The sequence below is a fragment of the Chryseobacterium sp. MMO-72 genome (assembly GCF_037146035.1).
Lineage (GTDB): Bacteria > Bacteroidota > Bacteroidia > Flavobacteriales > Weeksellaceae > Chryseobacterium > Chryseobacterium indicum.
The window spans coordinates 230,687-288,357 of record NZ_JBBCWG010000002.1; the positions used below are offsets into that span (position 1 = coordinate 230,687).

Below are 57,671 nucleotides of genomic sequence, written 5' to 3' on the forward strand. Positions count from 1 at the left end.
GGCTGTTAAAGCAGGGGCGAAAATTCCTCCGGCACCGCCTGAAGTAAAGGAAAGGGCAGGACCCAACATTCTTAAAACAGGAACGTACCAGTCTTCATGTTTTTGAGAGGTAAAAAGAACACGCTCCATGATTTCTTTCCCGGAACCCAATATTTCCCGGTTGATAAAAAAAGCGATAGAAGCTATAATTAGAGCACATAAAATTAAAAAAGCTACGTTGGCGCGGTCTGTTTTAAGTTTTCTTTTTTTCCAGTCATTCATTTTAAGCATGATTACGGAGAGCTGACTGGCTAAAATTCCGGCAATCCCACCCACCAAAATGATCGGAAACATCACCATTAAAGAAACGTCATTTGTTTTCGGATATCCTAAATAAAGGTAAGAACCTGCCAAAGTCTGAGCCGTTAAACCCGCAATGATAACTGCGGTAAACAGAGCGGTTTTAAAATAATTGATGTGGGTTTTGGAAAGTTCTTCCACGGCGAATACAATTCCGCCTAAAGGTGTGTTAAAAGCCGCTGCAAGTCCCGCTGCCGCACCCGTCATGATCATATTTTTCTTTGAAATTTTCGGCCACCATTCGGGAAGATATTCGTTTATTTTTCTGAATACGGAACCCGCAATCTGAATTGTGGGACCTTCGCGACCGACTGCACCGCCTCCAATAACCAAAACCAAAGAGGAAAGAATTTTGAAAACAATAATTTTTAAGCTTAACAAACTTCTGATTTTTCTGTGTTCTTTGGGATTGGCGAGTTCTACAGCCGCCATCACCTGCGGAATTCCGCTTCCTTTTGCATTCGGGGCAAATTCTTTTACGAGCCACCACGAGACAACAAAACCAATCGGAGCAATTATGAAGATCATCCACGAATGCCAATCGAGAATAAAATGCAGGAGATTTTCGCCCCATGCAAAAATCTTTGCATACATCACCGCCACAAAACCCGTAATCACAGAACCGATCCAGAATGGAATTGCCTGAAGCAGATTGTACTTCAGTTGTTCGTTTCGGATGTTATCGAAAGATTTTTTAAGAGATCTCCGGATGATGACTATTATTTTCAGCATTTAATTGTTGGTAGCAAGATTGATGATAAAAATAAGGAATTTATATTTCTTCTAAAAATTTTGCCACCATTAAAGCATTTTGTACAGAAAGTTCTTTAGGCAAGGCGAAGCTTAATAAGTCGTTTTTAATTTCCAGCTTAAAATCTTCATCAGAAAACGCTTTGATTATTTCTTTTCGTTCTGAGTTTAAAAAGGATTGTGTTTTTAAAGTATCACTTCCCAAAACATAAAAATCTTTAAAATCACGGTCTTTGAAATTAACAGTAAAGCTGCTGAATATTCCTGCAATTTTATCTGTCCATTTTTTTCTGTTGACTGAAATGAACCCAAAATCACTGCTTAATTTTTTCATTCCCCAGATTTGCAGACTGTCGTATGAAGTTATTGTGTACGCTCCTTTTACAGTTGTTACTATTTTGCTGACGATAAAGAGATAAAAAGAATTCTGTTTGTTTTTATCCGTAATGAAATAGCCTATTTTGGGAGCAAAAAGCGGTATTCCTTCACCGGAGTTAAATTCATGAAAAGGGGAGTCTTTAATTTCAATAACGGCAATATCGTAAATTTCAAAAAGTTTGTCATAAACCTCAAAAATCAGATTTTCCTCTTCTTTTGAAAAATCGAAAAGTTTTTTAACATTGAGTTTTCTGAAATCCAGTTCCACGGTGAGAAGGTTTTTAAAATTGTTTTAAATTTAAATATTAATGAGTAGATTTACACAAAAACGGGAAAAAGTTTATAAAAACGTGATGAATATTTATAAAAATAGAGATCAGCTACTGAAAAAAACTTCTACAAATGTGATATTGGTTTTTATGTTTTTTCTCCTTTCGCATATTCTGTTTTTACAGCGTTATGATTTTTTATCAAATGAATTTTTAAATAATTATATTTATCTGATAATCATTAATATGCTAATTATTCTTATAAGTTCTGCAGTAACAACAGGTAAAGAAATCAGAACGGTGTACATTATAATTCTTATTTGTATGTTTATTTTTCTTATCATTTACAGCTTGTTTTTAGTATTGTTATCAGGATTGGCTAAAGCGCATATAAATGGCTATTAAAATTTGGAATATCATTTTATTAATTCTTATTGGAGGATTAATTATCGGGATTTTTTTGAATGAAACTGCTTACAAAAGATTTGACAGATCAGATTATTATATTTATGTTGAAAACGAAGAGGATATAAATACAGTACTTCTGGAAAATATGTTCATAAACAAAGATGATACTATTAATATTCCCAATGGGGAAAAGCATTTATCGGTAAATGAAAAACTTCTGCCTAAAAAACTTCATTTGCTTTGGTTCTGTTTTGAGGACAACAAATTTTATGAATTTAATGGAGAAATTGATGATGACCTTATCAGAAAAAATATTGAAAATAGCGAAAATTTAGGGCTTACCTTCGGAAAACATGGAGTGTTTACTGTAAAAGCGAATTATAAAGTAACACAAAAACTTAGGGGAACTGCAGTTTTTAAGCCTTGGTTTAATAAAGATGTAAATAGAGATGTCGCAGTATTTTTTGCTCAGAATAAAATAAAAATTACGCCATATCTTACGATAAAAAGTGGCTCCGAATTTTCAGGAATAGAGTTTAGTCCTGTGACTTATCATTATTTATCAAATTCATCTTATTCAGCAGATACACTTATAAACAGAACATTTTTCTATGAAAATCGACCTCTTATAATACGTCCCTTTGATGAAATTGATCTTAAAGTCACTAAAAATGCCGGAATGAAACCTAAATCGGAAGAATTTTTTTTTGCGCCTGTTTTAAGAATGAAAATAGATTTAGATCCTGATCAGCTCTATGAAATTTTAAAGAACAAATCTACAGATCAATTTGATCTATACATTGATCTTGATAAAAATGACAGTCTGAAAAGTATTTATCTGTCCAATAAAAAAGAAAATTTTAAGCTGGATACTGAAATAAAATACGAGTTAGAATCTAATCAATAAGAAATATTTGCTAACAAAAAAACCTCCGAAAAAAATTCGAAGGTTTTATATTGTAAAGATGTTTCGATAAGCTTAATATGACAATTGTCTCATTTATCACTTATCATTCATCATTTATAAATTATATTTCTGTATTCAGATCCCAGTTTTCAAGGTAATCATGAACATGTTTAAGCATCATTCCGCCTAGAGAACCATCTACAACTCTGTGGTCATATGAGTGAGACATGAACATTAGGTTTCTGATTGCAATTACATCTCCGTCCGGCGTTTCAAGAACGGCAGGCTTTTTAACGATAGCTCCGATTGCCAAGATTGCAACCTGAGGCTGAGGAATAATCGGAGTTCCCATTAAGTTTCCAAAACTTCCTACGTTAGAAATTGTATATGTCGCGCCCTGAGTATCTTCAGGTCTTAATTTTTTGTTTCTTGCTCTGTACGCCAAATCGTTGATCGCTTTTGCCAATCCTGAAAGTGATAACTGATCTGCATTTTTAATAACAGGAACAATAAGGTTTCCATCCGGTAAAGCTGTTGCCATACCGATGTTGATGTTTTTCTTTTTGATGATGTTTTCTCCGCTTATTGATACGTTGATCATAGGGAAATCCTGAATCGCTTTCACAACTGCTTTCACGAAAATCGGCATGAACGTCAGTTTTTCACCTTCACGTTTTTCAAAAAGAGATTTGTTTTTATTTCTCCATTTTACAACGTTGGTAACGTCTGTTTCGATGAAAGAAGTTACGTGTGGAGCAATCTGCTTCGCTTTTACCATGTTTTCAGCGATGATTTTTCTCATTCTGTCCATTGGAATGATCTCATCACCTGCAGCAGCCGTAATCGTAGCAGCCGGAGCCGAAGTTGCAACCGGTTGTGGAGCAGATGGAGTTTGTACAGGAGCTGCCTGCTGAACTGGCTGGTTTCCTCTGTTCTTAACGTATGCTAAAATATCTTCTTTGGTAATTCTTCCTTCCAGACCGCTTCCTTTGATGGTTTTCAGTTCAGTTTCAGAAATATTTTCCTGCTGAGCAATAGATTTTACAAGTGGCGAAAGATAAAGATCTCCCGAAAACTCTGTTGAAGCAGCTACTTTTAAAGGTTCCTCAATGGTTTTTAAGGTTTCCGCGTCCGGAGCCGCCGTCGGAGTTTCCGTTTTTACTTCTTCTGAAGCAGTGTTTCCGCCTTCTCCTTCAATTTCTAAAATAGCAATGGCTTCACCTACTTTTGCAACTTCGTCTTTCTGTTTCAAAATCTTTACGATTTTCCCCGAAACGGGTGTCGGAACGTCTGAATCTACTTTATCTGTTGCAATTTCTACTACGGAATCATCCTCTTTTACGCTATCACCTTCGTTGAACAACCAGGAGATAATTGTCGCTTCCATAACACCTTCTCCCATGGACGGAAGCAATAATTTGTATTCTGCCATTTTTAATTTTTAGATTTTGACAAATATATAAAAAAAATCGATTTTTTTATGAAATATTAAATTTTAGAAAAATTCAATGTAAATATTTTCGCCCACGTTAAGTCCAAACAGGGATTTTGCCCCGTTTTTTCGGCTTCCTTTGTAGATGGTAAGCTCCAAAAGCTGACTGTCATTGAAGATTGCAGCAGACTGCCCGTGAAATTCTGTTTCCCGATCCCAGTCCGAAACCACTTCCGTATGACTCGAAAAGACTCTTGAAAGTGCTAAGTTTCTGAATTTTATCGTGAAACTTTCGTATCCTTTTGCGATGGTTTCAAAAAAATCTTTATTAATATTTGAGATTATATTTCCGAAATTATCAATGTAGGTAACTTCTCCAATAATCATTTTTTCAGATTCATTATAAACAGGTTTCGGAAACAGAAGCTGTTTTGCAGAGTCTATTTTTCTTCCGATTACTTCGGGAAGTCCTCCGTTTGCCAGATGAACGGCTGCAGGAACAAAAACATCTGTGGAAGTGAAATTAACGATATCGTCGAAACGGTTGTTTAATGTAATTTCGTAAATAGCTTCAGGTTTAATATCAAAAAAAATTAAACTTAAAACGCCGTTATCCGCTGCCAAAAAGTAATGACCGTCGGATTTATATAAAATATTTTTCCTGTTTCTGTTATGAAAACTGTCTACGGAAACAATATGTATGGTGCCTTTCGGAAAGTGTTTATAAGCATTTCTTACGATGTAAGACGTCTGTATAAGGTTAAAAGCCTGTATTTCGTGACTAATATCAACAATATTAACCTTCTGATTCAGAGAAAGAATGCTCCCTTTTACAGCGGCAACTCTGTAATCCAAATTTCCGAAATCTGAAGTGAGGGTTATAATTGACATTGATGGTTGTATAGAATGATAGAAATGCAAATTTATCTAAAATAAAAGGAATGCCGGAAAAATTATGGAAAAGAATTTGATATAAATTTCAAAAAAAGCTTTAAATTTAAAATCTAAAATTAATAATAATACTGCATGTTTGAATTGACATATGATCTTGAGGATATCGATGCGAAAATCTTCTACGGAGTAAACAACCAATTTTTCAACCTTATAAAATCTACTTTTCCCACTCTTAAAATTACCGGAAGAGATCACTATATTTTTGCGATGGGCAATCAGGAAGCTTTGGATATTTTTAAGAAAAAGCTTGATGATATTGTCAATTTTATTTCAAAAAATAATTCTATAGACCTGAAAGATGTTGAAAATCTTCTGAATATTAAGGATGAAAACGAAAAACAGCTTGTTTTCGATCAGGACATCATTGTAAAAGGCGTTAATGGTAAAATCATCAAAGCGAAAACCACTAACCTTAAAAAATTAGTTAAGGAAACTGAGAAAAAAGATATGGTTTTTGCGATCGGACCTGCCGGAACGGGAAAGACGTATACGAGTGTGGCTTTGGCGGCAAAAGCTTTGAGGGATAAAACCGTTAAAAGAATTGTTTTAACAAGACCTGCCGTTGAAGCAGGGGAGAGCTTAGGATTTTTACCGGGTGATCTTAAAGAAAAGCTGGACCCATACTTACAGCCTTTGTATGATGCATTGCGTGATATGATTCCGCATGAAAAACTGGAAGGTTTTATTGAAAAGAAAGTGATTGAAGTGGCTCCGTTAGCGTTTATGAGAGGAAGAACTCTGGATGATGCCTTTGTAATTCTGGATGAAGCGCAAAATACAACCCATTCCCAAATGAAAATGTTTTTAACGAGAATGGGGATGAATGCTAAATTCATCATCACCGGAGATCCGAGTCAGGTGGATTTACCTCCGAAACAGCAATCCGGATTAAAGGAAGCCATGAGAATTCTGAAGGATGTAAAAGAAATCGGTTTTGTTCATCTAACGGAAGAAGATGTTGTAAGACATCCTGTTGTAAGAAAAATTATTCTTGCCTACAATGATGAGGAAAAAAGACAGCGAAACGATTAAACAATTTATCGTAATATAATTGAAAAGCAGATGAACAGAAGTTGATCTGCTTTTTAATTTTTAAACAATCAATAACAAAAATTTTGATATTAGAAAAAAAGTGTTATTTTTGCGGCTGATTAATAAAAAAACTATTAACTATGAAGAAATTATTTCTTTTGACAGCAGTCGCTGTTATGGGGTTGAGCGTAAAAGCTCAGGAATTCAGATTCGGACCTAAAGCAGGATATTCTTATTCAACTCTTAAGCTTAAAGACAACTCAGATTCTGAAACATCAGATCCGTTACATACTTTTTACATTGGAGGTATTGCCGAATATAAAGTAAGCGATAGATTTGGTTTACAGGGGGAACTTTTATATTCTCAACTTGGAGGAAAACTGAATATTGCAGAAGTTGACCCTAGTAATCCTACCAACTTTTTTAATGTTAAGGCAAAACAGACTTACCATACTTTATTGATTCCTGTTTCTGCTAAATATTTCATTACTGAAGGTCTTTCGGTTTCTGCAGGTGCAAGTTTTGGAGTTATCCTTTCTGCTAAGCAAAAGTATTCTGCAGATCTAGGATTAGGCGGAGTTATTCCGGGATTCGAAATTAACAGCAGCGATGAAGTAGATATCAAAAATCAGTTAAATACTTTGAATATTGCTCCTTTCTTAGGTGCTGAATATATGTTGGAGAACGGATTGTTTTTTGATGCAAGATACAACATGGGAGTATCTAATTTAGCAAAAGATACTTCGAACGGGGAAAAGTTAACTAACAGCTTTTTACAAGTGGGTGTAGGATTTAAATTCGGAGGAAACTAAGAATTATTCTCATAAAAAATTAAAGCGGTACAGAATTTGTACCGCTTTTTTTCTGTATAAATGTACCCATTTTTATTACCGGAAAATTCTCAATTCAAAATTTAAAATTATTAAAATGAAAAAACTATTATTGTTAAGTGCTTTTGCGTTTTTTGGAGGTCTTACGCAGGCTCAGGAAGGTTTCAGACTGGGAGCTCATGTTGGTGCACCGCTTGGAGATGCGGCAGATGCAGCGAGTGTAACTCTGGGATTAGACGCAGCGTATATGTGGAATATCACGAAAGGTCTTGATATTGGTGCTGCTACAGGATATTCTCATTTTTTCGGAAAAGATAATGTAGACGATTTTGGATTTATACCTGTTGCAGTTTCCGGAAAATACAGATTTAATAAGATTCCTTTGTTTGTAGGACTGGATCTTGGTGCCGGAATTTCTACGAGAAACTACATTAACAGCGGACTGTATGTTGCGCCGAGAGTAGGGTATCAGATGAAGAATACAGAACTGTATTTAGGATTCCAGAGTGTAAGCAGTAAATACAAAGGTCGTGGTCCTTATTGGTACGGTGACGACAGATTTAACTTCGGAGCGGTGAATTTCGGGGTAAATTTCTTCCTTAAGTAAATTTTTTAAAATCAACTATAATGAACTCCGATTGCAAAATTGGAGTTTTTTTATTCAAAAATTTGTGAAAACGCTAAAAGCCCTTATTTAATAAGATTTATTGTTGGAAATTGCTAAAAATTTCCGATGATATTAATCACATTAACAAATTTTAATATTCACAGCGGTCACTGTAAATTTGCCGTCAGAAAGTATTAAAATTATTAAAAAAATGAAAAAGGTATTATTAGCAGGTGCTATTGCACTTTTCGGTTTATCTAATGCGCAAATCGCTAAAGGAACTACATATGTATCAGGAACTTTAAATTTTGCGGCTAGAGAAGATAACAATACAAATATCAAAACTAGTGATTTAACATTAGTTCCTACAATCGGACATTTCGTTGGAACAAACGTAGCAGTTGGAGTTGGTGTAGGTTATGCTTCAAGCGTAGCAAAAAACGAAGGTGCTGTTACTACAACTAAAAACACTCTTTCTGCATTTGTAGTAGAGCCTTTTGCAAGAAAATACTGGACTTTAGGTGAGAAATTCTACATCTTCGGTCAGCTTTCAGTACCAATGGCTTTCGGAAACGATAAGCGTGAGACTACTTTTGCAAACGCAACAACTACTACAGAAGAGAAATTCAATTCTTTCGGTGTTGCTGTGAAGCCAGGTTTAGATTATTTCTTAAACAAAAACTGGACTATCGAGGCTACAATCGGAGAATTCGGATACAGCAACTTCAAATACAAGAATGCTAAAAGTGTAGATAGCTACAATTTTGGTCTTGATTTGGCTTCTGTTGGAATCGGAGTTAAGTATGTTTTCGCTAAATAGAAAATCTAAAAACTAAAATTATAAGTCCTAAAAAAATTAGGACTTTTTTTACAACCATAAAATATATCAAATTAATGTGATTTAATTATGAAAAAATTAAGATTATTATTAGCTTGCATTACATTAGCAAGCTGTACACAAAACAATGAGGAATTTCAGAATGAAATAAAAACTCAGAAATTAGAGTATAGGTTTCAGGATGGAACTACTGCAAAAATTGAAATCGATAAGTATAATAATGTGATCAACAAAGATTCTGAATCGTACAAAAAAATTATAGCTTTTGTAGAGAAGTATCCAAACTTTAATCTCTATGAAGATTCTAGCCATGTTGGATTGTTATCTCCCGATTATGAATCTATGATTGCATTTACTAATAAAAATGAAAACAACCAAAAAGGAGTAGTTAATCAGGTGTGTAATGGGTGGTTTAAACTGTATGATAATACTGATTATACGGGTCTTCTTTATGAGAATTCAACCAATCAAAATACAGATTACGCTTTTCCAGATTTAGCTTCTATGGGATTGGCAAATAACATTTCTTCAATGAGAGTTAATAACAGTGTTGTAACGCTTTATTTGTCGTCTAATTTTACTATGCTACCTACGTATGCTACACCAACATATTCATTAGGAGCAACAGGCGCAACAGTGGAATCTAATCTTTTACTTAAAACAGTACTTGTTAGAGTTAATACAACTATTTTTCCTGCGGGGAATTGGAGTGATAGGGCAAAATCCTTGAGAGCAACACATATTTGTTATGTTGAAGCATAAAAACAAAAAAATCCGACTCATTTTTGAGTCGGATTTTGTATTTGTAACATTCTAAAGTTTTAAAACCATTCTTTCTGGTTCTGAACATACGTTCTGTCAAATTCTTCATCAGATTTTGTAAGATAAATAATTCCTTCAATAAAAGCAATTAAACCTCCAAGGCATAATAAACTCAGTAAGATCTGAATAATTCCTGCTTTTGTATAGCCTAAATAAAATTTATGCACTCCGAATGCACCAAGTAAGAGTGCTAAAATTCCAGCAGTTACTTTTTTTTCTGATTTGTAAGGTTGGTTGTTCCCTTGTTGATTGATTTCCATAATAATTATTTTTTAATCGTTTTTTTGTGTTTATTTGCCGAACATTCCGCCCATTCCAGGCATATTTGGCATTTTGCTCATCATCTGCATCATCTGTTTTCCTTGTGGACCCTGCATCATTTTCATCATTTTGCCCATTTGGTCGAACTGCTTCATTAACTGATTTACATCTTCAATTTTTCTTCCTGCACCTTTTGCAATTCTGTTTTTTCTCTGGGTATTGATGATGGAAGGTTTTCTTCTTTCTTCAGGAGTCATAGAGTAGATGATTGCTTCGATATGCTTGAATGCGTCGTCGCTGATCTCAACATCTTTAATCGCTTTTCCTACGCCCGGAATCATCCCCATCAAATCCTTCATATTACCCATCTTTTTGATTTGGTTAATCTGCTTTAAAAAGTCATCAAAACCAAATTCGTTTTTAGCGATTTTCTTGTGAAGTTTTTTCGCTTCCTCTTCATCAAATTGTTCCTGAGCTCTTTCTACTAAGGAAACAACGTCTCCCATCCCAAGAATTCTGTCTGCCATTCTTTCCGGGTAGAAAAGATCCAAAGCCTCCATTTTCTCACCTGTAGAAATGAATTTAATTGGCTTTTCAACAACAGAACGGATCGTTAGAGCGGCTCCACCACGGGTATCACCGTCTAATTTCGTTAAAACAACCCCGTCAAAATTCAAAGTATCGTTGAATGCTTTAGCTGTATTCACTGCATCCTGTCCCGTCATAGAATCAACAACGAAAAGCGTTTCGTTTGGCGTAATAACAGAATGAACGGTTTTAATTTCCTTCATCATCTGCTCATCGATTGCTAAACGACCCGCTGTATCCACGATCACTACATCGTGGCCGTTAGCTTTTGCAAAATTAATCGCATTCTGAGAAATGCTTGAAGGATCCATAGAACCTTCTTCCGTGAAAACCGGAACCCCGATTTGTCCGCCTAAAACTTTAAGCTGATCAATCGCAGCAGGACGATATACGTCACACGCAACCAAAAGAGGTTTTTTATTTCTTTTTGTTTTTAAATAATTCGCCAGTTTTCCGGAGAAAGTAGTCTTACCAGACCCCTGAAGTCCTGCGATAAGAATTACAGACGGTTTTCCGGAAAGGTTGATTCCTTCCTGAGAACCTCCCATCAGATCTACTAACTCATCGTGAACGATTTTCGTCATCAGCTGTCCCGGAGTAAGCGAAGTAAGAACGTCCTGTCCTAAAGCTTTATCCTGAACTCTTTTTGTAAGATCTTTTGCAACTTTATAATTAACATCGGCATCCACCAATGCTCTACGAATTTCTTTTACGGTTTCCGCAACGTTGATTTCCGTGATTTTTCCACGTCCTGAAATATTATGAAGCGCTTTGTCTAATTTATCCTGTAAACTATTAAACATATGTATTGTAAATTATAGGTTTGCAAAAATAAGGAAATTTTTTAGTAAAATGAGAATTCTCATGGTGATAAGATTGTAAACATTCAATAAAGATAAAAAACCAGACAGAGAATTATATTTATTCAATTTAAAGATCATCTTCATATATTAATCGGATATTGATCTTTATACAGAAAAACAGACTTCTTTTGGAAGCCTGTTGGGGTTTAGAATTAGAATGACAATTACTCTAAGGTTTCCAAAATGTCCATTTCTGACCATTAAATAGAATAAGCCTGTGTTTAGAAGAATCAGTGGGATGTTTTATAAAAGCCAGCATTCCAGGAGATGGATTCTTGATCGCCGTAAAGTCTGTAACGATTGGCAATACCATTGCTTTGTCATTGGAATCTAAAACTAAAATACCATCAGTTGTCGTAGCGGAATTACCAATAACAGTTTTTGCATTCGGATGATCCGTTAAAGGTGAAGCTTGTGGTACTTTTACAGTGGCTTCAACTGTGGTGTTGTAACCGGATTGTACACTTAAATCGGTCCATCCGGTATTTTCATTTTTTACCTTTACTTTATATTCTGTATTGGAGGATGCGTCAAAAATAAATGTTCCGCCTTTCGAATTATTTGTTCCTGTGGGTACAGTTTCTACATAGGGGAGTATGATGCCTTTATCATAAGTATCTCCGAATTCCAATAATACGGATGTATTTGTAATATCCGGATTAGCTGTTATGGATTTTTCTCCGATTCTTACCTGAGCATTCATTATATTCAAAACTGAGGTAAGAGTTACCAATATAATTATTTTCATTTTATGTTTTAATTAATCGTTAAAATTTTTTTACATATTTCAATGATGATATTTTATGGACAGGTTTGTGTGGTGAAGCACTTCCAGCCTTCTCCTGTAGCAGATCCTGTATAGATTTTAAGACAGCCTTTTCCTGCGTTTTCGTCTGTATCAAAGACCATCATTCCTACTACGGGAATTGCAATTGTTCCTTCCGGATTGCTGTTTCGGGTAATCACAAAACCTTTTGTTTTACTTTCCAGTACAGTATAAGCAGAATTTCTAAGCATAGGCCAGTTTCCGTTATTAGCACCCGCTCTTCCAAGCGAAGTTATTCCATGTTTTACCGGATAAGTCTGGTTGGCTACTAAAGCGGGGTCTTCATAGCAAACAGAATCTTTTATTACAACAGTTATAGAGCATGATCCTGTAGCGCGCGGAGATGTTATTGAAATTGTAAGATTTCCCGCGCTGCTGCTTCCATCATAGGTGAAAGGAATATCAACATAGCTGGCTCCCTGTGAAATGAATGCTACATACGGAGAAGGGGATGTTGTAATTCCGTTACCGCTTAAAGTAAATTCTGCCAATCCGTTTACTGCTCCTGAAATAGGAATTCGTAATACAGAATTTTGAATATTTCCGTTTGCAAACAGTTGTGCTCCTACTATACCTCCGCCGGGAGCACTGCAGTCAAATGTAAAGTTTCCGGGTACGTTCGTAACTGTGGCACAGGATCCTAAATCGCCAAAATCTCTTCGGTTTGTACTGGTACCTGCAATATTTCCCACAAAAGAAGAAACACCTGTCATTGCGTCCAATTTCCAAAGATCGGTTCCGTTTCCGTTTATTCTGCTGTAGTAAAAATAATTTCCAAGGTACGCTAAACCATTACCGTTAGAAGTGGTGAGATCCGGTACAGTTCCGCTCATCTGCGTTACCGGAGTTGCTGTAAGCGTTGAAGGATTTATTCTGTACAGCCAGTTATTAGTGTCGGCTACGCTAATAATTAAATACAGGTTTCCTCCGTTATCTACGGCAATATCATTCAGGGATCTTCCGTTTGTCCAATTGGCATCACCTGTTACATTTCCTAATGTTGTGGCAGCTCCGCTTCCTGACCATCTTGTTAAAGCTTTGTTGTTAATTCCATACACTAAACCTGTAGAGGGATCGGTACCAATTCCTAAAGGTGAACCCCAGGTTGTTGAAGTACTTTGTTGTTGATAAGTAGTATTAGCTGATGTCGCTACTCCAACCCAGATTCTTCCTAAGGAACCATTAGGCGAGGAAACAAATTGATTTTGAGATAAATTTCCGGCAATAGGACCATAAGACATATTACCATGAGTGGCTGGCGTACCGTCTGCTACCGATGTTGTTCCTGTAATGTTACCGGCAGAATCAAAATTGATTTTATAAGTTATTCCCTGACTTGAATTGATACCGAATAATTCATTACAGGTTGGAGCGGCAGAGGGCGTAAATGACTGACAAGAAGCAAGATCTAAATCATCCGCATTGGAAAAAGGACCTAAAAGAGTATTTAGCGTATATGATGTTTTTACTGTGCTTACACCGGTATTAGGATTTATTTCATAAATTCTTGCTCCAAAAGAACTTACCAATAGTATTGTTGTGGAGAATCCTTCAACAGCATAAATATTACCGTTATAAAACGCCAATCCCTGAAAAGTCGACGGCAGATTACCACTCAACTGAACAACCTGTGCAGCCTGTAAAGTAGACAAATCTATTCTGTAAATATATCTTGCCGAACCTTGTGTAACTACAGTATACATTCTTCCGTTTGAATCGAAAAAAGAGTCGCTTGCAACAGTACCGCCAGACCAGATGGTGTCGCCGGTAATCGTTCCGAGATTGGCTGCAGGTGCAGGACTTGCTTTAATAAGACTTTTATTATCTGATATGCCATAAACATATCCTGCTGTAGAAGAACCTGATATAGGATTTGCAGTTAATCCTCCCACGCCTAACGGTAAATTTGTTCCTATAGAGGAATTGCTTACATACACCGGAGAGTTGGCAGATATATTAGAAGAGGTAAAAACCGTTTGTGATGTATTGGCAGGATTGGGTCCCATAGCCAAATTGCTTCTTGCCGAAGAAGACATATTGGTTGTAGCGGCGGGCAAATTTCCATTCAATGAAGAAATATCATAGACATTTCCGTTCTGAGCATTTATTATATATAATGCGTTGCAATTTTGAGCTTTTGCATTCCAGAATATACTGCAAATGCAAGTTAAAATAAAAAGAAATCTAATATTCATCTATATGTATTTAAAGTTATACTTCTATCTGTTTTTTTAGATTAAAGTGTACCGATACAAATAGATGAAAAATAATCGCAACTATTTAATTAACAAGACCTCAGAAGTCCTCGTGTGGCAAAGTAAGGTTTCAGAATACGCTGTAATTTTAATCATATGGCAGAAAACCAGACTCTGGAATCTACATCTGATGATAAATTGAGTTTCTTTCTTAATCTGTAGATTTTGCCTTCCACAGATTTTATAGAGGAATTTGTATAGATGGCAATTTGCTTACTTGTAAATCCCAACTTAAGCATTGCACACATTTTCTTATCTGAAATGTTAAGAGAATTCGAACTGATTGCATTTAGTTTTTCAAAAAAATCAGGAAATGCTGTATTGAATTTTTCGATAAAGATCATATCGCTTAACTGTACGAATTCAATAAGTTCTTTTAATGTTTCCTCAGAAAATGCTTCTTTATTTAAATTATCTTTTAACCGTTTTAGTTCGTTGCTGAGGTTTTCAATTTGTTGTTTTCTGTAAAGATTTCGATAAAGTGTAATATAATATTTTTCCCGCTTCTGGATAAAGTAATACGAATTGACAAACATTAAGATAAGTACAGATGAGATGTTTACGATTAACAGATAATTGTCAAAGCTTTCATACTTTTCATTATGATCAAAAATTTCAAAATCTGAAAATGCAGAAATATAAATATTTGATAAGATCAATGCAGTGAGAAAAATAATTAATAAGCGATCATTTTCCGAAGAGAAAAATAAATAAACTGCCAGCAATAGAGGAAAATAATACAAAAATGTACCACTTTTAATACCGTAATAACAGGAATAAAACGTAACCAGGAATGTTAAGGCAATAAAAGACAGAATTATACAGTATCTATTCATGAGAATATCTCTCAGGAAGAGAAAACAGAAGCAGTAAAACAGGGATATACAGAATAATAATAGGGCATTAGAATAAATCCCGATAAAAAAGATATTAAAGGCAGACTGAATTAGGAAAAATATAAATAATAAAAAAATGTAGATATTGAAAAGAATAGCAGAATCTTTGTCCTTATCAGAATTTAGAGAATCATCAATTCTCCAATACGAAACAGTATAATACAATCGATTAAATGTTTTTTTTATCATCAGAAGTGTTTAATTTATTTATGTTGTAAAAAAGTACTCTGCTAAAATATACCAAACATTAGATAATTTTCTTTAATTGAAATAGTATTAAAAAATTATATATATGTAAAACTCATTTGATGCCTGAAAAACAAGTTTTTATTACAAATGAGATTAAAGCAAAGTGTTTTTATAAAATTGATTGCAAATATACAAATAAGTTGCTTTTTATGAATTAATATTAAAATTATATGGATGATTTTTTTATTCTATAAATAGGATTTTTACTTGAATTGAAAGTATTCCGAAATGACTAAAGCTTGTTTGAATTTGAGTGAAAATTTTTATTTGGATCTATAATGTTGAAAATTAGAAAAATAGGATTTAATTAACCAATTTAAAAGAAAATTAAAAGATTTTTATAAAAAACTTGAACTTGAAAAAGTAAAAGAAATATTTTTTTACTGATTTAAAATATGTTATTGTATCAAAATAGCTTACCGTTTTTATAGGCAGTCTAATGATTTTTCTAGATGGTCTTAGTTTTTATCAAATCAAAAGTACATTTTATTTTGTTCCTAAATTACATTATTTTTGCGTGATGAATTTTATAAGCAGCTTAATTATTATATTATTAATTTTAGTATTGAACCTTGTCACATATAATCTATTTAAAAGGTATATCTGTGGTAAAGTAAATGCAGGAATGAAATTTTTGGTAATGAATATTCCCAAAGATATTATTTGGCTTATTATTTCTTTTATGATTGTTGACAAAACAAAAGAAAATTTTCTCTTTATTGTGATATGCTTTATTGCAGCTTCTCTTCTTATATATATACCTGTAATAAGGCTGATTAACAAATCTTGATTTTTGATGATAAAAATCAATTTTTAATATTGGTAAAGTTTAATAAAATCGATATATTTGCACACGATTAAAAAAGAGATATGAACAGAAAAATTTCTTCATTATTTTTCGCATTTTTATTTGTATTCATTAGTAGTTTCGCTAGTGCACAACATGAATCTGAAGGCGAAAAGTCAGCTGAAAAAGTAGAGAACAAAGAAGCCGGAGAGAGCTTCAATGCGACCAAAATGATCATGGAACACATTGGTGATTCAAATGAATGGCATTTATGGACTACAAAAGATGATAACGGCGAAGAGCATCATATTTCTGTTCCTCTACCTATAATTATTAAGGATAAAGAAGGTTGGCATACTTTTCTTTCAAGCAGTATTGCTCACGGTCATGAACACGACGGATATACTTTAGAAGAAGGTCAGGTTGTTTCTACTAAAGGAGTTCAAAAAGCAACATTATTCTCGATCATTAGCGGAAAGCAAAAATCAAACGAAGTATTTTTTGATCTTTCAATTACTAAAAATGCCGCTTCAATGTTTTTGTCAGTTATTTTTATGGCAGTTATTTTCATAGGAATGGCAAGAAATTATAAGAAATCTCAATTACCTAAAGGTGCAGGTAAATTATTAGAGCCGGTAATTGTTTTCTTAAGAGATGAAGTGGCGATTCCAAATATTGGATCTGTAAAGTATAAAAGATATATGCCTTATTTGTTAACAGCATTCTTCTTTATTTGGTTTAATAACTTATTTGGATTGATTCCTTTCTTTCCATTTGGTGCAAACCTTACAGGTAATATCGCAATCACTGCGGTTTTGGCAATCATTACATTATTAATTACATTATTCAGTGCTAATAAAGATTATTGGAAACATATCTTTATGCCGCCAGTTCCAATCTTGTTGTACCCAATCATGGTTCCAATTGAGATTATCGGGATCTTTACAAAGCCTTTCGCTTTAATGATGCGACTTTTCGCTAACGTTACAGCGGGACACATTATGATCTTGGCGATTATTTCACTAATCTTCATTTTCAAATCGCCGTTCTTAGGATTTGCGTCTGTACCATTAGCATTATTTGTTTCCGTATTAGAATTATTAGTTGCTGCATTACAAGCTTATATCTTTACTGTATTATCAGCATTGTTTATCGGTATTGCAGTTGCGGAACACGAGCATGATCACGGTCACGAGGAGCACGCTCACTAATTAAAAAAGAAAAATAATTTTTAACTAATATAATTTATTTATTATGGATTTATCAACTGGAGCAGGATTAATTTACGTAGGTATCGGTTTAGCAGTACTAGGAGTAGGTCTTGGTATCGGAAAAATCGGAGGTCATGCAATGGACGCTATCGCTAGACAACCTGAGCAAGCTGGTAAGATTCAAGGAGCAATGCTTATTGCTGCTGGTCTTATTGAAGGTGCTGGTCTTATCGCGATTATCTTTGGTGCTTTCATCAAGTAATTATCCGCAAAAAAAAATATTCTTAGCAGTGAAGCGGTTGGCTGCTGCTAAGAATTTTAAAAAACAATCCATAAATAACACTTAAAAAAGAATCTACAGATATGGGAATTATAGAACCTGGAATTGGACTTTTGTTTTGGATGACGCTTACTTTTGTTATCCTATTATTTCTTCTTGCAAAATTCGCTTGGAAGCCAATTGTAAATGCAGTAAATGATAGAGAGACTTCTATTCAGGATGCCTTAAATCAAGCTGTTTTAGCTAAAAAGGAAATGGAAGTATTAAAAGCTGATAACGAAAGAATTATTCGTGAGGCTAAAATCGAAAGAGATGCTATCCTTAAAGAAGCAAGAGAAATCAGAGATAAAATCGTAGGTGAAGCTAAAGATGTTGCTAAAGTAGAAGGAGATAAAATGATTGAAGCTGCTAAACAAACCATCAATGCTGAGAAAAATGCTGCAATGGCAGATATCAAAACTCAGATCGGTACTTTATCAGTAAACATCGCAGAGTCTATTTTGAAGCAGAAGTTAGACAACAACGAAGCTCAAAACGAATTAGTTCAAAATTATTTAAACAAATCAAACCTTAACTAAGAATGCTTACATCTAAAGTAGCTAAAAGATACGCACAAGGTTTACTTGACTTCACCAACGAATCAGGTCAAACGGCTACTGTATTTTCTGAAATGAAAGATGTAGTAAAGATCATGAAAGAGTCTGCAGACTTAAACAAATTCTTCATGACGCCTTACATCGATTCTAAAAAGAAAGTAGAAGTAGCAAACGAAATTTTCAAAGGTTTATCGGTTTCTTCCAAAAATTTGATTACATTGGTGATTAAGCACGGTCGTGAAAGCCAATTAAAGAATATCGCTCAGGAATTTATCAACAAAGTTGAGGATATCAGTGGAGTGCAGAGAGTAACGGTAACAACGGCAACTCAGCTTTCTAAAGAAAACCTTGATGAGATTTTAAGAAATTCCAACCTTGTTAATACCAATTCAAATTTTGATTTGCAGCTGAATATAAAGCCTGAAATTTTAGGAGGTTATATTTTAAGAGTTGGAGATCAGCAGATCGATGCTTCTGTGAAGTCTAAACTTAATCAGGTTAAAAAAGATTTTAGCTTAAATTAATATAACAGCACAGATGAAAAAAGTTTTATTTGGTTTAGCATTGATAATTGCATCTCTAACTTTTGGACAAAAGGTTAAGCTTAAAAAAGATATTGCATCAGTCGATGGAAAAGAGTACGTAAAGGTTACTGAAGATCCTGTTTCTCGTTACTCATACAATGTATCTTCTTTAAATGGAAATGATATATTTTACTTAAAATATAATAATTATAAAGATCCTAAAGAAGTAGATTACAAGTATAATCGTGATGGTTCTGTGGGGTACTTTGAAGTGATGTCAGCAGATTTAAACACTGTATATTTTGAAACTCACCTTACAGGATGTTTGATGGGCTGTAATATTACAGACAACTTTGTCAAAATGATTTATGGAGGCAAAGTTGTAAAAGACGACGGTACTTTGGATCTTAACAGATTAGAAATTCTTTCTAAAAAAGTAGGATTTGAGTATACTAAAAAAAGAGATGAGATGGGAAATGTTCAAAATGGAGCAAATACAGTTATCATTCAGGATTCAAGACCAAGAAACGGTTTTAATATCAGTGTAGGAAGATAAAAATTATTTTAAAAAAAGAAAAAACAACCATACAATGGCAGAAATAAATCCGGCAGAAGTATCTGCGATCTTAAAACAGCAATTGGCCAACTTCGATACTCAATCAAATGTTGAGGAAGTAGGTACAGTTTTAACCATCGGTGATGGTATTGCTCGTGTATACGGGTTAGAAAACGTACAATACGGAGAGTTGGTGAAATTTTCTAGTGATGTAGAAGGTATTGTACTAAACCTTGAAGAGGACAACGTAGGTGTTGCGCTACTTGGTGAAAGTAAATTAGTAAAAGAAGGAGATACAGTAAGAAGAACAAACAGAATCTCTTCTATTAAAGTAGGAGAAGGGATGTTAGGAAGAGTAGTAGATACTCTTGGTAACCCTATCGATGGTAAAGGTCCTATTACTGGGGATTTATACGAAATGCCATTGGAAAGAAAAGCTCCCGGAGTTATTTACAGACAGCCGGTAACTGAACCTTTACAGTCGGGTATCGTTGCGATTGACTCTATGATCCCTGTAGGAAGAGGACAGAGAGAGCTTATCATTGGTGACAGACAGACAGGTAAAACTACTGTTGCGATCGATACGATCATCAACCAAAAAGAATTCTTTGATGCAGGTAACCCTGTATATTGTATATATGTTGCTATCGGACAGAAAGCATCTACTGTAGCACAAATTGTTAAAACACTTTCGGATAAAGGAGCTTTAGCATACACAGTAATCGTTGCGGCTAACGCATCAGATCCGGTTCCTATGCAGGTATATTCTGCAATGGCAGGAGCTGCAATCGGTGAGTTCTTCAGAGACACCGGAAGACCAGCTTTGATCGTTTATGATGATTTATCTAAACAAGCGGTTGCTTACCGTGAGCTTTCTCTACTTTTAAGAAGACCACCGGGTCGTGAAGCATATCCTGGAGACGTTTTCTACCTTCACTCAAGATTATTGGAAAGAGCCGCGAAAGTAATTGCTGATGATAATATCGCAAGACAGATGAACGATTTACCTGAGTCTTTAAGACCAATCGTAAAAGGTGGTGGTTCATTAACAGCACTTCCAATTATTGAAACTCAGGCGGGTGACGTTTCTGCATATATTCCTACCAACGTAATCTCTATTACAGACGGACAGATCTTCTTAGAGTCTGATTTATTTAACTCGGGGGTTCGTCCTGCGATCAACGTAGGTATTTCTGTATCCAGAGTAGGAGGTAATGCTCAGATCAAGTCAATGAAAAAAGTTTCTGGTACACTTAAATTAGACCAGGCTCAGTATAAAGAGTTAGAGGCGTTTGCTAAGTTCGGTTCAGACCTTGATGCTGCTACATTAGCAGTAATCTCTAAAGGGGAAAGAAACGTAGAAATCCTTAAGCAGCCGGTAAACTCTCCACTTCCGGTAGACAGCCAGGTTGCAATGATCTATGCAGGAACAGAGAACTTATTGAGAAACGTTCCTATCAGAAAAGTAAAAGAATTCCAGATAGAATACATCGAGTTCTTAAGATCTAAGCATCCTGATACAATGGCTGCCATTAAAGCAGGAAAAATTGATGATTCAATTACCAGCGTTCTTAAGCAGGCTGCAAATGACTTAGCTTCTAAATATAACTAAAAATTAGTTGATGGTTGTTGGCTGATAGTTGACAGAATTTTCTAAAACTAGCAACCAACAACCGACAACCAACAACTAACCCAATATGGCAAACTTAAAAGAAATACGAGGCAGAATTACGTCTATCTCATCCACGATGCAGATTACCCGTGCTATGAAAATGGTTTCCGCTGCGAAACTGAAGAAAGCACAGGATGCAATCGTAATGTTAAGACCTTATTCTGAGAAATTACAGGAACTTATCCAGAATGTAAATTCCAGTTCAGATCCTGATCAGATTTCTGTTTATGCTCAGAAGAGAGAAGTAAAAAGAGTGCTTTTTATTGCAATTACTTCAAACAGAGGTCTTGCCGGAGCTTTTAACTCATCTATTGTTAAGGAGCTTAATGCACAGTTTCAGAACAAATCTCAATATGAGGTGGAAGTTTTGTCTATCGGTAAGAAAGCTTTTGATGCTGTAAGAAGAACCCGTAAGGTATACGCAAACGAAAGTGCTGTTTACGATAATCTGAACTTCGATACGGTAGCTCATGTTACTGAAGCTGTAATGAAAAACTTTACAGAAGGTAAATTTGATGAAGTATATTTAATTTATAATAAATTCGTTAATGCTGCCACTCAGGAAGTAACTACAGAACAGCTTCTTCCAATTTCAATGCCTGAGAATACAGAACCTCAGGTAGAAACAGATTATATTTTTGAGCCAAACAGAACAGAAATATTAGATAATCTGATTCCTAAATCGATCAAAACTCAGGTTTTCAAAGCCATCCTTGATTCAGTAGCTTCTGAACACGGAGCGAGAATGACTGCGATGCATAAAGCGACAGATAACGCGCAGGCTCTGAAAAACGATTTGGTAATTTTCTACAACAAAGCAAGACAGGCTGCTATTACAAACGAGATCTTAGAGATCGTTTCCGGAGCAGAAGCTTTGAAAAATTCGTAAAAAATTATTTTAACACAATATTAAAGCATCGTACATCACGATGCTTTTTTTGTTATTTTTATTTTGTATATATTTGTAGTACTAAATTTATATAATTTCTAAATGGATTCGGACATAGTCAGGCTTTTGCTGGCCTTATTACTTGTTTTACTTAATGGCTTTTTCGTAGCCGCAGAATTTTCAATTGTTAAAGTTCGTTATTCACAGATTCAGATAAAAGCCGCAGAAGGAAACTCAATGGCAAAGCAGGCAGAGCATATCATCAAACATCTTGATGAATATCTTTCTGCTACACAGCTCGGCATCACGCTGGCTTCCCTGGCTTTAGGTTGGGTTGGAGAAAGCGCGTTACACCATATTGTAGAAAATATTTTCCATTCGCTTAGTATTGATCTTAGTCAGGCAACCATCACTTCCATTTCGGTGATCACAAGTTTTGTACTGATTACGATTATGCACATTGTTTTCGGTGAGCTTATTCCGAAGTCAATAGCCATCAGAAAATCGGAATCTACTACAATGGCAACTGCAATTCCGTTAAGAGTTTTTTATACGGTTTTCAAGCCTTTTATTTGGTTAATGAACCTGATGTCGAATACCTTTTTGAGACTGGTAAAGATTCATCCGGCTTCAGAACATGAAATTCACTCTACAGAAGAACTTCAGCTTTTGGTAAAACAATCTGCTGACAGCGGAGAAATTGAAGAGGAAAATTATGAGATCATTAAAAATGCATTTGATTTTACAGATCATTCGGCAAAACAGATTATGGTTCCCCGTCAGAACATTACTTCCATAGATTTTGAAGAAGATATCAATGAAATCATCAATAAAATCATGGAAAGCGGATATTCCCGTATTCCGGTCTACGAAAATTCTATTGATAATGTGATCGGTGTTTTGTATACTAAAGAAATCATCAGAGAATTTGTAAAAAGAAAAGGTGAACTGAATCATGAAGATCTTAAAGAACTGATGCGTGACGCATTTTTTGTGGTAGGAAGTAAAAAGATTTCAGACTTACTGAAAATTTTCCAACAGAAAAAGCAGCATTTGGCAATCGTTATTGATGAATTCGGAGGAACTGAAGGAATCATTACTCTCGAAGATATTTTGGAGGAGCTTGTAGGAGAAATTCAGGATGAAGAAGACGATGAAGAAAAAATTGTAGACAAGATCGGAGAAAATACATACTGGGTTCAGGCAACACAGCCATTGGACGAAATTAATGAATTTATCCCTAAAAAATTGCCGCTTTCCGAAGAAAGCGAGTACAATACATTAGCCGGTTTTATTCTTCATGCTTTAGCCGATATTCCGGAAGAAAATCAGGAATTTGATCTGGAAGATTATCATTTTAAAATTCTTAAGATGAATAATAAGAGCGTTGAACTGGTAGAACTGGTCTATGAAGAACCGAACAGCATCAGTGATCTTGCAGAAAAAATAGGAGAAGTTTAAACAATAAAAAAATGATTTTTTATAACCATATAAAAGATTACGAAAATCCGAAACGTCAGTATGAAGAAGATGTTCTTGTTCTGGACGAAACGGATGAAGTATACAAGTTAGTCCTGCATAATGATGATGTCCATACATTTGATTATGTAATTGACTGCTTGATAGAGATCTGCAAACATACCTTAGAACAGGCAGAACAATGTACAATTCTTGTTCATTTTAAGGGTAAATGTACCGTAAAAACAGGTTCACTGGATATTTTGAAACCAATGCACGAAAAACTGCTTTCAAGAGAATTAACCAGCGAAATCGTATAAAATTGATCAGCTCCGACGATGGTCGGAGCTTTTTTTATGAGAGCAATCAATTATCAATTCATTAGAAGCCGTAAGCTAAAAGTGGAATTTATGATCATGTGTTTTTGTACAGTATTTTTTCTGAACAATTTCAGCTTTTAATATTTATTTGCATTCAAGTAAAATAGTATATTTGTAAAAACTATAAAGAAACAAAAACAATGCTTGTAATAGGAATTGCAGGAGGTACAGGCTCCGGCAAAACTACGGTTGTTGATAAGATCATTCAGCAGCTTGACATCGAAGGAATGAACATCCTTTCTCAGGATAACTATTATCATGATAATCATAATCTTACATTGGCGGAAAGAGAAGCCTTGAATTATGATCATCCCAAATCCATCGATTTTGACCTTCTGATACAACATGTAAAAGCTTTAAAAAATAACGAATCAATAGAGCAGCCGGTTTACAGCTTTGTAACGCATGGAAGAACAGGAGATCACGTTACCGTAGAACCTAAAAACGTATTGGTAGTAGAAGGAATTCTGGTTCTTACCAACAAGGAATTACTAAAGGAATTCGATCTTAAAGTTTTTGTGCATGCAGATTCGGACGAAAGGCTGATAAGGAGGATCAGGAGAGATACACAGGAAAGAGGAAGAGATCTTAATGAAGTTCTGCACCGTTATCAGACAACTTTGAAACCGATGCATCAGGAATTTATTGAACCTTCCAAAAATGAAGCAGATCTGATCATCCCGAATATGAGACAGAATTCCGTTGCGATTGATTTTTTAACCACCGTTATTAAGAACTCGTTGAGAAAACATTAAAATGAAAGAAAACAAGCTTATTAAAGACATTCAGCCCAAGTCTGAAACATTCAAACTTATCCAGAAATATTTTTTGAATAAATATACCATTACAATCTGTCTGTTTCTGGTCTGGATGATTTTCTTTGATAAAACTTCTTTTCTGGTAATTAATGAACTGAACGGCGAAATCAGCAAATATGAAGAACAGCTTCAATATTATAAAACCGAATACGAAAAGAACGATGCGTTTTATAAAAAGCTGATGAACAATAAGTCTGAAAAAGAAAAATACGCAAGAGAAAACTACTTCATGAAAAAACCAAATGAAGAAATTTTCATCTTGGTCGTGGACAGCGCAAACACGAAGAAATAATTCTTTAATGAATTCTCAATAGTGAATTTTGCTTCGCAAATGAATTTAAAAAAAAGATTTTTCATCATTTATCATCATAGAAAAACCTTTGCGTTAAGATTATAAACGGATCATAATCAAGTAAAAATTGATGAATAAAAGCGGATTGACTATTGACCATTCACAAATTCAAACAAAAACTATGTCAAATACAGCCTGGGAAAATTTAGTAAAAAAACAGCTTAAAACAGACGATATTTATCCAATCCTTACCAAAGAAAATCTGGAAGGAATTGTGGTGAAACCTTTCTACGATTCTGTGCAGAAACCATTGGTAAATCTGCCGAAAATTGAAGAAAGCACGCATTTGGTAGCAAAATATCATGAAAGTTTAGAAGAAGATGTTTTTGCATTTATTTTAGACCAAAATGTAGAAAACCTCGAACAGAAAACCATTTTTGTGAATAATGCGGAACTCGCAGGTCACATCAGTCCGAAAGAAGAAGACCAATACTTTTCACTTATTGATGTTTTTGATGAAAAACAAGCTGTAATTAATGACCAGTTGGTAAAAGAACTACTCGCAAAACAATTCAGAAGACATATTTGTGTAGATATTTCCCTTCATCAGAATGCCGGAGCCGCTATTTTTCAGCAATTGGGAATTGCTTTGGCAAAAACAAAAGAACTTGTAGAAATCTATGGTTCTGAGATTTTAAATAAACTGATCTTCAGAATAGCAGTCGGTGGAAATTACTTCTTTGAAATGGCTAAACTAAGAGCATTTAAAATAGTTTTCAATCAATTGTCAAAAGAATACGATCTGGATGAAATTCCATACATTTTTGCTGAAACTTCCCTGAGAAATAAAGCCGTTTCCGATAACGAAAACAACCTGATCCGTTCTACTTTAGAACTTGCAGCAGCCATGATCGGCGGAGCAGATGCGGTTTTCAGCAATAATTATCTGGTCGAGAGAAGCTCTGAGAACTCAGAAGAAATCTCCTTCAAACAGCAGATTGTTCTGGCTTACGAAAGCATCATCAATGTTTTTGAAGATGCCTCTAACGGAAGTTATTATGTAGAAGATATTACACAGCAGATCGCGGAAAAATCTTGGGCATTTTTCGTAGAAATAGAGGAGAACGGAGGTTATCTCGAACTTTTAAAACAGAGAACTATTCAGAAAAAAATCTACGATCACGCCATTGAAGAACAGAAGTGGGTGGAAGAAGGCAAGATAAAGCTGATTGGTGTTAATTTATATCCAAAATTAGACCTCAAAAAGTCTGTTGAGGAACTTTATAACGAAAAAGAAATTAAATGCGTTCGCTGGGCGGAAATGTTTGAATAAAAAACTAAACTATGAAAAACTTGTATTTATTGATGGGGATTCTGATCTCTACTTTCGTCTTTTCACAGACGCAAAACAGAATTGTGGGAAATTGGCAGGGAGTTGACTCCAAAGGTATAAAAAACTCGGTTTCCTTTTCCAAAGACGGATATTTTAGTCTTCATGTGAAAGATTTAAATATGGTAGGTAAAAAGACACTCATTCAAAAAGGACCGTTTAAAGGAAAGTTTTCTTACATCAAATATCAACTGGATGAAACTACAGATCCTGCAAAAATCCTTATAAAAACGGGTTATTTTGAAGGTAATCAGGAAGTGGAAAAAGGTACATTGAACGGAATTGTCCGTTTTACAAACGATAAAGAAATGGATCTCTATCTTGATATGTCCGGAAAGGATACGGCAACTTTTGAGGAAGCGGACAAGAACCAGATCGTTCATCTCAAGAAAATTTCAAAATAAAGGTGAATAAACAGCTTTTAAAAGAAGAAATTCAGCAATTTATCAATGCAAATCTAAACGCAGATTTGCATTCTTTGTTATTAAAAAAATCCCCGTTTCCGGAAGTTTCCATACAGGAAATTGTTCAGCAGATCAAAGGAAAGCAGGTTGCACAGAAGAAATTTCCGTTTCTGCTGAAAGAAGGAATTATTTTTCCGCCACAACTGAATTTAGAACAGTCTTCCTCCGAAAAAACAGCATTGTATAAATCTCGAATCTTAAAAGGTAAAAAGTTCATCGATTTAACCAGCGGCTTTGGAATTGATGCCTATTATTTATCCGAAAATTTTGACGAAGTAACTTTGGTAGAACAAAATCCGGAACTTCTGGAAATTGTTGAACACAATTGGAACATTTTAGGAAGAAAAGCAAAGTTTGTCAACCAGAACCTCGAAGATTTTTTAAATGAAAATAAAGAAACTTACGATATAATCTATCTTGATCCCGCGCGAAGAGACCACAATAAAAATAAAGTCTTTTTACTCGAAGATCTGTCGCCTGATATTATTGAGATTCAGGAAAAATTACTTTCTGTTTCCAATAAGGTAATAATAAAACTTTCGCCGTTAATTGATCTGAAATATCTGGTTTCTGTTTTACCCAACCTTTTCAGAATCGATATTATTGCTGTAAAAAATGATGTTAAAGAAGTCGTAGTATTTTTGTCAAACCAAAATTCAGACAAGATCATCTGTCATTGTGTAAACCTTGAAAGTGAAGAATCAATGTTTACATTTACATTTGGAGATGAAGAAACTACTGTTGCAGAGTTTGGTGAACCTGAAAAATACATCTACATTCCCAATAATTCGGTTTTAAAAGCCGGAGTTTTTAATGTAATCTCAGAAAAATTCAGATTAAAAAAACTACATCCCAACACACATCTTTACACGTCAAATCAAAAGATAACTGATTTTCCCGGAAGGATTTTAGAGATGGAAGTTATTGATGCTAAACAGATTGTAAAGAAAAGTCAGTTCAATATCATTTCCAAAAATTATCCTCTAAAACCGGAAGAAATTAAGAAGAAATACAACCTGAAGGATGGCGGAGAAAACTATCTTATTTTTACACAATCCAAAAAAGGAAAAATTATACTAAAATCAGTATAAAAATGTTGCCGAAAAAAATAGGAATCCTTAATTTTGGACAATTAAAAATTAATAAGAATCGTCTTTGTTAATCTATGCAAAATGATTCTGCTGATCTTAAAAAAATAAATTTTACATATGAAAAAATTAGTTATATGTTTAGCTCTTGCTACCGTTGCTGTAAGCTGTAAGAAAATTCAGGCCGGAGGGAACAAAAATACCTTGAAACTTGAAGAAGGAGCAGAAAGATATTCAGATGATCCTCAAGGTGAAGGTCATGGTCACGAAGCTGCTACAATGCATACAGAAGAGACAACCGCAGAAAAGCACGAAGCCGAAGCGCCAAAAACAGACAGTATAGCAACTGCAAAACCTGCCGAAGCTAAAGAAGCTCCGAAAGCTGAACACTAATTAAAAGTACAATATAAAAATGTCCCGCAGCAATGTGGGATATTTTTTTTGAAGCTGTTTCGCGCTTTCCGCACTCGCTATTTTCTGTTTTTCGGCGCGGCGAAGCCGCGCCGAAAAACAGAAAATGAGCTCAGACAAATGCTGCAATCACGGCTAAACTGAAGTCTGTGAGTCAATTTCAGGGATAAAATACCATTCAGATTAAGATTTTCCGACAGCACACTTCAGACCTGAGGAAAATTATACGTTTTTGTTTGTTCCTGAGAAGCAAATTTTTTACTTTTAGCAAAATAATATTTTACAATGCAAGAGACATTAAATTACATCAACGAAAACAAACAGCGTTTCGTAGATGAATTATTTGAATTACTGAGAATACCTTCCATTTCTGCCGATCCGGCTTATAAAAACGATGTTTTGAAATGTGCGGATGTAGTAGCAGAACACCTTAAAAATGCAGGAGCTGATAATGTGGAAGTCTGCCAGACCAAAGGCTATCCTATTGTGTATGGAGAAAAAATTTCAGATACAAATTTGCCGACAGTTTTAGTGTACGGACATTACGATGTTCAGCCTGCAGATCCGTTAGAACTGTGGACAAAACCACCATTCGAACCTTATATTGAGAAAACAGAACTTCATCCGGAAGGAGCCATCTTCGCAAGAGGTTCAGCAGACGACAAAGGACAGTTTTTCATGCATCTTAAAGCTTTTGAAGCCATGATGAAGACTAATGCACTTCCTTGCAATGTTAAATTTATTTTAGAAGGAGAGGAAGAAGTAGGTTCGGTAAGCTTAGGAGATTGGGTAAATGAAAATAAAGAAAAGCTTTCTTGTGATTGTATTTTAATTTCAGATACACATATCTACAGCAACGAACAGCCTACTGTTACTACAGGTTTAAGAGGATTAAGCTATGTGGAAGTAGAAGTGGAAGGTTCAAACAGAGACCTGCATTCAGGACTTTATGGCGGTGCCGTTCCAAACCCGATCCATGTCCTGTCAAGAATGATTGCTAAACTAATTGACGAAGACGGACACATAACAATCGACGGATTCTATGATAATGTAGAAACCGTTTCAGATTCAGACCGTGCAGATATGAATAAGCTGAAAGATAACCCTGAAGAATTCAAAAAATCTATCGGCTTAAACGGAGTAGAGGGAGAAAAAGGATATACTACACTCGAAAGAACCTCGATTCGCCCAACCTTAGACTGCAACGGAATTTGGGGAGGTTATACAGGAGAAGGAGCAAAAACTGTAATTCCGTCAAAGGCTTTTGCTAAAATTTCAATGCGTCTGGTTCCGTATCAGACTCCGGAAGAAATAACAGAAAAATTCACGAAATACTTTGAAAAAATTGCTCCGGAAAATGTAAAAGTAAAAGTTACTCCACATCATGGAGGAATGCCTTATGTTTTACCAACCGATACAAAAGAATTTATGGCAGCAAAACAGGCAATGGAATCAGCCTTCGGAAAAGAAGTTCTTCCTTACAGAGGAGGAGGAAGTATTCCGATTACTGCTATGTTCGAGCAGGTTTTAGGAGCTAAATCTGTTTTAATGGGCTTTGGATTAGATTCAGATGCGATCCACTCTCCAAACGAACATTACGGGCTGTTTAACTTTTATAAAGGAATAGAAAGTATTCCGTTATTTTTTGAGAATTATGCGAAGTAATTTTTAACAATCAATAAATGAGTTCCTTAGGATTTTTTTTCTTAAGGAATTTTTTTTATATTTAGTGCAGCTAATAAATTAATTGAAATATAATGAGAAAAAATCTACTTATTGCTTTAGGAACAGCATTATCAGTTGGGCTTTCAGCGCAGACAATAGCAACAGATAATTTTAATTCTTTAACATCCGGAAATTTAGCTACAGATGTAACAGGTGTAACAGCGGGACAAGGAGGCTATTATATTTACGGCGGAGCGGCTAGCGATTATCAGGTAACAACTATAGATGCGGCACATGGGAATTCACTAAGAATAACCAGTGGAGCAGGATATAGTTCAACAGCAAATACCTACAATAGATTTGCTTTCAAAAGCATTACTACAACAGCTAACGCAGGAAACGATATTCTGAAAGGATCAATGGAATTGTACACTGGTCCTGCTACCGGTGCTGGTAAAATACAATGTGTTCTTTACGATTCTACGATGGGCGTTGTAGGAATAAATTATGATTTTGCTACTAAAAAAATCAGCGGTATGGGAAGATTGACACCAACTGCTACAGGGACAGCTGCTTTTTATAATATTGGTTTGGGAACGGCTACTTATCCTGCAAACACATGGGTATCAGTTTCTTTCACATATAATAAAACTACGGGAGCATATACCTGGACTTATCCGGAAGGAACTTATTCATTTACAAACTCTGCTTACACACTCTCTCCTGGATTGGTACCCGCTGAATTTGATTTTGTGTCAGTAACTGCTACGGGTAATACAGTTGCTAATCAGGCAGGAATTGATAATGTAAATCTACTGTTTGGAAATGCAACTTCTTTAGGAACTCAGGATACAAAAATTGTTAGCAAAATTGGTTTAACTGTATATCCTAATCCAACTACTGATATTTTAAATATTAAATCAGATTCTAAAATTATTAATGTTTCAGTCGTAGATATTACAGGAAGAAAAGTAAATGTAAAATTATACACAGATCAGGTAGATGTAAGGGAACTTTCCACAGGAACTTATTTGATTAATGTTGAAACAAAAGATGGAATTTATACTGAAAAATTTATAAAAAAATAAAACATCAGTAATCTTGTAAAACGCTTTTTTTTAAGCGTTTTTTTTATTATAAAGTAAAATTTGTCTGATAGTTTTATAAACGAATTAGTCTTAGATTACCTAAAGTTAACTTGGAAATTAAGTTTTTTACTTTATGTATGATCTTTCCGGAAAAAGAATTGATCTTCCTTTAAGTGGTAATAAAGTGAATGTTTCCGGCTTAGCTAATGGAAATTATTTATTAGGAATTAAAACAGATGAAGGTTTTGTCACTAAAAAACTGATCAAAGAATAATATTGAAAATATTTTTAATAATAAGGCTGCATTATAAATAATGTAGCCTTTATTGTTAAAATTTTACTTATAATTGTGGTATTAATATTATATTTTAAATATAATTGTTTTGTTTTCAAAATATTATTAATATATTTATATAACTAAATTTTAATGATATGAGAAAACTTTTACTACTCGGCTCGTTTCTGAGCCTGGTCTCGATGAACGCGCAGACAAACGTTTACAGCTATGGTTTTGATACCGCTTTTACAACCTGGACAACCTCTAATCAAAGTAGTCCTGTAACTACCTCGGTTTGGACAAAAGCCACTTATACCACTCCTTTAACCAATCCACTGTTTGGAAGCGGCAATACAACTACTGTTCCTGTGGGACAGGCAGGAGGCAGCAATTCTTTTGCTTTGGTAAATTATACAAGTACATCTGGCGCGGGAACGATCAGCAACTGGTTATTCACCAATGCAATAGATGTTAAAAACGGCGACATTGTAAGCTTTTATTCCAGAAAAGGAACAGACGGAACTACCGATTATCCTGATCGTCTGGAACTAAGATATGCATTAGCAGCCGGAGCCGTTCTTCCGACTACCGGAGCTGCTGATGTGGGTTCCTTTACAAACTTAGGAGTATCTGTTAATCCAACTTTGGCAGGAAATTTTGTTTATCCCAAAATATGGACAAAATATAGCTTTACGGTTACCGGAGTAGGAACAACACCGGTTCCCGTAAGATTTGCTTTCAGATACTATGTAACCGATGGAGGTCCAAGTGGAAATAATTCGGATCTTATTGGTATTGATACTTTTTCCATAGACAGACCTACATTATCTACCAATGATGTTTCTTTGAGTGATAAAGGAGTTTCTGTTTATCCAAATCCGACGACAGATTACATTTCTTTTAAATCTGCAGACAAATTCAGTAACATCGAAGTATTTGATATTGCCGGTAAAAAAGTAGATGTAAAACTGGAAGGAGATAAAATAAACGTAAAACATCTGAATGCTGGTTCATACATCATCAGCATGGAATCCAAAGGAAATAAAGTTTCCCAGAAATTCATCAAAAAATAAATTAATTCTATATTATTTTGAAAGCGCTTCGATTCGGAGCGCTTTTTTATTTGAACCAGTAAACTGACAAATGTTAGGCAATAAAAATTACCTTATTTAAAGCATTTTTGCTATTTTTAAGAACTTAAACCAGCAATAATTATGATCGATAATAAAGTAGCATATATAACAGGAGGAACCAAAGGCATAGGCTTCGGAATTGCTAAAGTTTTGCTTGAAAACGGAGTTTCGGTTGCATTTTCGGGAAGAAAAAAGGAAGATGTGGAAAAAGCTGAACAGGATTTAAGGCAGATTTCAGAAAATGTCTTGGGAGTTGTGTCTGATGTAAAAGAACTTACCAATGAAGAAGATGCAGTAAGACAGATAAAAGAAAAGTTCGGAAGACTGGATTTTGTGATTGCAAATGCGGGTTTAGGAATATTTAAGCCTGTTGATGAACTATCTGCTGAAGAGTGGAATGATATGATTGAAACAAATTTAACAGGTGTTTTCTACACATTAAAAGCTTCTGTAGAAGAATTGAAAAAGACAGAAGGATATTACATCACCGTTTCAAGTCTGGCAGGCGCTAACTTCTTTGAAAACGGAACAGGCTACAATGCCTCAAAATTTGGTGTAGTAGGTTTCACACAGGCAGCAATGATCGATTTAAGAAAGTACAACATCAAATCTACCGTAATTATGCCGGGTTCTGTAGCCACCCATTTCAACGGAAATACTCCTTCGGAAAAAGACGCATGGAAGATTCAGCCTGAAGATATGGGGAATCTGGTTTTGGATATTTTAAAAATGAACCCGAGAGTTTTACCGAGTAAGATTGAATTTCGGGCGACTAAACCCGCTAAATAATGACTTTAATGCATTGAATAGTAAAATAATAAGTACTATGCATGCATAATATATTTTTTATTTATATTAGCAACAGATAATTGAGTTAAAATTTAAAGAAACATTAAATTAATTAAGGGCTAAAAAATAGTACACATGAAACCTAAAAGTTTCATCTGACCATTAAAACAATAAGAACAACATATGAAAATATTAGTTTGTATAAGTAGTGTTCCGGATACTACTTCCAAAATTAACTTTACAGCGGATAAATCTGCATTCGACAAAAACGGAATTCAGTGGGTAATTAATCCTCTTGACGAATTTGCGTTAACAAAAGCAATAAAATTACAGGAATCTCAGGGAGCAACAGTAACCGTAATCAACGTAGGAGATGTTTCTACCGAGCCTGTTGTAAGAAAAGCTTTGGCAATCGGAGCAAATGATGCGGTGAGAGTAAATCTTGATCCTAAAGACAGTTTCTCTACAGCTAAAGAAATTGCAGCAGTTGCACAAAACGGAGGTTACGATTTAATCCTTTGCGGTAAAGAATCAATAGACTATAACGGAGGTTCTGTTCCGGGAATGGTAGCTCAGTTATTGAACCAGCCTTTCGTAAACGCTTCTGTAGGACTTGATGTAAACGGAAGCGAAGCTACTGCGGTAAGAGAAATTGAAGGAGGTAAAGAAACCATTTCTGTAAAATTACCAGCTGTAATCGCGGGTCAGAAAGGATTGGTAGACGAAAAAGACTTAATTATTCCGAACATGAGAGGAATTATGTCTGCAAGAACAAAACCTTTGCAGGTAGTTGAACCTACTTCTTCTGAGGTGAAAGTTCAGGGAGTTTCTTATGACAGCGTTCCGCCAAGAGCAGCCGTAAAACTGGTTTCTCCGGATAATTTGGATGAATTGGTAAGATTACTTCACGAAGAAGCGAAAGTTATCTAATATTGAGGCTAAGACTGAGTTTTAGATTTAAATTCTAAATCTTAGCCTAAACCTAAACCTTTAATTTTTTAAAATTCAAAAAATGGCAGTATTCGTATACGCAGAAAATATAAACGGAGTTTACAAAAAAGCGGCTTTTGAAGCAGTTTCTTATGCTAAAGCTGTTGCAGATCAGGCAGGAGATACCGTAACGGCAATCTCTGTAAACCCTACAGATTCTTCAGATCTATTGTATAAATATGGAGCATCAAACGTAATCAACATCAAAGACGAAGGTCTTAAAAGTTTCTCAGCTAAAGCTTATGCTCAGGCGGTAAGTGAAGTAGCAAACGGAAACATCATCGTTTTCCCTCACACAACAGATGCTTCTTCCATTGCTCCGATGTTGGCAGTAATGAACGGACATTCTTTAATTACAAATGTATTGGAAGCTCCTGAAAGTCTTTCTCCGTTTCAGGTGAAAAGAAGAGCTTTCTCAGGAAAAGGATTTATGCATGCAAAAGCAGAAGGAAGCGGGGTAATTGTAACCGTTTCTCAAAATGCTTTCGGAGTGAAGGAAAATGCAGTTTCCGGATCAGAAGAAGTGAAAAATCTATCCGTTGCCAATGAAGATACAAAAGTAATTTCTCATGAGCAGAGTTCAGGAAAATTAGACCTTAAAGAAGCAGAAATCGTAGTTTCTGCTGGAAGAGGGTTAAAAGGTCCTGAAAACTGGGGAATGGTAGAAGATCTGGCAAATGTTTTGGGCGCAGCAACAGCGTGTTCAAAACCGGTTTCAGATATCGGATGGAGACCTCACACAGAACACGTAGGACAGACAGGTAAGGCAATCTCTCCGAATCTTTATATTGCAATCGGTATTTCCGGAGCAATTCAGCATTTGGCAGGAGTTAACTCCTCTAAAACAATCGTAGCGATCAACAGTGATCCTGAAGCTCCATTCTTCAAATCCGCAGATTACGGAGTTGTAGGAGATGCTTTCCAGATTATTCCTGCGCTAACAGAGAAAATAAAAGCTCTTAAAGCATAAAAAAGTGGATTGGGCAACAGTCGATTATTTCATGTGTAAATTTTAAAGTACATCTTTAAAAAATTCGCTTACGAAGTAAAACAGACAGTGTCATTAAATCACAATTCGCATATAAAAGCCCTTTTCGGGCTTTTATTTTTGTACAAAAAGTAAAAAAAACTTTGAAAAATTAATCTATATTTGTAGTTATGGATTATAAACAGTTAATTATTCGCGGAATATCGTACAGCCAGACACAATCCGGGGCGTACGCACTATTATTGGAACATGAAGAAACACATATTAAATTACCTGTTGTTATAGGGAATTTTGAGGCACAATCCATTTCTTTGGGGCTTGAGAAAGATATTCACCCACCTCGTCCTCTTACACATGATTTATTTACAAAATTTATACATTCTGCAAATTACGAACTTGTATCCGTTATCATCTATCAGATTGTAGACGGCGTTTTCTTCTCAAATATCAACTTTAAAAATAAAGCTACAGATGAAGAACTCATCTTAGATGCCAGAACTTCAGATGCGGTAGCAATGGCAGTTCGTTTTGATGCCCCTATTTTTACAACACAGCAGGTACTTAACGAAGCCGGAATTCTGCTGGAACTGGAAGATGTAACCAAAGAAGAACCTTCGTTTTCCGAAACCGTTCAGGCGGAAGATAACCTAAAATCGATTTCGATGGAAGAATTGCAGAAGTTGCTGGATGAAGCGGTAAAAGAAGAAGATTATGATACGGCTCTTGAAATTCAGGAAGAAATCAGGAGAAGGAAGAAAAAAATTGACTAAAGAGATTATTTATACTAACTTATGAACTTAAAATTACGACTGACCATCTTAAGTTTTCTGCAGTTCTTCGTTTGGGGAGCATGGCTGATTACGATGGCTAATTTTTGGTTCGGTACAAAACATTGGGACGGAGCGCAGTTTGGTGCTGTTTTCGGAACCATGGGGATTGCTTCCATTTTTATGCCGACCATCACCGGAATTATTGCCGACCGTTGGGTAAACGCAGAAAGAATTTTTTCAGCGTTACATATTTTATACGGTATCGTGCTTTTTATTCTGCCTCATTCTGCAGATCCCGGTTCTTTTTTTACGGTAATGCTCGTTGCCATGTGTTTTTACATGCCGACCATTGCATTAGCCAATTCAATTTCCTATACTATTCTTAAAAACAGTGAACTGGATGTTGTTAAGGATTTCCCGCCAATCCGTGTTTGGGGAACTATTGGTTTTATTGTAGCGATGTGGATTACCAATCTTACGGGGAACAAAGCTACGGAAGGACAATTTTATATTGCCGGAGCGGTTGCTATTTTCTTAGGAATTTATGCTTTAACATTACCAAAATGCCCTCCACAAAAATTAATAGACAAAGATGCGCCGCTATCCGAGCAGTTAGGTCTTAATGCTTTTAAGCTGTTCAAAGATTATAAAACAGCATTGTTTTTCTTATTTTCCATGCTTTTGGGGGCGGCTTTACAGCTTACCAATGCTTACGGAGACGTATTTCTGAGTGAATTTGAACATTTTCCTAAATATGCTGATTCTTTTGTAGTGAAAAGATCTACAATTATCATGTCTATTTCTCAGATTTCGGAAACACTATTCATTTTGGCAATTCCTTTCTTTTTAAAACGATACGGAATTAAAAAAGTAATGCTGATCTCAATGTTTGCATGGGTTTTACGATTCGGATTCTTTGCTTATGGTGTTCCGGAAGGATATGGCTTAAGTTTAATCATCCTTTCCTGCATTGTGTACGGGATGGCTTTCGATTTTTTCAATATTTCAGGATCGCTTTTTGTAGAAACCACTACCGATAAAAAGATCCGTTCTTCAGCTCAGGGATTATTCATGATGATGACGAATGGTTTTGGTGCAGTTTTTGGAAGTTATGCAGCAGGTTGGGCGATTGATAAATTCTTCACCCATAAGTTCACAACAGCTTCTTCACTGGCAAGTTATCTTGAAACTACGCCGGACAATCAGACATTTTTAGGAATTCTGCAGAAGAGTTTTAATTCTGCGGTAAATCCGGACGGAACTTTATCTTCTATTGTAATGGTAAAAGACTGGCATAATATCTGGCTTTCTTTCGCTGCATATGCTTTGATTTTAGCTATTTTATTTGCTGTTCTGTTCAAACACAAACATACACCAATTCAGACATCTGATATTAAACATTAATTTTATCACACTGATAACGAATATATTAAATTGCACTTTCAAAAAAAGTGCAATTTTTTTTGATATTCAGGCAACCCTTTCAAAAATCTTTCGTCTTATAAACAGAAACTAATTAATGAAGAATTTAGAAGAGAATTTTAAACTGGCAAAAAAGCAGGATCGGAGAATAACAAAGCTTTGGGATTAAAATTCTTTAAAAATGAATATGATAACTGTATAAAATACAGGGAAAATATTCCAGACGCTGTTAATGCTTTTCTTTTTGGGGGTAAATTGTCTTTGGGATATGGTCCGTTTAATATTTTTGTGAAAAAAGATTTCACACCCATATTCAACGATCAGGCAAAAATTAATAACAAATATGGCGTTCAGATAGGATTGGAGCTGTTATATGTCAATTTTTAATATGAATCTGCATCATAGAAAAACACACTTTTTGGAGTGTGTTTTTTTTTGTATTTTGGCACTTTAAGAAATATGAAAAATATTCAGTTATTAGGATTGATATTGGTGGTTGCAGGAAGTTTTCTGCCGCTCGTTCACGTTCCCATCATCGGAAACTGGAACTATTGGAAGCTCGATCATTCTCTGGCAATAATCTGTTGGATTCTTTCAGCAGGAGCACTTTTTGGTATTGCAAACAATAATACAAAAGTTTCTAAAATTTTTGGTATTCTTCTGGTTGTTCTGTTCGTTTTTACGCTTATTGCCGTAAAACTTCAGGCTTCAGATTATTTCAGCTTTATGCCTTTTAAATCATGGCAGGATAAACTGGCAGGAATTGTAAAGTTAAAATGGGGCTGGATCTTAGAATTTTTAGGAGCATTTATCATCATTTTAGTTAAAAATAATAAAGTAAAAGCATAATCACGTATGAATTTTTTGAAAATATTTTCGATCGGAGTATTTTTTCTATGTGCATCGTACGCGAATGCACAGTCTCAGGAAACGGTAAAAAAGAAACCTGTAGATAACCCTCCAAAATGTACTAATATTAAGGAAGGTAAGTTTTACAGGATGAATTATCCGCCCAATCTTTGGTATATGACCATAAAAGATAATATACAGACCGAATATTATAACGACGGTAAAGATTTTATAAAACTAACCATGGTTTTTGTGGGCGATTGCGAGTATAAATTAATTGCTGTTGAAAAAACCGAAAAAGAAAATCCTATTAAAGTAGGAGATATATTCACCAATAAAGTTATTGCCACGCAGGACAATTACATAAAAATTCAGTCAAAATTCGAAAACGACACTTATAATTTTGTACTGATGAAAGCAAAAGAAAACAAAAAATAAACAGAAGGATTATAAGATTCGGTTTAAACTAAACGTAAAAAATAGAATTATAAAAATGAAAGAAGTATTCATCGTTTCCGCAGTAAGAACTCCAATGGGAAGTTTCTTAGGAAGTTTATCTGCTGTTCCTGCAACGAAGCTGGGAGCTGTTGCGGTAAAAGGAGCATTAGAAAAAATCGGCCTTGATCCGAAACAGGTTCAGGAAATCTACATGGGGAACGTTTTACAGGCGGGAGAAGGACAGGCTCCGGCTCGTCAGGTAGCTTTAGGAGCAGGACTTTCAAACGAAACGCCTTCTACTACGGTAAATAAAGTTTGTGCATCCGGAATGAAAGCGGTTTCTATGGCTGCACAGGCAATTAAAGCAGGAGATGCAGACGTAATTGTTGCAGGAGGTATGGAAAATATGTCCTCAGTTCCACATTACTACAACGCGAGAAATGCAACAAAATTAGGCGATGTAAAAATGCAGGACGGAATGGTTCTGGACGGACTTACAGACGTTTACAACAAAGTTCATATGGGAGTTTGTGCAGAAAAATGTGCAGCAGACTACAGTATTTCAAGAGAGGAGCAGGATAATTTTGCCATCGAATCTTATAAAAGAGCAGCAAAAGCATGGTCGGAAGGTAAATTTGCTGATGAGGTTGTTCCTGTGGAAATTCCTCAGAGAAAAGGAGATCCGATTATTTTTGCAGAAGATGAAGAATATAAAGCGGTAAATTTCGACAGAATTCCTACACTTCCTACAGTATTTAAAAAAGAAGAAGGAACAGTAACGGCAGCAAACGCTTCTACACTCAATGACGGAGCTTCTGCTTTGATCCTTGTTTCTAAAGAAAAAATGGAGGAATTGGGACTTAAGCCTTTGGCGAGAATCGTTTCTTATGCAGATGCAGCTCAGGCTCCTGAAGATTTCACTACAGCACCTTCAAAAGCTTTGCCTACTGCTCTTAAAAAAGCAGGTTTAGAGCTTACAGACATCGATTTCTTCGAATTCAACGAAGCTTTCTCTGTAGTAGGTCTGGCGAACAATAAAATTTTAGGACTGGATGCTTCTAAAGTAAACGTAAACGGTGGAGCTGTGGCTATTGGTCACCCTCTTGGAAGTTCAGGATCAAGAATCATTGTAACTTTAATTAACGTTTTGAAACAGAATAACGGTAAATACGGTGCAGCAGCAATCTGTAACGGAGGAGGCGGAGCTTCTGCTATCGTTATTGAAAATATGCAGTAATCATTAGATTGATACATTCAGAATCCGGAAGTTTTACTTTCGGATTTTTTTTGGGAGCTATTTCCCGCTTTCCGCACTCGCTATTTCGGGTTTCGGCGGCGGCGTAGCCGCCGCCGAAACCCGAAATGAGCTCAGACAAATGCTGCAATCGGGGCTAAAATTACAGACATTCATAGAAATTATCGGTAAAAATCATTTGAAAGGTTAAGAAACTTTTAAAAAATTAAAAGCAATCAAAAAAAACAATATCTAATTGAAATAAGATAATTTTTCTCCTGAAAAATATTCTCTTCGGGCAAGAAATATTTATACTGAAGCCATATTTTAAATAGCACAATTTTAACGGAATAATAAAATTTTCTCCAAACCAAATAAAAAGCTCCGAATATTCAGCGGTTTTGCTATTTTTGTGTTTATTAATAATTATTTGAAATGTCTGAAATTGAGAATCTGCAAACTCAAAACATAAAGAATAATCCAAAGATCATGAAAGCCTGGGCGGTTTATGACTGGGCAAACTCCGTTTATTCTTTGGTAATTACTTCTACTATTTTCCCTATTTACTATTCCATTCTTACCACAGCGTACGAAAAAAAGGAATACGTGGCGGAAACAAAATCATGGATCGATGTTCCTGTAAGACATATGATTAAGATTTTTGGAGAAGAATATCAACCCGATGCGGTCTATGGATATTCTTTAACGATTTCCTTTTTCATAGTAGTTCTATTGTCTCCGTTTTTATCCTCTTTAGCAGATACAATAGGAAACAAAAAATCCTTCCTGCAGTTCTTCTGCTATTTAGGAGCTACATCTTGTATGGGATTGGCAATGTTTACCGGAATGCACAACGTATTCTTAGGATTACTCTTCAGCATTACTGCAAGTGTCGGATTTTGGGGAAGTCTGGTATTCTATAATTCCTTTTTACCGGATATTGCCACCAGAGACAAACAGGATGCACTTTCAGCAAAAGGATATGTTTACGGATATATAGGTTCCGTAGTTTTGGTAATAATCTGTTTACTTTTAATTCAGGTTCTTGCAAAAGGAGCTGCACAACAGTTGCTTTTCACAAGAATCAGCTTTTTACTAACCGGAGCTTGGTGGTTCGGTTTTTCTCAGTATACCTTCAAGCATCTGCCTCAGTTTGGTGATGTGAAAGAAAAACTTCCGAAAGATTTAGTCCTTTTAAACTATAAAAACATCTTCAAAAGACATAAAGAACAGGGTGGTTTCTTCGAAGTCTTAAAAGATAACTTAAGCTTCTATAAAGATATCGCCAAAGAAAGCTTTCATGAATTATTCAAAGTAGGAAAAGATCTGTTCAAAGACAGAAACCTGAAATATTTCCTTTCCAGCTTCTTTTTTTACAGCGTGGGAATGCAGACTATTTTCCTGATGGCAACACTTTTCGGGAAAAGCGAAATCAATCTTCCTCAGGATAAACTCATCGGAACACTTTTGGTCATTCAGATTGAAGCCATCATCGGAGCCGTAATTTTCTCAAGATTATCAAGAAAAATAGGAAACAAAAACGTAATTACCATTGCTATTATTCTTTGGATCGTTGCCTGTATCTGGGCATATTTCCTTAACAAAGAAAATCCGACAGTAGAATATCAGTTTTATGGAGTGGCTGCAGTGGTAGGTTTGGTAATGGGAGGTCTTCAGGCAATGTCCAGATCCACTTATTCCAAGCTGTTGCCGGAAAACTCAATGGAGAACACAACATTTTTCAGTTTTTATGATGTATTGGAAAAAATTGCCATCATTGTAGGAACATTTGTTTTTGCCTTATTTATCGATAAATACGATTCTTTAAGAGCCATTTTCGCTAAAATTGATGTCATGCTGCCTTCCGCTTCAGGAATGAGATTTGCCGCGTTTTCAATGGCACTATTTTTCTTTGTAGGATTAATATTGATACGATTCTTAAAGCTGAATACCCAGAAAAAATAGTTAAATCATACTACAACAAATTAAGGCGCTTTATAGCGTCTTTTTTATTTATTTGATTTTAAATTAACATGAGTTCCACGTAAAAACAATACAAAAATAGCAATGAGCTTTAGTCAAAACTTATATTCAATTTTTATTAAAGTTAATTTTGATCTGAAAACTTTACATAGGGCTGAAGAATAACGCTATTAATGAAATGTAGCCGTTTGATTATCAATTTATTTTAATCTTCTTATATCGACTCACGATAAATTACATTCCTTATTATTTCTTTTTAATAGAAAACCATATAAACCTTAATTTTCAGGCTTTTTTTGTAAATTTATATCAATGTAATTCTGATTTTAGATTTAATTAAAATTTTAAGAATATTTTGCTGTTAAAATTTGTTAGAATTCGGCGCGGGATTTGCTTATATTCATCAGAATAGTATTAAATTTGCAGAAAAATTTATTTAAATAAATGACAAACCCATTATTTTACGCAAAAATTCTTTTGTTCGGAGAATACGGAATCATAGAAGATTCCCAAGGTTTGACATTACCTTATAGCTTCTATAAAGGTACCCTCAAGTTCTCTTCACTGGATTCCGAATTTGAAAAAAAATCCAACAATCATCTTAAAAAATACGCAGATTATTTGCAGAATTTAGCACTTCCTGAAACTTTTGAGCTTAATGTTTCAAAGTTTAAAGAAGAAATTTCTGAAGGATTATTCTTCGACAGCAATATTCCTCAGGGATATGGAGTAGGAAGTTCCGGTGCTTTGGTTGCCGCAATTTTCGAAAGATATTCTGTTTCCAAGCATGAGCCTGAAAATATTTCAAAAGACGAACTGAAAAGTCTTCGAACAGTTTTTGGCTTAATGGAAAGCTATTTCCACGGAAAAAGCTCAGGAATTGATCCTCTTATCTGCTACATGAATCTTCCTATTCTTATCGAAAGCAAAGAAAGTGTAGATAAAGTTGCCATTCCGGAAAGCGAAGCCGGAAAAGGGGCAATATTTTTAATCGACTCCGGAATGACTGGCGAAACAGGACCAATGGTTCAGATTTTCTTTGAAAAAATGAAGACCGAAGGTTTCAGAAAAACCCTGAAAGAAGAATTTATCCGTTACAACAATGCTTGTATTGATGCATTCCTTAAAAAAGACATGAACCCGTTTTTCAGAAATCTGAAAAAACTTTCTCACTGGGCATATGAACATTTCCGTCCCATGATTCCTGAAAGTTTATTTAATGTCTGGAAAAAAGGTCTGGACTCCAATGCATATTATTTAAAACTCTGCGGAAGCGGCGGAGGTGGTTATATTTTAGGTTTCACCAAAGATTACGAAAAAGCAGAAAAAATGCTTGATGGCTTCCATAAAGAAGTGATTTACAGATTCTAAAAAATGTTGTGAATGAATTCTGAAAAAGAAACTTTCCAACAGAGAAATTATATTCAAAAATCTTTTTTTTACAGATTTTCACAATTCGTGGGCTTTCTTTTGGGAGCTCGCTTTTTTGTTGCCGTCCTGCTGATTTTTGCTCTCTATGTTTCAACATTTTTCCTCTTTAATCAGGATGAAAATTTCAGAAAATTCGTATTTGATTTTAAAGTTCACGGAATTATTTTCTGTACGGTTCTAACGATTCTTGCAGGAGGAATCATCAACCAGTTTTACGATTTCGAAAAAGATCATGTTGTAAAGCCTTTCAGAACGAGAATTCAGAGCTTCATTAAGCAGAAATATTTCCTTTATGCTTACCTGGTTTTAAGTGTGATTTCTTTGGGAGTTGCATGGATGATTTCGCATAATGTTTTTGCATTTTTTGTAGTTTATCAGTTCTTTATGTGGTTTTACAGCCATAAGCTCAGCCGGATTTTAATATTAAACAATCTTACCTTTGTGAGTCTTACGCTGTATCCTTTTTTCGGAATGATGGTCTATTATGAAACTTTTTCGAAGAAAGTTTTACTCATGGCGGTTTTTCTTTTTCTGATTCTTTTATGCATTGATATTGTGAAAGATACTTTAACGAAGAGCGTCGATAAAGCATTCGGATACACAACAATTCCCAATTATTTTAAAAGCAGGAATACCAAAATAATTATCGTCTCTCTGCTCATCATTACCATGGCAGTATCCATGAAGCTGATTATGAAAACAGGAATTTCAGGATTCATGGCGTATTATTTTACTGCCGGATTATTTATTTTCATCCTTTGCGTTTACCTTATTTTAAATCATACAAGAAAAAGCAACTTCATCACGCTTAATATTCTCAGAATTTGGGTTTTCATTGGGATAATCGCAATGCTTCTCAACGGACTGGAAGGCAAATTATAGAAAAATTTTCTTCATAAAACCTGAACCTTTTCTTACCTTTGCAGAACCTTAAATTTATAAAAAGTAATGCCCATTTTTAACGATACTAAAGTCGCATTTGCGGATAAATCCGATGCACAGTTAAGAAAAGCGTATTGGATGTTCAAAATGATTGAGCAGCCTTCTCTTACAAAAATTGGAACTTCTGTTCTTAATTTCACCGTTCATAATAGTTTTCCTTTCGTTACCGGAATTGTAAAAAACACTTTGTTTGAGCAGTTTTGCGGTGGTGAAACCCGTGAAGAAAGTATGAAAGTCGTGAAACAGCTTTTCAGAAGAGGAGTCGGAAGTATTTTCGATTATTCCATTGAAGGCAAAGAAGACGAAGAAACGTTTAATGCAGTTTGCAAAGAGATCAAAGATATCGTAAGATTTTCTGTAGGAAATCCGGCAATTCCGTTTATCGTTTTTAAACCTACAGCTTTCGGAAGAATTGATTTGTACGAGGCTGTCGGGAAAAATGCAGAACTCACAACAAGCCAGAAAGAAGAATGGGAAAGAGTGGTAAAAAGGTTTGATGAAGTCTGTAAGCTTTGCCATGAAAACGATAAAAAAGTAATGGTGGATGCCGAAGAAACCTGGATGCAGGATGCAGCAGACCATCTTTGCGAAGAGATGATGGAGAAATATAATCAGGAAAAGCCGATTGTCTGGAATACCATTCAGATGTACAGAACCGGAAGATTGGAATATATGGAGTCGCATCTTCAGCGCGCGCGAGAAAAAGGTTATTTTATCGGGTATAAGATCGTTCGTGGAGCCTACATGGAAAAAGAAAGAGCAAGAGCCGCAGAAAAAGGCTATGCAGATCCTATTCAGCCGACAAAAGATGCTTCCGATAAAAATTACAATGCAGGAATTGATTTCGTTATGAATCATTTAGATAAAGTTTCCGCATTTTTTGGAACCCACAATGAAATTTCTTCAGAGCTTGTTATGGATAAAATGAAAGCGAAAGGACTGGAAAACGGGAATCCTCATATCTATTTCGGGCAGCTTTACGGGATGAGCGACAATATTACGTTCTATCTTTCGGACAAAGGCTATAATGCGGCAAAATACCTTCCTTACGGACCTGTAAAAGATGTTGTGCCTTATCTTACCAGAAGAGCACAGGAAAATACTTCCGTTGCAGGGCAAACCGGTCGTGAATTGGGGCTGATTAAAAAAGAACTGGAAAGAAGAAAAGCAAGCAGATAAATTCTAAAAATATATGCTAAGCCTCACAAAAATATTGTGAGGTTTTTTTATGATCAAAATATAAATTGGTTAAAATTTTTGAAAATGAAAAGTTTAAAAGGTCATTTATGGTTCAAAACTTTCGAATTTGCCGTTTTCGTAGAAAATAACAATTCGTTTAATTTTATTTTGTTGATTTTCAATGGCTTGAGCAATGATCTGATCACTGTTATTTTCTAATCGCTGAGAATCCGATATTTTCTCGTGAGCTTTACTTTGATCGGGTATAAGCGATTCCTGCCGCTTCATTTCCGACGGCTCTATTTCTGTTTCTTCACTGCCAAAATCTTCATCGTTATTTACCATCGTAAAAAGATCGGGTAGAGAAGTCGTTCTCGGTTTTTCCTCTTCATAAATTTCTTCTTCCAGTTCAGGAATATCCGATTCGGGAAGCTCAGATTTCAGCATTTCACCTTCTCCGGTAATCAGCCAGTCCCAAAGAATTTCAGGAAAGCGCGATTTTATTTTAATGATAAACTCAAGCGACGGCTTATTTCTTCCGGACGTTATGTGCGAAATAGAAGATCGCTGTACTTCAATTTCATCTGCAAACTCCGAAGAAGAAAGATTAGAATATTCGATAACTTTTGAAATTCTCTCGTTTAAACTCATAAAACCATTCTTAAAACGTGTTACAAATGTAAATAAATAAATTTACAAATGCAAATCGAAATGATAAACAAATGTAAATTAAAATGAAATACATTTGTAAACTTCATAACTGCTTAAAAATGAGTATTCTATATAATTAATAAAACACTAATTCTAAATTTTACAAAAGTTTATCCACAGTTAAATCATTAAAATCAATAAAATTTTGCTGAAAACGTCGATAACTTATTGATAAGTTATGTTCATATAAACACCATTATTGATGTAATAAACATAATTTTGTTGCGGTTTAATACACTGTATCATCAAATACAGATAATGTACTTAAAATAACAGATAAACGCTTTATAATAGGGTAAAATGAACGTTTTACTTTTGTAAAATACAGCTTTCAAACGCATTTGGACTGGGTTTTGTATTATTTTAATCTAAAATATGGTTATTGATCTTTTTAAAGATTTACCTGATTAAATTTCTGAAATTAAAAACAGAAATGATTTAGTAGAAGACTGTATTTTTCGATGATTTACATTTGTATACAGTGTTTTATTCAAAGTTTTCAACAATAGTTTTGTTTAACAAATTTCCTCATATTTCTTTAAAACAAAGACTTTTACTACTTAAAGTAATATTCAAATACTCATTTAATTAAACTTTATAAATTACTGAAATTGAGTTATTTAAAATATAAGCATTAAATTATTATCAATCCACAATTTTATCAACAGACATTTTGTCATATCAATATGTTTAATGATTTCACAAATGTAAAATTTACTTTTTCCATAAAAAAGGCTTAAATTTGACTATTGTAAACTATTTATATGAATTTCGAACAGATCTATTTACAAAATCCAAATTTCCCAAATCGCTATATTTCTCCTGAAAAGTTATTTTCTTACCTACAGACCAATCTCAGCGATCATATCGAAAATATCGGAACGTCTTATTTAGAGAAGCCTATTTATAAATTAACAGTCGGAACAGGAAACATTAATATTCTTGCATGGTCGCAAATGCACGGCAATGAATCTAACGCAACCCATGCGATGCTCGATTTGCTTTTTTCTTTGGATAAGGCTCCGGAATTAAAACAGGAATTATTCAGTAAGATTCAACTTGATTTTATTTTTATGCTAAATCCTGACGGATCCGAAAAATGGACAAGATTAAATGCAGCCGATATCGATCTGAACAGAGACTTTCATAATGAAGCGAGTAAAGAAATTAAATTTCTAAAAAATACGGCAGCTTCAAAAAAATATGATTATGCGCTGAACCTTCATGAGCAGAGAACAATTTTTACGACAGACGGAATTCATCCGGCTACATTATCTTTTTTGGCTCCCTCAGAAAATGTTGAAAGAACTATAACCGAAAACCGGAAAAAATGCATGGCGGTAATTGCAGAAATTTATAATCATCTGAAAGAATTAATCCCGAATCAGATCGGAAGATATTCTGATGAATTTTATCCGACTTCCACTGGCGATAATTTTATAAAAGCAGGAATGCCGACCATTTTATTTGAAGGCGGACATTTTGTAGACGACTACACCAGAAAGGGAACCCGAAAATATTATACGGTTGCTTTATATTATGCGTTAAAAGCGATTTCAGAATTAAATTCCGAAACCACAGGCTGGGAAACCTATCTCGAAATTCCGGAGAACAGAGAAACTCATTATGATATCATTTACAGAAATGTAAAGCTGAATACAGATCATGAATGTATTTTAGACGTAGCGGTTCAGTACCGTGAAATAAAAGAAGAAGGAAAAGATGAAATCTCTTTTATTCCTTTTGTCATGGAAGTGGGAGATGTGAAGAAGAAAAAAGGCTGGCTCGAAATCGACTGTACCGGAAAGAAATTTGTCTCAGAAACAAAATATCCAAAACTGGATGCAGAAGTCAATTTTACAATAGAAGACTGAAAATAAAAAAAGCGGAACATTGATTCCGCTTTTGTTTTATATTAACTGTGTCGTTTTGATGAAAGAAGAATCTGGAAATTTACAGATCCCTTATTTCATTGAGAACAACAAAATTAGTTTACCACTTTAATTCCGTTGGCTACAAATCTGATCTCTTCTTTCGGAGTTTTGATCGCATCGATTTCAGACTGAGGCTTTTTAGCATCTTCCGCATAATGTTTCTGCTCATCTACAGAAGTAATTTTTCTTTCTGCAGTTCCGTCCATAACAACAGTTTTACCTTTTAAAGCAGTAGGAACAAAGAATGCATAATCCTTCATTTTTACAAAAAACTGAGAGTTATCTTCCGTCTGGATTGTTAACCAACATCCTTTTTTGTCGCAAACGTCTGTTACTTTCCCTTTTACGGCAACGTTTTCTACTTTTTTATCTTTTTTAAGCTTTTTGCTCAGCTTATCTACAGAAATTGCTTTAGATTCTACATTTGAAGCAACTCCGCCACCGTAAACATCACCTACAAGAGCATTTCCGGCAGGAGGTCCGAATTTTTTTGTTTCCTGTGCAAAAGCTAAAGACGAAGCACTCACGGCTACAGCAAATAATATCGCTTTGAATTTCATTTGAATTATTTTTCTCAAAAGTAATAATAAAATTCTGAACGGCAAACATTAAATATTTGATAAAAAACAGGTTTAATCTTTCAGAATTTGAATGCATTTTCTTAAGACTAGCTTTGTTATACGTTTTAACGCGGGGTTCGCAAAGATTTTGGATCAACTTTGAAGAAATTCCTTTCGTGATGGTGCTTAACCTGTCGAAGCAACTTTACGAAATAAAAATAATCAATGTTGTTTTTAATAAAACCTTGTGAGCATTGCGTTGAATCATTGCAATCAAAAATTATTTAACGCAGAGTTCGCAAAGATAAACAGGATTAGCTTTGAAAAAATTCCGTTCGCAAGGGTGCTTCGGCAGGCTCAGCATAAACTATTCACTCAGCAAGTCATAGCAGAATTTTATTTTGAAAATAATATTGAATTTCTTTGATTTTAATAAACTATCGGCACGCAAAAAATTGGAAAACTCTTTTACGCATTTTTATCATTCGCTGAGTGAAACGCCATTGCGAACGAAAAATAATCAATCTTGTTTTTAATAAAACCTTGTGGTCATTGTGTTAAATTATTACAATCAAAAATTATTTAACGCAGAGTTCGCAAAGAAAGTGAGGATAAACTTTGAAAAAATTCCGTTCGCAAAGGCGTTTCACTCAGCAAATGATAGCAGAATTTTATTTTGAAAATAATATTGAATTTCTTTGATTTTAATAAACTATCGGCACGCAAAAAATTGGAAAACTCTTTTATGCATTTTTATCATTCGCTGAGTGAATAGTTTATGCTGAGCCTGTCGAAGCACCCTTGCGAACCAAAAATAATTAATGTTATTTTAATAAAAACCTTGTGGTCATTGCGTTAAATATCAATTTACAGAAAAATCCGGCGAATATTAAATAAAACAGAAAATAATCCTATAATTATTTATATTTGGAATCTACAATCAATTATGCAGAAAAAACTAAAACTTTGGGATGCCATTATGCTGGTAATGGGATCTATGATCGGAAGCGGAATTTTTATTGTTGCCGCAGATATGATGCGGAACCTTGGCTCAGGATTCTGGGTAATCGTGGTTTGGATTATTACGGGAGTCATGACCGTTGCAGCAGCCATCAGTTACGGAGAACTTTCGGCAATGTTTCCAAAAGCAGGAGGACAATACACCTATCTTAAAGAAATTTTCGGAAGAAAAATGGGATTTTTGTATGGATGGGGATTGTTTACGGTCATTCAGACCGGAACAATTGCTGCCGTGGCAATGGCTTTCGGGAAATTTACTGCTTATCTTGTTCCCGCTTTAAATGATGCAGCTCCGATTTTCCAGAGCGGCGAATTTAAAATTACATGGATCCAGATTTTAGCAATTGCTACTATCATTTTATTAACCCAGCTCAACACAAGAGGCGTTGAAAGCGGAAAATTATTACAGAATATCTTTACAGGCTCCAAAATCATAGCATTACTCGGTCTTATTGCTACAGGATTTATTCTGGTAGATATTTCGCATTTATCGGATAATTTCAGCTTTGGATATGAGGCTTTCAGCAACCTTAAAAAAGACATTTCAGGAAATTTTCTGAAAGAAGGCTGGGAACCCATCGGAGGAATGACTTTACTGGGCGGAATTGCCGCCGCAATGGTAGGCTCCGTTTTCAGTTCGGTAGCGTGGGAAAGTGTAACCTTTGTTTCCGGAGAAATTGAAAATCCAAAGAAAAATGTTGTAAAATCCATGATCTACGGAACAACTGCGGTCATGATTTTGTACATCGCCGTCAATTACGTTTACCTGAACGCTTTAGACAGAGATTCCATTGCTTTTGCGGAAAACGACAGGGTAGCGGTGGCTGCTTCACATTTCATTTTCGGAAATGCAGGAACGGCAATTATTGCAGTTTTGGTGATGATCTCAACTTTCGGATGCAATAACGGACTCATCTTAGCCGGAGCAAGAGTGTTTCAGACGATGGCAAAAGACGGAATGTTTTTCAGACAGGCAGAACAGAACAACAAAAACAATGTGCCCGCAAATGCGCTTTGGATGCAGGGAATCTGGGCTTCCATTTTATGTTTAAGCGGACAGTACGGAAACTTGCTGGATATGATTTCTTTCGTGATCGTTTTATTTTACATGATTACCGTTTTCGGCGTTATTTACCTGAGAATAAAACAGCCCAATCTGGAAAGACCTTACAAAACATGGTTGTATCCGGTGACTCCGATTATTTATTTATTGATCGGGACAGGTTTCTGCATCTTATTGCTCATCTACAAACAGCAGTATACATGGCCCGGTTTTCTCATGGTTTTACTCGGACTCCCCGTGTATTATCTCATTAATATGAATAAAAAAAACTGAAAAATAAATTGAAAAGCTGTTCGTCAATCTGGGCAGCTTTTATTTTTTGTCAACCCCAAATCAAAAATAAGCCCTAAAGTCAAAAATTCCCCTCCTTTGGAGGGGTGTCAAAAATTTCAACGAAATTTTTGACGGGGTGGTTTTAAAATTCGAATAATTCAAAAAGTATTCAAATCCAAAGAACTCCTCCTTTCTAATATATCCGTCTTGCCAAAAAGAAATAATCATATAAAGCTGTTCGCAAAGTCGGGCAGCTTTTTTTTGGAGCTTTTTCCAGCTTTCCATTACAATCTTTTTTTCAAAAAGGATTTTCATTGCAATCTGGGCTAGGATTTTTCTGTATAATTTCAATTTTTGTCCACTACATCCATCATAAACAGAAAAGATTAAATCAGAAGTCCCGAAAAATTCCCCTCCTTTGGAGGGGTGGCAAAAATTTTATTAAAATTTTTGACGGGGTGGTTTAGAAAAACCAAATCATTTAAAAACATTCAAAATCACAGAACTTCTCCGTTGATTACAAACAACCCTGTTTTAAATCTCCGGAGTTCTCCGGAAGTCTCCCGCAGTTTGCAGGAAACCACAGAACTTCTCCGTTGATTACAAACAACTCTGTTTTAAACCTCCGGAGTTCTCCGGAAGTCTTCTGCAATTTGCAGGAAACCACAGAACTTCTCCGTTATTTACAAACAACCCTGTTTTAAATCTGCGGAGTTCTCCGGAAGTCTCCTGCAGTTTGCAGGAAACCACAGAACTTCTCCGTTGATTACAAACAACTCTGTTTTAAATCTCCGGAGTTCTCCGGAAGTCTCCCGCAGTTTGCAGGAAACCACAGAACTTCTCCGTTGATTGCAATAAACCTCCGGAGTTTTCCGGAAGTCTTCCTCAATTTATTGGAAGCCATCGTACATGAATATTGTAGACAACTGATCCTTAATTTTTAAGGCTCTAAAAATTCCCCTCCTTCGGAAGGGTGGCAAAAATTTCAACAAAATTTTTGACGGGGTGGTTTAAAAATAAAAAATCTGTTTAAACTTTTTAGAGTTTTATGATTATTTACAATAAACTTTTATTAATTCATGTAATTTCAAGCCAACGCCTATTTAAAAAAGAAAAATTTAAACAACAATCAATAGTATTATCTCATTTTTTTCCTTAAAAATGATTAATTTGGTAGTATCTTTCAAAGAATTAAGTTCTATGAAGTAAAAAATTAAGAAGGAGAAATCATGGACACACCAAATTACAGAATGCCTTTTGTTCCGTCGACTTTAATGACGGAAGGAGGAAGCATAGAAACCTGCGACATGGGAGAAAGCATCGCGCACAATATTATGCTGCTCATCACCACCAAAAAAGGCGAAAACAGATACGATGAAAATTACGGAAACGACGTCTGGAATCTTGAATTCGATAACGGCATTACAAGCGCAGTCTGGGAAGCCGTTTTCATTAAAAGCCTCAAAAGACAGATTCAGGAATACGAACCCAGAATCGTTCAGCCGCAAATCGATGCACACATCCAGATCGTAGAACACAGCTACGACACAAAAGAACATACCGAAATCAAAAAAAAGGTAAAAATCGCCATCAATGCCAAAATGGAGCATTCCGGAGAACGTTTCAGCTTTTCTACAGAACTTTTCCTGAGTCCCATGTCGATTGATTAAATTCTATAACCACCACCAAATCCTATGAATTTAGAACAGAATATTTATTCCAAAGAATCCGTAAAAGCGAGGATGCTTCAGAATGCCACAAAAGTATGGGGTCTGAAAAGTCCGCAGTCTCTTGATCCGTTCGTTAAATTATTAATTGACGCATTCAGCACGGAAGTATTCAAAGCGAACAACGAAATACAGACCGTAAACGCCAGAATTTTAGAAAAACTGGCAAAATTATTAACGCCTTCCATTTATACACATCCCATTCCGTCTCATGCAATTGCGTTCACGCAACCTTATGAATCGTCGGAAATTTTACTGGAGCATACCGAGTTTTTCTTTAAAAAACAGATGACTTCCACCATAAAATCAGAATCGGATAAGCAGATCAATATTCCTTTTACGCCAATCGGAAATATCAGAATCAACAAAATACAGACCGCCATCATGTTTGTAGGAAACACCTGCTACGGAATCGATGACCGGCTGAATAAAATTCCGATTGCAAGATTTCAGGGAAGACCGGAAGATTACCGTAAAGTCACCATAGGAATCGATGTTTCAAAATACTCAAACGAAACTTTTCCTAAAAATGTAAGCATTTACTGTTCAAATCCTGCTTTCGAACATCTTGATTTTACCTATAAATTATTGCCTTACATTACGGTTTCGTCCAACGGAAATCCGTTATTTGTAAAAGAAGGTTTAACTTATTATAAAAACAATCAGGCAGAAGGATATGAGCAGATGTTCCGCGAACAGTCTATTCAGAATAAAATTATTGAAGACATCAAAAGTGTGTATCATCATAAATTCATTGAGATTTCAAGACTTTCAGCCTCATTATTTTCAGAACAAGGTCAGCTTCCTGAAAATCTCAGCTATGTAGATTATAAAGAAGAAATTACAAAATACATCGACGGAAAACGTTATCTGTGGCTTACTTTCGAATTTCCGCCGCAATTTTCTGCTGAAATTCTGGATAATTTTTCCTTTGTCTTGAATGCTTTCCCGATCTATAACCGAGGCTGGAAAAAAACGGAATACAGCTTAGACATCATGGGAAATAATATTCCTCTCGTAACGGATGAAGGCGAACATTTTCTGTATGTAGATGAGGTTCAGGACGGTGACGGAAGAAAATACACCGAAATTCCTTTCACCCCGAATGACGATCTTCGAAAAGGATTATACACGGTAAGAAAGGGCGGAATGGAGCGTTTTACGAACAGGAATGCCGTTGATATGATTGCCAATGTTCTGGAACTCACTAGAGACGAAATTGCAGCCTTCTCTTTACTGAACCGTGATAATGTGAAAGGCGTTCTCAGTGAAATGTCCGACAAAATGAAATCCATGGTTCAGAAAGTCAACAATGCCAAACGAAGCATTAAACAGGAACTGAACTATGTGATTATGGAGCCTGTTGATAAAACAGATCACACGTATGCTTCATTCTGGATCACGCATTCTACTTTAGCCAACCATATGCGTCCCGGAACGGAACTTTCGAATCAGTTGAAATCGCAGACGCTGGTTCTTTTAACGGAAACGATAGGCGGCGCGGAAGAGCAGAAGGGAACCGACAGTATTCAGGCTTATAAATATGCTTTAACCACAAGAGACAAGATCATTTCTCTGGAAGACGTGAAAAACTATTGCCGAATGGTTTTGAAAGACGAACTGAAAGAGGTAAAGGTAACCCGCGGAACCATGATCAGCAATAAACCGAAAGAAGGTTTCATCCGAACGGTTGAGGTAGAAATTATTCCGCAGAATTATTCTTTCTACGGAAGAGCTTATTGGGAAAATATGGCGAATGTTTTAAGAAACCAGATTATTTCCAAAGCCATTGACGGAATTGAATATCTGGTAAAAGTAACGAACGAAGATTTGGATTTTTCGTGATTGTTTAGGATATTCTCAATAAAAATGGATGAATTCTCAGACGATCTTAGGATGACTTAGCGAAATCTTCAGAATATTTATTTGAAGGAATATAAAAGCAGTTATTATTAGAATCCTGTCATCCTGAACTTGTCGAAGGATCTCCAGCTAAATAATAAAAGTTTCGGGCAAACCAAAGGTTTGCCCGAAACTCATTAAAAAAACTACTGTTTAAAATAACTGATCCATAAGAATCACCTCTCTGTTTTCCAGTAAAGGAACAATCTGTTCGGCTACAACTTTCTGGTAATGCTCAGAATTTTTATGGAATTCCACTGCATCGGCATTTTTATACCCTTCAAACAATACCAAAGTATGATCGTCTGATCTGCTTTGATGTACCTTATAAAAAAGATTTCCTTCTTCCTGCGAACTTTTTTCTGCTGCCTGTTGTACCAACTGCAGAACGGCATCCAGTTTTCCTTCTTTTACCTGCCATTTGGCACAGATATATACTGCTTTCTGATCCATTTTCTTATATTTTTTTAATTATTTAAACACGTTGTGCATTTTGAATTTCTGTATTTCTAAAATAAGTAGAACGCCTTTGTTGATCTTATTTTCAAATGGTTACAATTATTTTTGTCTTTCTTTGCGATTCAACTATCTCGAAATTACATTAAGAGCCAACCTAAATATTAAGTCTGTTTAGACTTTTTTTTAAACTTTTATTTAACCACAAAAGATCTACTAAATTTTTTATTTAAAGTTGATCATTATAAATGAAAAAGCTCACCATAGTTTTTAAAAATCTTTGATTTTTATTCTTTGGGCGCTTTGGTTATTATTAGAAATTCGATTTAACATTATCTTTTGTCCCTTTTGCGGTTAATTCTGAAATTAGTTAAACAAGCTTAATAAATATATTCTTGTTGTAAGACGCAAGATTTTTATTAATTTAAATCTTTAAGGCGCAGGAAAATCAAAGATTTTCAATAAGGATTGATGCTTAATTTTATCGCAGATAAAATCTTTGCGCCTTAAGACAAGACTGTATTAATGAATATTTTGCGCCTTTGCGATGCTTATAACGATTAAGTTTTTTAAGCTAATTCCTTATTAAACAGGCTCTAAATCTTACAATAAAAAGATTTCACATAAAGATAAGCAAAAGCATTCCCAAATGGACAACAGACTGTTTAAGCTTTTTTCGCTTCCAAAAGAGCCACAATTTTTTCTCCGACACCTTTTGCAGAAGCCGGATTTTGTCCGGTCACGATATTTCCGTCGGCAATGCTGTTTGCAGACCACGGTTCTGCTGCATGGAAAATCGCACCCTGCTCCGTTAAGGCAGTCTGAAGATCAAAAGGAACATCCGCTTTTGCATAACTCTCTTCTTCCGCAGTGGTAAATGCAGCAATATTTTTACCATTCACCAGATAACTTCCGTCGCTTAATTTTACATTCAGAAGCGAAACGGGACCATGACAAACCGCTGCTACAACACGGTTGCTTTCATAAAAATCGGCAAGTACTTTTTTAAGTTCCGGCGCTTCCGCCATATCCACCATCGGAGCCAGACCTCCCGGAACAAATACGGCATCGTAAACGGAAGTATTTACCTCAGACAGTTTTTTTGCGCTGTGCATATCTTCCCAGCCTTTTCCGGTTAAAAATTTTAAGTTCTCCGGATCATCTGCTAAATTTAATCCGTCCAGAAACGGAGACTCACCGGTTAAGCTGGCAAAATCGATCTGGTAACCTGCATTTTCAAATTCTGCATAAGGATGCGCTACTTCAGGCAGGAAAGTTCCTGTTCTTTTATTGTTCGGACCGATAGAATTCGCGTTGGATACAACGATTAATACTTTTGGATTCATGACATTCAATTTTGTTTGTTAAAAATATTTTGTTTGATCTTTTTGAAATTACCTGAATTTCTACAGCAAATGTATGCCGATCCAATGCTTCCTTCGAAGGACTGAAGTCACAAAAAAAGTGTGATCCAAATCACACTTCTGCATTTTATCCTATTGGTTTTATGTTTTATTGGGAGCTTTTTCCCGCTTTCCGTTACAATTCCTCATTGCGCGGCTCCGCTTCGCTCCGCCGCTCCATTGCGGGATTTTCTCTGCAATCGGGGCTATGGCGGAAGTTATTCTTTTCAATATCTGAAACAATATGCATAAAGTCTGTCTTTAATATAGTATTTAATTTATTGGTGCTCTTTGTGCAAAAAGATTTGTGGCATTCGTGTTTAAAAAGATTCTTCATTTGTTTTTCGTTTCGTATTCGCAGTGTCACTCTGAGCCTGTCGAAGAGTCTCTTATTCCCAGTATTGCTAAGATCCTTTCAGGATGACAAAAATGCTGGAAATGCATTCGAAAAAGCATAAACAATTTTACATTGAAAAAAGAATCTGCGTAATCTGTACAATCAGCGGGAGATTATTCAAAAAGATTCTTCCTTCCATAATGCTTCGCAAAATTTCAATCAGAATAACATGAGTCGTTAAAGATTTCGCTAAGTGAAAAGAGCTGTTAACAATTATTAATTGCTTTATCTTTCGTTTCGTATTCGCGGTGTCACTCTGAGCCTGTCGAAGAGTCTCTTATTAACTTTATTGTTAAGATCCTTTCAGGATGACAAGAATGCTGGAAATACATTTGAGGAAAAATAAACAATTTCACATTGAAAAAATCTGCGTAATCTGCAAAATCAGCGGTAGACTGTTCAAAAGATTATTCATTTCATAATGCTTCGCAAAATTTCAATCAGAATGACACTGAACCGTTAAGATTTTCTGAATAAAAAATTTAAATACTACTTATTGGTATTAGAATACAGTCTGCTTAAAGTTTCCCTGCTTACGCCGAGATATTCTGCGACGTATTTTTTAGGAACTTCCAAAATCAGATCGGGATATAATCTTACAAATTCTTCGTAACGCTGTTGCGGTGTTCCGGATAAAAGCATCATAATTCTCTGCTGAAGCGCAATATAACCGTTCGTTAATTTAATTCTGAAAAAATGATCCATCTTGTGAAGATCGGCTGCGAGT

Annotated in this window: 56 protein-coding genes (2 of these 56 running past the window's edge); 41 read left to right on the plus strand and 15 right to left on the minus strand. The window is 35.2% G+C overall.

Annotated elements, in window-relative coordinates:
- Both WFH39_RS03570 and WFH39_RS03575 read right to left on the minus strand, forming a co-directional pair.
- A protein-coding gene (locus WFH39_RS03570; RefSeq protein WP_336688841.1) for a chloride channel protein crosses the window boundary here: on the minus strand, positions 1-1,071 show its 5' portion. It extends 288 nt beyond the left edge of the window; the window shows 1,071 of its 1,359 coding nt (coding positions 1-1,071); its start codon is at positions 1,069-1,071; its stop codon lies beyond the left edge, outside the window.
- A 40-nt stretch (positions 1,072-1,111) separates the two neighbouring features.
- The gene (locus tag WFH39_RS03575) at positions 1,112-1,735 is read right to left on the minus strand and encodes a hypothetical protein (RefSeq protein WP_336688842.1); all 624 of its coding nucleotides are present in this window, start codon (positions 1,733-1,735) and stop codon (positions 1,112-1,114) included.
- Positions 1,736-2,130: 395 nt separating this feature from the next.
- On the opposite strand from WFH39_RS03575, the gene WFH39_RS03580 reads away from it, so the two are divergent.
- Positions 2,131-3,051, plus strand: coding sequence for a hypothetical protein (locus tag WFH39_RS03580; protein ID WP_336688843.1), 921 nt, complete (start codon positions 2,131-2,133; stop codon positions 3,049-3,051).
- A gap of 121 nt (positions 3,052-3,172) precedes the next feature.
- Here WFH39_RS03580 and WFH39_RS03585 read toward each other — a convergent pair whose 3' ends face one another.
- The gene (locus tag WFH39_RS03585; RefSeq protein ID WP_336688844.1) at positions 3,173-4,483 is read right to left on the minus strand and encodes a dihydrolipoamide acetyltransferase family protein; all 1,311 of its coding nucleotides are present in this window, start codon (positions 4,481-4,483) and stop codon (positions 3,173-3,175) included.
- Positions 4,484-4,546: 63 nt separating this feature from the next.
- Entirely contained in the window at positions 4,547-5,374 is an 828-nt protein-coding gene (locus WFH39_RS03590; protein ID WP_336688845.1) for an SAM hydrolase/SAM-dependent halogenase family protein, read from the minus strand.
- 135 nt (positions 5,375-5,509) lie between these two features.
- On the opposite strand from WFH39_RS03590, the gene WFH39_RS03595 reads away from it, so the two are divergent.
- From WFH39_RS03595 to WFH39_RS03615, 5 genes are all read left to right on the plus strand, one after another.
- Positions 5,510-6,469, plus strand: a complete 960-nt coding sequence (locus tag WFH39_RS03595; protein WP_087710390.1) for a PhoH family protein — start codon at positions 5,510-5,512, stop codon at positions 6,467-6,469.
- A gap of 140 nt (positions 6,470-6,609) precedes the next feature.
- Entirely contained in the window at positions 6,610-7,281 is a 672-nt protein-coding gene (locus WFH39_RS03600; RefSeq protein WP_336688846.1) for a porin family protein, read from the plus strand.
- 115 nt (positions 7,282-7,396) lie between these two features.
- Positions 7,397-7,906, plus strand: coding sequence for a hypothetical protein (locus WFH39_RS03605; RefSeq protein ID WP_214589894.1), 510 nt, complete (start codon positions 7,397-7,399; stop codon positions 7,904-7,906).
- Positions 7,907-8,117: 211 nt separating this feature from the next.
- Positions 8,118-8,726 (plus strand): outer membrane protein, encoded by a 609-nt coding sequence (locus WFH39_RS03610; RefSeq protein WP_336688847.1) that lies wholly within the window; start codon positions 8,118-8,120, stop codon positions 8,724-8,726.
- Between the two features lie 87 nt (positions 8,727-8,813).
- Positions 8,814-9,506: a hypothetical protein gene (locus WFH39_RS03615; protein WP_336688848.1), complete on the plus strand. Its 693-nt coding sequence runs from the start codon at positions 8,814-8,816 to the stop codon at positions 9,504-9,506.
- 59 nt (positions 9,507-9,565) lie between these two features.
- Here WFH39_RS03615 and WFH39_RS03620 read toward each other — a convergent pair whose 3' ends face one another.
- The 5 genes from WFH39_RS03620 to WFH39_RS03640 all read right to left on the minus strand — a co-directional run bounded on the left by WFH39_RS03620 (position 9,566) and on the right by WFH39_RS03640 (position 15,195).
- Positions 9,566-9,826 carry a TM2 domain-containing protein gene (locus WFH39_RS03620; RefSeq protein ID WP_214589891.1) on the minus strand — a complete coding sequence of 87 codons (261 nt, stop codon included), beginning with the start codon at positions 9,824-9,826 and terminating at the stop codon, positions 9,566-9,568.
- Between the two features lie 30 nt (positions 9,827-9,856).
- Positions 9,857-11,218: a signal recognition particle protein gene (gene ffh, locus WFH39_RS03625; RefSeq protein WP_087710379.1), complete on the minus strand. Its 1,362-nt coding sequence runs from the start codon at positions 11,216-11,218 to the stop codon at positions 9,857-9,859.
- Positions 11,219-11,447: 229 nt separating this feature from the next.
- Complete coding sequence (locus WFH39_RS03630) at positions 11,448-12,026, minus strand: hypothetical protein (protein WP_336688849.1); 579 nt, start codon at positions 12,024-12,026, stop codon at positions 11,448-11,450.
- A gap of 53 nt (positions 12,027-12,079) precedes the next feature.
- Complete coding sequence (locus WFH39_RS03635) at positions 12,080-14,299, minus strand: hypothetical protein (RefSeq protein ID WP_336688850.1); 2,220 nt, start codon at positions 14,297-14,299, stop codon at positions 12,080-12,082.
- A 152-nt stretch (positions 14,300-14,451) separates the two neighbouring features.
- Positions 14,452-15,195 carry a helix-turn-helix transcriptional regulator gene (locus WFH39_RS03640; RefSeq protein ID WP_336688851.1) on the minus strand — a complete coding sequence of 248 codons (744 nt, stop codon included), beginning with the start codon at positions 15,193-15,195 and terminating at the stop codon, positions 14,452-14,454.
- Positions 15,196-16,374: 1,179 nt separating this feature from the next.
- Between WFH39_RS03640 and atpB the strand changes: the two genes are divergently transcribed.
- The 31 genes from atpB (at position 16,375) to WFH39_RS03795 (ending at position 45,498) form a co-directional block, all read left to right on the plus strand.
- Entirely contained in the window at positions 16,375-17,502 is a 1,128-nt protein-coding gene (gene atpB, locus WFH39_RS03645) for a F0F1 ATP synthase subunit A (RefSeq protein ID WP_336688852.1), read from the plus strand.
- A 43-nt stretch (positions 17,503-17,545) separates the two neighbouring features.
- Positions 17,546-17,764, plus strand: coding sequence for an ATP synthase F0 subunit C (locus WFH39_RS03650; RefSeq protein WP_007844726.1), 219 nt, complete (start codon positions 17,546-17,548; stop codon positions 17,762-17,764).
- A gap of 101 nt (positions 17,765-17,865) precedes the next feature.
- Positions 17,866-18,360 carry a F0F1 ATP synthase subunit B gene (locus WFH39_RS03655; protein WP_336688853.1) on the plus strand — a complete coding sequence of 165 codons (495 nt, stop codon included), beginning with the start codon at positions 17,866-17,868 and terminating at the stop codon, positions 18,358-18,360.
- Positions 18,361-18,362: 2 nt separating this feature from the next.
- Positions 18,363-18,902, plus strand: coding sequence for an ATP synthase F1 subunit delta (atpH, locus tag WFH39_RS03660; protein ID WP_336688854.1), 540 nt, complete (start codon positions 18,363-18,365; stop codon positions 18,900-18,902).
- Between the two features lie 13 nt (positions 18,903-18,915).
- Positions 18,916-19,458 carry a hypothetical protein gene (locus WFH39_RS03665; protein ID WP_336688855.1) on the plus strand — a complete coding sequence of 181 codons (543 nt, stop codon included), beginning with the start codon at positions 18,916-18,918 and terminating at the stop codon, positions 19,456-19,458.
- Between the two features lie 34 nt (positions 19,459-19,492).
- Positions 19,493-21,070 (plus strand): F0F1 ATP synthase subunit alpha, encoded by a 1,578-nt coding sequence (gene atpA, locus WFH39_RS03670; RefSeq protein WP_214589884.1) that lies wholly within the window; start codon positions 19,493-19,495, stop codon positions 21,068-21,070.
- 85 nt (positions 21,071-21,155) lie between these two features.
- Positions 21,156-22,019, plus strand: a complete 864-nt coding sequence (atpG, locus tag WFH39_RS03675) for an ATP synthase F1 subunit gamma (RefSeq protein ID WP_214589883.1) — start codon at positions 21,156-21,158, stop codon at positions 22,017-22,019.
- A 102-nt stretch (positions 22,020-22,121) separates the two neighbouring features.
- Positions 22,122-23,480 carry a hemolysin family protein gene (locus tag WFH39_RS03680; protein ID WP_235130645.1) on the plus strand — a complete coding sequence of 453 codons (1,359 nt, stop codon included), beginning with the start codon at positions 22,122-22,124 and terminating at the stop codon, positions 23,478-23,480.
- An 11-nt stretch (positions 23,481-23,491) separates the two neighbouring features.
- Entirely contained in the window at positions 23,492-23,797 is a 306-nt protein-coding gene (locus WFH39_RS03685; protein ID WP_214589881.1) for an ATP-dependent Clp protease adaptor ClpS, read from the plus strand.
- A gap of 200 nt (positions 23,798-23,997) precedes the next feature.
- Entirely contained in the window at positions 23,998-24,612 is a 615-nt protein-coding gene (gene udk / locus WFH39_RS03690; RefSeq protein WP_235130646.1) for a uridine kinase, read from the plus strand.
- A 1-nt stretch (position 24,613) separates the two neighbouring features.
- On the plus strand, positions 24,614-24,967 hold the full coding sequence (locus WFH39_RS03695) for an FtsB family cell division protein (protein WP_235130648.1): 354 nt from the start codon (positions 24,614-24,616) through the stop codon (positions 24,965-24,967).
- Between the two features lie 181 nt (positions 24,968-25,148).
- Positions 25,149-26,300: a methylmalonyl-CoA mutase family protein gene (locus tag WFH39_RS03700; protein WP_336688856.1), complete on the plus strand. Its 1,152-nt coding sequence runs from the start codon at positions 25,149-25,151 to the stop codon at positions 26,298-26,300.
- A gap of 11 nt (positions 26,301-26,311) precedes the next feature.
- On the plus strand, positions 26,312-26,761 hold the full coding sequence (locus WFH39_RS03705) for a hypothetical protein (RefSeq protein ID WP_336688857.1): 450 nt from the start codon (positions 26,312-26,314) through the stop codon (positions 26,759-26,761).
- Positions 26,762-26,763: 2 nt separating this feature from the next.
- A complete protein-coding gene (locus tag WFH39_RS03710) occupies positions 26,764-27,912 on the plus strand; it encodes a class I SAM-dependent methyltransferase (protein ID WP_336688858.1) in 1,149 nt (382 codons plus the stop codon).
- A gap of 117 nt (positions 27,913-28,029) precedes the next feature.
- Positions 28,030-28,302, plus strand: a complete 273-nt coding sequence (locus WFH39_RS03715) for a hypothetical protein (protein ID WP_336688859.1) — start codon at positions 28,030-28,032, stop codon at positions 28,300-28,302.
- A 303-nt stretch (positions 28,303-28,605) separates the two neighbouring features.
- Positions 28,606-29,985, plus strand: coding sequence for a dipeptidase (locus tag WFH39_RS03720; protein WP_336688860.1), 1,380 nt, complete (start codon positions 28,606-28,608; stop codon positions 29,983-29,985).
- A gap of 92 nt (positions 29,986-30,077) precedes the next feature.
- Positions 30,078-31,073 carry a T9SS type A sorting domain-containing protein gene (locus tag WFH39_RS03725; protein WP_336688861.1) on the plus strand — a complete coding sequence of 332 codons (996 nt, stop codon included), beginning with the start codon at positions 30,078-30,080 and terminating at the stop codon, positions 31,071-31,073.
- A gap of 133 nt (positions 31,074-31,206) precedes the next feature.
- The gene (locus WFH39_RS03730) at positions 31,207-31,347 is read left to right on the plus strand and encodes a T9SS type A sorting domain-containing protein (RefSeq protein ID WP_336688862.1); all 141 of its coding nucleotides are present in this window, start codon (positions 31,207-31,209) and stop codon (positions 31,345-31,347) included.
- A gap of 158 nt (positions 31,348-31,505) precedes the next feature.
- Positions 31,506-32,423 carry a T9SS-dependent choice-of-anchor J family protein gene (locus tag WFH39_RS03735; RefSeq protein ID WP_336688863.1) on the plus strand — a complete coding sequence of 306 codons (918 nt, stop codon included), beginning with the start codon at positions 31,506-31,508 and terminating at the stop codon, positions 32,421-32,423.
- Positions 32,424-32,564: 141 nt separating this feature from the next.
- A complete protein-coding gene (locus WFH39_RS03740) occupies positions 32,565-33,272 on the plus strand; it encodes an SDR family oxidoreductase (protein WP_336688864.1) in 708 nt (235 codons plus the stop codon).
- Between the two features lie 183 nt (positions 33,273-33,455).
- The gene (locus WFH39_RS03745) at positions 33,456-34,202 is read left to right on the plus strand and encodes an electron transfer flavoprotein subunit beta/FixA family protein (RefSeq protein ID WP_116099204.1); all 747 of its coding nucleotides are present in this window, start codon (positions 33,456-33,458) and stop codon (positions 34,200-34,202) included.
- 82 nt (positions 34,203-34,284) lie between these two features.
- Positions 34,285-35,232, plus strand: a complete 948-nt coding sequence (locus WFH39_RS03750) for an electron transfer flavoprotein subunit alpha/FixB family protein (protein WP_336688865.1) — start codon at positions 34,285-34,287, stop codon at positions 35,230-35,232.
- Between the two features lie 188 nt (positions 35,233-35,420).
- The gene (locus tag WFH39_RS03755) at positions 35,421-36,020 is read left to right on the plus strand and encodes a bifunctional nuclease family protein (protein ID WP_214589869.1); all 600 of its coding nucleotides are present in this window, start codon (positions 35,421-35,423) and stop codon (positions 36,018-36,020) included.
- Between the two features lie 21 nt (positions 36,021-36,041).
- On the plus strand, positions 36,042-37,424 hold the full coding sequence (locus WFH39_RS03760) for a nucleoside permease (RefSeq protein WP_336688866.1): 1,383 nt from the start codon (positions 36,042-36,044) through the stop codon (positions 37,422-37,424).
- A gap of 477 nt (positions 37,425-37,901) precedes the next feature.
- Positions 37,902-38,291, plus strand: coding sequence for a hypothetical protein (locus WFH39_RS03765; RefSeq protein WP_290265397.1), 390 nt, complete (start codon positions 37,902-37,904; stop codon positions 38,289-38,291).
- 6 nt (positions 38,292-38,297) lie between these two features.
- Positions 38,298-38,729: a hypothetical protein gene (locus tag WFH39_RS03770; protein ID WP_336688867.1), complete on the plus strand. Its 432-nt coding sequence runs from the start codon at positions 38,298-38,300 to the stop codon at positions 38,727-38,729.
- 55 nt (positions 38,730-38,784) lie between these two features.
- Positions 38,785-39,966 (plus strand): acetyl-CoA C-acyltransferase, encoded by a 1,182-nt coding sequence (locus WFH39_RS03775; RefSeq protein WP_336688868.1) that lies wholly within the window; start codon positions 38,785-38,787, stop codon positions 39,964-39,966.
- A 432-nt stretch (positions 39,967-40,398) separates the two neighbouring features.
- Positions 40,399-41,928, plus strand: coding sequence for an MFS transporter (locus WFH39_RS03780; RefSeq protein ID WP_235130672.1), 1,530 nt, complete (start codon positions 40,399-40,401; stop codon positions 41,926-41,928).
- Positions 41,929-42,390: 462 nt separating this feature from the next.
- Positions 42,391-43,317 carry a mevalonate kinase family protein gene (locus tag WFH39_RS03785; RefSeq protein ID WP_336688869.1) on the plus strand — a complete coding sequence of 309 codons (927 nt, stop codon included), beginning with the start codon at positions 42,391-42,393 and terminating at the stop codon, positions 43,315-43,317.
- Between the two features lie 12 nt (positions 43,318-43,329).
- The gene (locus WFH39_RS03790) at positions 43,330-44,259 is read left to right on the plus strand and encodes a UbiA family prenyltransferase (RefSeq protein WP_336688870.1); all 930 of its coding nucleotides are present in this window, start codon (positions 43,330-43,332) and stop codon (positions 44,257-44,259) included.
- Between the two features lie 66 nt (positions 44,260-44,325).
- Complete coding sequence (locus WFH39_RS03795) at positions 44,326-45,498, plus strand: proline dehydrogenase family protein (protein WP_336688871.1); 1,173 nt, start codon at positions 44,326-44,328, stop codon at positions 45,496-45,498.
- Between the two features lie 105 nt (positions 45,499-45,603).
- On the opposite strand, the gene WFH39_RS03800 is transcribed toward WFH39_RS03795, so the two are convergent.
- The gene (locus WFH39_RS03800) at positions 45,604-46,149 is read right to left on the minus strand and encodes a helix-turn-helix transcriptional regulator (protein ID WP_336688872.1); all 546 of its coding nucleotides are present in this window, start codon (positions 46,147-46,149) and stop codon (positions 45,604-45,606) included.
- An 824-nt stretch (positions 46,150-46,973) separates the two neighbouring features.
- Here WFH39_RS03800 and WFH39_RS03805 point away from each other — a divergent pair.
- Positions 46,974-48,083, plus strand: coding sequence for a M14 family zinc carboxypeptidase (locus WFH39_RS03805; protein ID WP_336688873.1), 1,110 nt, complete (start codon positions 46,974-46,976; stop codon positions 48,081-48,083).
- Between the two features lie 113 nt (positions 48,084-48,196).
- On the opposite strand, the gene WFH39_RS03810 is transcribed toward WFH39_RS03805, so the two are convergent.
- Positions 48,197-48,703, minus strand: a complete 507-nt coding sequence (locus WFH39_RS03810) for a DUF4920 domain-containing protein (RefSeq protein WP_288458027.1) — start codon at positions 48,701-48,703, stop codon at positions 48,197-48,199.
- 946 nt (positions 48,704-49,649) lie between these two features.
- Between WFH39_RS03810 and WFH39_RS03815 the strand changes: the two genes are divergently transcribed.
- Complete coding sequence (locus tag WFH39_RS03815; protein WP_336688874.1) at positions 49,650-51,059, plus strand: APC family permease; 1,410 nt, start codon at positions 49,650-49,652, stop codon at positions 51,057-51,059.
- Positions 51,060-51,119: 60 nt separating this feature from the next.
- On the opposite strand, the gene WFH39_RS03820 is transcribed toward WFH39_RS03815, so the two are convergent.
- On the minus strand, positions 51,120-51,410 hold the full coding sequence (locus WFH39_RS03820; protein ID WP_336688875.1) for a hypothetical protein: 291 nt from the start codon (positions 51,408-51,410) through the stop codon (positions 51,120-51,122).
- Between the two features lie 878 nt (positions 51,411-52,288).
- Here WFH39_RS03820 and WFH39_RS03825 point away from each other — a divergent pair.
- Positions 52,289-52,729 (plus strand): GPW/gp25 family protein, encoded by a 441-nt coding sequence (locus tag WFH39_RS03825; RefSeq protein ID WP_076390131.1) that lies wholly within the window; start codon positions 52,289-52,291, stop codon positions 52,727-52,729.
- 24 nt (positions 52,730-52,753) lie between these two features.
- Positions 52,754-54,631: a type VI secretion system baseplate subunit TssF gene (locus WFH39_RS03830; protein ID WP_336688876.1), complete on the plus strand. Its 1,878-nt coding sequence runs from the start codon at positions 52,754-52,756 to the stop codon at positions 54,629-54,631.
- 210 nt (positions 54,632-54,841) lie between these two features.
- Here WFH39_RS03830 and WFH39_RS03835 read toward each other — a convergent pair whose 3' ends face one another.
- The 3 genes from WFH39_RS03835 to WFH39_RS03845 all read right to left on the minus strand — a co-directional run.
- Positions 54,842-55,141 (minus strand): putative quinol monooxygenase, encoded by a 300-nt coding sequence (locus WFH39_RS03835; RefSeq protein WP_336688877.1) that lies wholly within the window; start codon positions 55,139-55,141, stop codon positions 54,842-54,844.
- Between the two features lie 668 nt (positions 55,142-55,809).
- The gene (locus tag WFH39_RS03840) at positions 55,810-56,490 is read right to left on the minus strand and encodes a type 1 glutamine amidotransferase domain-containing protein (protein WP_336688878.1); all 681 of its coding nucleotides are present in this window, start codon (positions 56,488-56,490) and stop codon (positions 55,810-55,812) included.
- Between the two features lie 943 nt (positions 56,491-57,433).
- Positions 57,434-57,671 carry the end of a Crp/Fnr family transcriptional regulator gene (locus WFH39_RS03845; RefSeq protein WP_336688879.1) on the minus strand. It continues 335 nt past the right edge of the window, so only the last 238 of its 573 coding nucleotides appear in the window; its start codon lies off the right edge, out of view; its stop codon occupies positions 57,434-57,436.

Coding starts and splice junctions, on each gene's coding strand:
- WFH39_RS03795 (WP_336688871.1), top strand. CDS start 44,326: ATGCCCATTTTTAACGATACTAAAGTCGCATTTGCGGATAAATCCGAT.
- udk (WP_235130646.1), top strand. CDS start 23,998: ATGCTTGTAATAGGAATTGCAGGAGGTACAGGCTCCGGCAAAACTACG.
- WFH39_RS03760 (WP_336688866.1), top strand. CDS start 36,042: ATGAACTTAAAATTACGACTGACCATCTTAAGTTTTCTGCAGTTCTTC.
- WFH39_RS03715 (WP_336688859.1), top strand. CDS start 28,030: ATGAAAAAATTAGTTATATGTTTAGCTCTTGCTACCGTTGCTGTAAGC.
- WFH39_RS03585 (WP_336688844.1), bottom strand. CDS start 4,483: ATGGCAGAATACAAATTATTGCTTCCGTCCATGGGAGAAGGTGTTATG.
- WFH39_RS03740 (WP_336688864.1), top strand. CDS start 32,565: ATGATCGATAATAAAGTAGCATATATAACAGGAGGAACCAAAGGCATA.
- WFH39_RS03830 (WP_336688876.1), top strand. CDS start 52,754: ATGAATTTAGAACAGAATATTTATTCCAAAGAATCCGTAAAAGCGAGG.
- WFH39_RS03800 (WP_336688872.1), bottom strand. CDS start 46,149: ATGAGTTTAAACGAGAGAATTTCAAAAGTTATCGAATATTCTAATCTT.
- WFH39_RS03605 (WP_214589894.1), top strand. CDS start 7,397: ATGAAAAAACTATTATTGTTAAGTGCTTTTGCGTTTTTTGGAGGTCTT.
- WFH39_RS03595 (WP_087710390.1), top strand. CDS start 5,510: ATGTTTGAATTGACATATGATCTTGAGGATATCGATGCGAAAATCTTC.
- atpH (WP_336688854.1), top strand. CDS start 18,363: ATGCTTACATCTAAAGTAGCTAAAAGATACGCACAAGGTTTACTTGAC.
- WFH39_RS03745 (WP_116099204.1), top strand. CDS start 33,456: ATGAAAATATTAGTTTGTATAAGTAGTGTTCCGGATACTACTTCCAAA.
- WFH39_RS03840 (WP_336688878.1), bottom strand. CDS start 56,490: ATGAATCCAAAAGTATTAATCGTTGTATCCAACGCGAATTCTATCGGT.
- WFH39_RS03775 (WP_336688868.1), top strand. CDS start 38,785: ATGAAAGAAGTATTCATCGTTTCCGCAGTAAGAACTCCAATGGGAAGT.
- WFH39_RS03635 (WP_336688850.1), bottom strand. CDS start 14,299: ATGAATATTAGATTTCTTTTTATTTTAACTTGCATTTGCAGTATATTC.
- WFH39_RS03685 (WP_214589881.1), top strand. CDS start 23,492: ATGATTTTTTATAACCATATAAAAGATTACGAAAATCCGAAACGTCAG.
- ffh (WP_087710379.1), bottom strand. CDS start 11,218: ATGTTTAATAGTTTACAGGATAAATTAGACAAAGCGCTTCATAATATT.
- WFH39_RS03725 (WP_336688861.1), top strand. CDS start 30,078: ATGAGAAAAAATCTACTTATTGCTTTAGGAACAGCATTATCAGTTGGG.
- WFH39_RS03580 (WP_336688843.1), top strand. CDS start 2,131: ATGGCTATTAAAATTTGGAATATCATTTTATTAATTCTTATTGGAGGA.
- WFH39_RS03815 (WP_336688874.1), top strand. CDS start 49,650: ATGCAGAAAAAACTAAAACTTTGGGATGCCATTATGCTGGTAATGGGA.
- WFH39_RS03720 (WP_336688860.1), top strand. CDS start 28,606: ATGCAAGAGACATTAAATTACATCAACGAAAACAAACAGCGTTTCGTA.
- WFH39_RS03770 (WP_336688867.1), top strand. CDS start 38,298: ATGAATTTTTTGAAAATATTTTCGATCGGAGTATTTTTTCTATGTGCA.
- WFH39_RS03730 (WP_336688862.1), top strand. CDS start 31,207: ATGTATGATCTTTCCGGAAAAAGAATTGATCTTCCTTTAAGTGGTAAT.
- WFH39_RS03700 (WP_336688856.1), top strand. CDS start 25,149: ATGTCAAATACAGCCTGGGAAAATTTAGTAAAAAAACAGCTTAAAACA.
- WFH39_RS03780 (WP_235130672.1), top strand. CDS start 40,399: ATGTCTGAAATTGAGAATCTGCAAACTCAAAACATAAAGAATAATCCA.
- atpG (WP_214589883.1), top strand. CDS start 21,156: ATGGCAAACTTAAAAGAAATACGAGGCAGAATTACGTCTATCTCATCC.
- WFH39_RS03590 (WP_336688845.1), bottom strand. CDS start 5,374: ATGTCAATTATAACCCTCACTTCAGATTTCGGAAATTTGGATTACAGA.
- WFH39_RS03630 (WP_336688849.1), bottom strand. CDS start 12,026: ATGAAAATAATTATATTGGTAACTCTTACCTCAGTTTTGAATATAATG.
- WFH39_RS03790 (WP_336688870.1), top strand. CDS start 43,330: ATGAATTCTGAAAAAGAAACTTTCCAACAGAGAAATTATATTCAAAAA.
- WFH39_RS03650 (WP_007844726.1), top strand. CDS start 17,546: ATGGATTTATCAACTGGAGCAGGATTAATTTACGTAGGTATCGGTTTA.
- WFH39_RS03695 (WP_235130648.1), top strand. CDS start 24,614: ATGAAAGAAAACAAGCTTATTAAAGACATTCAGCCCAAGTCTGAAACA.
- atpA (WP_214589884.1), top strand. CDS start 19,493: ATGGCAGAAATAAATCCGGCAGAAGTATCTGCGATCTTAAAACAGCAA.
- WFH39_RS03835 (WP_336688877.1), bottom strand. CDS start 55,141: ATGGATCAGAAAGCAGTATATATCTGTGCCAAATGGCAGGTAAAAGAA.
- WFH39_RS03825 (WP_076390131.1), top strand. CDS start 52,289: ATGGACACACCAAATTACAGAATGCCTTTTGTTCCGTCGACTTTAATG.
- WFH39_RS03620 (WP_214589891.1), bottom strand. CDS start 9,826: ATGGAAATCAATCAACAAGGGAACAACCAACCTTACAAATCAGAAAAA.
- WFH39_RS03610 (WP_336688847.1), top strand. CDS start 8,118: ATGAAAAAGGTATTATTAGCAGGTGCTATTGCACTTTTCGGTTTATCT.
- atpB (WP_336688852.1), top strand. CDS start 16,375: ATGAACAGAAAAATTTCTTCATTATTTTTCGCATTTTTATTTGTATTC.
- WFH39_RS03810 (WP_288458027.1), bottom strand. CDS start 48,703: ATGAAATTCAAAGCGATATTATTTGCTGTAGCCGTGAGTGCTTCGTCT.
- WFH39_RS03615 (WP_336688848.1), top strand. CDS start 8,814: ATGAAAAAATTAAGATTATTATTAGCTTGCATTACATTAGCAAGCTGT.
- WFH39_RS03805 (WP_336688873.1), top strand. CDS start 46,974: ATGAATTTCGAACAGATCTATTTACAAAATCCAAATTTCCCAAATCGC.
- WFH39_RS03600 (WP_336688846.1), top strand. CDS start 6,610: ATGAAGAAATTATTTCTTTTGACAGCAGTCGCTGTTATGGGGTTGAGC.
- WFH39_RS03655 (WP_336688853.1), top strand. CDS start 17,866: ATGGGAATTATAGAACCTGGAATTGGACTTTTGTTTTGGATGACGCTT.
- WFH39_RS03755 (WP_214589869.1), top strand. CDS start 35,421: ATGGATTATAAACAGTTAATTATTCGCGGAATATCGTACAGCCAGACA.
- WFH39_RS03640 (WP_336688851.1), bottom strand. CDS start 15,195: ATGAATAGATACTGTATAATTCTGTCTTTTATTGCCTTAACATTCCTG.
- WFH39_RS03750 (WP_336688865.1), top strand. CDS start 34,285: ATGGCAGTATTCGTATACGCAGAAAATATAAACGGAGTTTACAAAAAA.
- WFH39_RS03705 (WP_336688857.1), top strand. CDS start 26,312: ATGAAAAACTTGTATTTATTGATGGGGATTCTGATCTCTACTTTCGTC.
- WFH39_RS03785 (WP_336688869.1), top strand. CDS start 42,391: ATGACAAACCCATTATTTTACGCAAAAATTCTTTTGTTCGGAGAATAC.
- WFH39_RS03680 (WP_235130645.1), top strand. CDS start 22,122: ATGGATTCGGACATAGTCAGGCTTTTGCTGGCCTTATTACTTGTTTTA.
- WFH39_RS03765 (WP_290265397.1), top strand. CDS start 37,902: ATGAAAAATATTCAGTTATTAGGATTGATATTGGTGGTTGCAGGAAGT.
- WFH39_RS03735 (WP_336688863.1), top strand. CDS start 31,506: ATGAGAAAACTTTTACTACTCGGCTCGTTTCTGAGCCTGGTCTCGATG.
- WFH39_RS03665 (WP_336688855.1), top strand. CDS start 18,916: ATGAAAAAAGTTTTATTTGGTTTAGCATTGATAATTGCATCTCTAACT.